The sequence below is a fragment of the Desulfomicrobium salsuginis genome, assembly GCF_054657795.1.
The window spans coordinates 2393005-2433517 of the sequence record NZ_BAAHYA010000002.1; the positions used below are offsets into that span (position 1 = coordinate 2393005).

At 52.5% G+C, this 40513-nt stretch carries 38 protein-coding genes, 1 tRNA gene and 1 pseudogene (1 of these 40 cut by a window edge); 22 read left to right on the forward strand and 18 right to left on the reverse strand.

Annotated elements, in window-relative coordinates; all coding sequences use genetic code 11:
- From glmS to ACYQ3G_RS17985, 5 genes are all read right to left on the reverse strand, one after another.
- A protein-coding gene (glmS, locus tag ACYQ3G_RS17965) for a glutamine--fructose-6-phosphate transaminase (isomerizing) (protein WP_459828249.1) crosses the window boundary here: on the reverse strand, window positions 1-1428 show its 5' portion. 390 nt of this gene lie to the left of the window's left edge; 1428 of the gene's 1818 nt are visible here — the first part of the coding sequence; the start codon lies at window positions 1426-1428; its stop codon lies off the left edge, out of view.
- Between the two features lies 1 nt (window position 1429).
- Window positions 1430-2056: an RdgB/HAM1 family non-canonical purine NTP pyrophosphatase gene (gene rdgB, locus ACYQ3G_RS17970; protein ID WP_459828252.1), complete on the reverse strand. Its 627-nt coding sequence runs from the start codon at window positions 2054-2056 to the stop codon at window positions 1430-1432.
- A 16-nt stretch (window positions 2057-2072) separates the two neighbouring features.
- On the reverse strand, window positions 2073-2912 hold the full coding sequence (locus ACYQ3G_RS17975; protein WP_459828255.1) for a HesA/MoeB/ThiF family protein: 840 nt from the start codon (window positions 2910-2912) through the stop codon (window positions 2073-2075).
- Complete coding sequence (locus ACYQ3G_RS17980) at window positions 2909-3133, reverse strand: MoaD/ThiS family protein (protein WP_028577843.1); 225 nt, start codon at window positions 3131-3133, stop codon at window positions 2909-2911. Before ACYQ3G_RS17980 ends, ACYQ3G_RS17975 begins: the two co-directional genes overlap by 4 nt.
- A gap of 202 nt (window positions 3134-3335) precedes the next feature.
- Complete coding sequence (locus ACYQ3G_RS17985) at window positions 3336-4040, reverse strand: molybdopterin-guanine dinucleotide biosynthesis protein MobB (RefSeq protein WP_459828259.1); 705 nt, start codon at window positions 4038-4040, stop codon at window positions 3336-3338.
- A gap of 144 nt (window positions 4041-4184) precedes the next feature.
- Here ACYQ3G_RS17985 and hisS point away from each other — a divergent pair, with 144 nt between their 5' ends.
- The 6 genes from hisS to ACYQ3G_RS18015 all read left to right on the forward strand — a co-directional run bounded on the left by hisS (window position 4185) and on the right by ACYQ3G_RS18015 (window position 10923).
- The gene (hisS, locus tag ACYQ3G_RS17990) at window positions 4185-5438 is read left to right on the forward strand and encodes a histidine--tRNA ligase (RefSeq protein ID WP_459828262.1); all 1254 of its coding nucleotides are present in this window, start codon (window positions 4185-4187) and stop codon (window positions 5436-5438) included.
- Window positions 5439-5543: 105 nt separating this feature from the next.
- Window positions 5544-7340, forward strand: coding sequence for an aspartate--tRNA ligase (gene aspS, locus ACYQ3G_RS17995; protein WP_459828265.1), 1797 nt, complete (start codon window positions 5544-5546; stop codon window positions 7338-7340).
- A 4-nt stretch (window positions 7341-7344) separates the two neighbouring features.
- A complete protein-coding gene (gene def, locus ACYQ3G_RS18000; RefSeq protein WP_459828268.1) occupies window positions 7345-7860 on the forward strand; it encodes a peptide deformylase in 516 nt (171 codons plus the stop codon).
- Window positions 7830-8837 carry a methionyl-tRNA formyltransferase gene (gene fmt, locus ACYQ3G_RS18005; protein WP_459828271.1) on the forward strand — a complete coding sequence of 336 codons (1008 nt, stop codon included), beginning with the start codon at window positions 7830-7832 and terminating at the stop codon, window positions 8835-8837. Before def ends, fmt begins: the two co-directional genes overlap by 31 nt.
- Window positions 8838-8842: 5 nt before the next feature.
- On the forward strand, window positions 8843-9652 hold the full coding sequence (locus ACYQ3G_RS18010; protein ID WP_028577848.1) for a DUF116 domain-containing protein: 810 nt from the start codon (window positions 8843-8845) through the stop codon (window positions 9650-9652).
- A complete protein-coding gene (locus ACYQ3G_RS18015) occupies window positions 9649-10923 on the forward strand; it encodes a transcription antitermination factor NusB (protein WP_459828275.1) in 1275 nt (424 codons plus the stop codon). Before ACYQ3G_RS18010 ends, ACYQ3G_RS18015 begins: the two co-directional genes overlap by 4 nt.
- Window positions 10924-10930: 7 nt before the next feature.
- On the opposite strand, the gene ACYQ3G_RS18020 is transcribed toward ACYQ3G_RS18015, so the two are convergent.
- The 7 genes from ACYQ3G_RS18020 to ACYQ3G_RS18050 all read right to left on the reverse strand — a co-directional run bounded on the left by ACYQ3G_RS18020 (window position 10931) and on the right by ACYQ3G_RS18050 (window position 18472).
- Window positions 10931-11176, reverse strand: a complete 246-nt coding sequence (locus ACYQ3G_RS18020; protein ID WP_459828277.1) for a hypothetical protein — start codon at window positions 11174-11176, stop codon at window positions 10931-10933.
- Window positions 11177-11375: 199 nt separating this feature from the next.
- Window positions 11376-12284: a dihydroorotate dehydrogenase gene (locus ACYQ3G_RS18025; RefSeq protein WP_459828280.1), complete on the reverse strand. Its 909-nt coding sequence runs from the start codon at window positions 12282-12284 to the stop codon at window positions 11376-11378.
- Between the two features lies 1 nt (window position 12285).
- A complete protein-coding gene (locus ACYQ3G_RS18030; RefSeq protein WP_459828283.1) occupies window positions 12286-13062 on the reverse strand; it encodes an iron-sulfur cluster-binding protein in 777 nt (258 codons plus the stop codon).
- A gap of 22 nt (window positions 13063-13084) precedes the next feature.
- Complete coding sequence (locus tag ACYQ3G_RS18035; protein WP_459828286.1) at window positions 13085-14656, reverse strand: DNA repair protein RecN; 1572 nt, start codon at window positions 14654-14656, stop codon at window positions 13085-13087.
- Window positions 14657-14666: 10 nt separating this feature from the next.
- Window positions 14667-16307, reverse strand: a complete 1641-nt coding sequence (locus tag ACYQ3G_RS18040; protein ID WP_459828289.1) for a glycosyltransferase family protein — start codon at window positions 16305-16307, stop codon at window positions 14667-14669.
- On the reverse strand, window positions 16304-17806 hold the full coding sequence (locus ACYQ3G_RS18045; protein WP_459828292.1) for an ATP-binding cassette domain-containing protein: 1503 nt from the start codon (window positions 17804-17806) through the stop codon (window positions 16304-16306). Before ACYQ3G_RS18045 ends, ACYQ3G_RS18040 begins: the two co-directional genes overlap by 4 nt.
- A gap of 54 nt (window positions 17807-17860) precedes the next feature.
- On the reverse strand, window positions 17861-18472 hold the full coding sequence (locus ACYQ3G_RS18050) for a YceI family protein (protein ID WP_459828295.1): 612 nt from the start codon (window positions 18470-18472) through the stop codon (window positions 17861-17863).
- Window positions 18473-18692: 220 nt separating this feature from the next.
- On the opposite strand from ACYQ3G_RS18050, the gene ACYQ3G_RS18055 reads away from it, so the two are divergent.
- Window positions 18693-18768 (forward strand) — tRNA-Ala (locus ACYQ3G_RS18055).
- A 438-nt stretch (window positions 18769-19206) separates the two neighbouring features.
- Here the strand turns inward: ACYQ3G_RS18055 and ACYQ3G_RS18060 are convergent.
- The 5 genes from ACYQ3G_RS18060 to ACYQ3G_RS18080 form a co-directional block, all read right to left on the reverse strand.
- On the reverse strand, window positions 19207-20439 hold the full coding sequence (locus ACYQ3G_RS18060; RefSeq protein ID WP_459824223.1) for a glycosyltransferase family 4 protein: 1233 nt from the start codon (window positions 20437-20439) through the stop codon (window positions 19207-19209).
- A 302-nt stretch (window positions 20440-20741) separates the two neighbouring features.
- Window positions 20742-22244 carry a lipopolysaccharide biosynthesis protein gene (locus ACYQ3G_RS18065; protein WP_459821169.1) on the reverse strand — a complete coding sequence of 501 codons (1503 nt, stop codon included), beginning with the start codon at window positions 22242-22244 and terminating at the stop codon, window positions 20742-20744.
- Entirely contained in the window at window positions 22241-23200 is a 960-nt protein-coding gene (locus ACYQ3G_RS18070) for a phosphoribosyltransferase family protein (protein WP_459821171.1), read from the reverse strand. The genes ACYQ3G_RS18065 and ACYQ3G_RS18070 overlap by 4 nt, the downstream gene beginning before the upstream one ends.
- On the reverse strand, window positions 23197-23934 hold the full coding sequence (locus ACYQ3G_RS18075) for a class I SAM-dependent methyltransferase (RefSeq protein ID WP_459821173.1): 738 nt from the start codon (window positions 23932-23934) through the stop codon (window positions 23197-23199). The genes ACYQ3G_RS18070 and ACYQ3G_RS18075 overlap by 4 nt, the downstream gene beginning before the upstream one ends.
- 171 nt (window positions 23935-24105) lie before the next feature.
- Complete coding sequence (locus ACYQ3G_RS18080) at window positions 24106-24498, reverse strand: hypothetical protein (RefSeq protein WP_459821175.1); 393 nt, start codon at window positions 24496-24498, stop codon at window positions 24106-24108.
- A gap of 417 nt (window positions 24499-24915) precedes the next feature.
- On the opposite strand from ACYQ3G_RS18080, the gene ACYQ3G_RS18085 reads away from it, so the two are divergent.
- Both ACYQ3G_RS18085 and ACYQ3G_RS18090 read left to right on the forward strand, forming a co-directional pair.
- Entirely contained in the window at window positions 24916-25296 is a 381-nt protein-coding gene (locus ACYQ3G_RS18085; RefSeq protein WP_459821177.1) for a DUF6573 family protein, read from the forward strand.
- Between the two features lies 1 nt (window position 25297).
- Complete coding sequence (locus ACYQ3G_RS18090) at window positions 25298-25525, forward strand: hypothetical protein (RefSeq protein WP_459821179.1); 228 nt, start codon at window positions 25298-25300, stop codon at window positions 25523-25525.
- Here ACYQ3G_RS18090 and ACYQ3G_RS18095 read toward each other — a convergent pair.
- Complete coding sequence (locus tag ACYQ3G_RS18095; protein WP_459821181.1) at window positions 25506-25835, reverse strand: helix-turn-helix domain-containing protein; 330 nt, start codon at window positions 25833-25835, stop codon at window positions 25506-25508. The two genes, ACYQ3G_RS18090 and ACYQ3G_RS18095, sit on opposite strands and share 20 nt — an antisense overlap.
- A 193-nt stretch (window positions 25836-26028) precedes the next feature.
- Here ACYQ3G_RS18095 and ACYQ3G_RS18100 point away from each other — a divergent pair.
- From ACYQ3G_RS18100 to ACYQ3G_RS18160, 13 genes and pseudogenes are all read left to right on the forward strand, one after another.
- Window positions 26029-26451, forward strand: a pseudogene (locus ACYQ3G_RS18100) (flagellin N-terminal helical domain-containing protein); the annotation flags it as partial.
- Window positions 26452-26658: 207 nt separating this feature from the next.
- Window positions 26659-27552 carry a LamG domain-containing protein gene (locus tag ACYQ3G_RS18105; RefSeq protein WP_459824147.1) on the forward strand — a complete coding sequence of 298 codons (894 nt, stop codon included), beginning with the start codon at window positions 26659-26661 and terminating at the stop codon, window positions 27550-27552.
- A gap of 495 nt (window positions 27553-28047) precedes the next feature.
- The gene (locus ACYQ3G_RS18110) at window positions 28048-28227 is read left to right on the forward strand and encodes a hypothetical protein (protein WP_459821183.1); all 180 of its coding nucleotides are present in this window, start codon (window positions 28048-28050) and stop codon (window positions 28225-28227) included.
- A gap of 89 nt (window positions 28228-28316) precedes the next feature.
- Complete coding sequence (locus ACYQ3G_RS18115; RefSeq protein ID WP_459821185.1) at window positions 28317-30236, forward strand: sigma 54-interacting transcriptional regulator; 1920 nt, start codon at window positions 28317-28319, stop codon at window positions 30234-30236.
- Window positions 30237-30359: 123 nt separating this feature from the next.
- Window positions 30360-31493, forward strand: a complete 1134-nt coding sequence (locus ACYQ3G_RS18120) for a hypothetical protein (RefSeq protein ID WP_459821187.1) — start codon at window positions 30360-30362, stop codon at window positions 31491-31493.
- A gap of 47 nt (window positions 31494-31540) precedes the next feature.
- Window positions 31541-32428: a hypothetical protein gene (locus ACYQ3G_RS18125; protein ID WP_459821189.1), complete on the forward strand. Its 888-nt coding sequence runs from the start codon at window positions 31541-31543 to the stop codon at window positions 32426-32428.
- Window positions 32429-32532: 104 nt separating this feature from the next.
- A complete protein-coding gene (locus tag ACYQ3G_RS18130) occupies window positions 32533-34029 on the forward strand; it encodes a hypothetical protein (protein WP_459821191.1) in 1497 nt (498 codons plus the stop codon).
- A 26-nt stretch (window positions 34030-34055) separates the two neighbouring features.
- A complete protein-coding gene (locus ACYQ3G_RS18135) occupies window positions 34056-34301 on the forward strand; it encodes a hypothetical protein (protein ID WP_459821193.1) in 246 nt (81 codons plus the stop codon).
- Between the two features lie 1238 nt (window positions 34302-35539).
- On the forward strand, window positions 35540-35899 hold the full coding sequence (locus ACYQ3G_RS18140; RefSeq protein WP_459821195.1) for a hypothetical protein: 360 nt from the start codon (window positions 35540-35542) through the stop codon (window positions 35897-35899).
- A gap of 275 nt (window positions 35900-36174) precedes the next feature.
- The gene (locus ACYQ3G_RS18145; RefSeq protein WP_459821197.1) at window positions 36175-36732 is read left to right on the forward strand and encodes a tyrosine-type recombinase/integrase; all 558 of its coding nucleotides are present in this window, start codon (window positions 36175-36177) and stop codon (window positions 36730-36732) included.
- Between the two features lie 54 nt (window positions 36733-36786).
- Window positions 36787-37884: a tyrosine-type recombinase/integrase gene (locus ACYQ3G_RS18150; protein WP_459821199.1), complete on the forward strand. Its 1098-nt coding sequence runs from the start codon at window positions 36787-36789 to the stop codon at window positions 37882-37884.
- A gap of 56 nt (window positions 37885-37940) precedes the next feature.
- Window positions 37941-38402 carry a hypothetical protein gene (locus tag ACYQ3G_RS18155; protein ID WP_459821201.1) on the forward strand — a complete coding sequence of 154 codons (462 nt, stop codon included), beginning with the start codon at window positions 37941-37943 and terminating at the stop codon, window positions 38400-38402.
- Window positions 38403-38812: 410 nt separating this feature from the next.
- The gene (locus ACYQ3G_RS18160) at window positions 38813-40465 is read left to right on the forward strand and encodes a diguanylate cyclase (protein ID WP_459821203.1); all 1653 of its coding nucleotides are present in this window, start codon (window positions 38813-38815) and stop codon (window positions 40463-40465) included.
- Window positions 40466-40513 lie beyond the last annotated feature (48 nt).

The window sequence follows — 40513 nt, forward strand, 5'->3', positions numbered from 1 at the left end:
GAAATTCTGGCCGCGGCCGAGGAAGAAGAAACTCTTGGCGTCGGAATATTCCTGGCTCAGGCTCCTGGCCTTTTCGCGGATGGCCGGCAGTTCGGTCCCGAGGCGCTCGGGCAGCTGCGGCAGGTCGGCCAGGCAGCGCTCCAGGACGCCCTCGGGGAGAGAGCCTTTGCGTACGCCCCAGGACAGGGTCATGAGCAGCAGCAGGACCATCTGGCTGCACATGGCCTTGGTCGAGGCCACGCTGATCTCGGGCCCGGCCTGGGTGTAGACGACCTGGTCGGACTCGCGGGCGATGGACGACCCGACCACGTTGCACAGGCCCAGGATCGGCACGCCGACTTCGCGGGCGATGCGGATGGCGGCCAGGGTGTCGGCCGTCTCGCCCGACTGGCTGATGGTCAGGACCAGGTCGCCGGGCAGGAAGACGCTGTCGCGGTAACGGAACTCCGAGGCGATCTCGACCTGCACGGGGATGCGCGCCCAGGATTCGAGGAGGTACTTGGCCCACAGTCCCGCGTGGTACGATGTGCCGCAGGCCACGATGGTCAGGCGACCCGGAACCTCCAGGGCGTCGAGCTCCGGCAGCACCACCCGGCCCTTCTGGATGCGGCCGGCCAGACAGTCGCGGATGACCTTGGGCTGCTCGAAGATCTCCTTGAGCATGAAATGCTTGTAGCCATCCTTCTGGGCGGCCTGAACGTCCCAGGAGATGTGCTTGACCTCCTTGGTCTTGGTCTTGAGCGTCACGGCGTCGAAGACCTGCCACGAACCGGCGTCGATCTCGACCAGTTCGCCGTTGTCCAGGAAGACCACCTCGCGCGTGTAGGGCAGGAAGGCCGGGATGTCCGAGGCCAGGAAATTCTCGCCCGTGCCGATGCCCATCAGGAGCGGGCTGGCCTTGCGGCTGGCCCAGATCTTCCCGGGGTGCTCGCGCGACAGCAGGGCGAAGGCGTAGGCCCCGTCGACCTGCGACAGCGCCCAGGAGATGCCCTGGCGCACGTCGCCGGTCAGCTGCACGCCCTTGGCGATGACGTGGACCAGGACCTCGGTGTCCGTTTCGGAATGAAAGATGTGGCCTTCGGCCACCAGCTCGGCCTTGAGCTCGGCGTAGTTCTCGATGATGCCGTTGTGGACCAGGGCGAAGCGCCTGTCGCCGTCCATGTGCGGATGGGCGTTGCGCTCCACGGGCAGGCCGTGGGTGGCCCAGCGGGTGTGGCCGATGCCGCAGACCGAGGAGGCCGTGTCCAGGCCCGCGATCTTGCAGTCCAGGGCGCCGAGCTTGCCCTCGGCGCGGATGACATGCAGGCCCTGCGGTTCCTCGTAGGCCACGCCGGCCGAGTCGTAGCCGCGGTATTCAAGTCGGCGAAGGCCCTCGACAATGGCCGGGATGGCCGGACGATGTCCCGTGTACCCGATGATTCCGCACATGCTATTTCTCCATCTCGGCTTGCGCCCGTTTCCAGAATTCCGGCCAGGCCACGAGCAGGTCGCGCAGGGCCAGCCCCCGGTGGCTGCGGGCGTTCTTGACCGGCGCGTCCATCTGCGCAGCCGTCAGGCCCAGCTCCTCGTCGAAAAACACGGGATCGTAGCCGAACCCCTTGTCGCCGGCCGGGGCATGGGCCACCCGGCCCTGCCACTCCCCGCGGCCGACCAACTCCAGCCCGCCTGGCGTGAAGGCCAGCATGACGCAGGCGAAGTGACAGCCGCGCCACGGGTCCGGCACGTCCTTCAGGGCCTCCAGCAGCTTGACCACGTTTTTTTCATCCGTGGCGTCCTCGCCGCTGTAGCGCGCCGAATACACGCCGGGAGCCCCGTTCAGGGCGTCCACGGCCAAGCCCGAGTCGTCGGCCACGGCCACCAGGCCCGTGGCCCTGGCTACGGCCACGGCCTTGATGCGGGCGTTGTCCTCGAAGGTCTCGCCCGTCTCGGGGATATCCCCGATGTCCGGAAAATCCTTGAGGCCCAGCACCGTCATGTCCGGCTGCAGTTCCTTCAGCATGGCCGACAGTTCGCGGACCTTGCCCGCGTTGCCCGTGGCCAGAACGATCGTATTCATCGCATTGTCCCGTCGCTTATTCAACATCGTAGATTTCAAAGGAAAAGGAGTTCAGGTCCGCGTGCAGCATGCGCCCGGCCAGGGCCAGTTCGCCGTGCAGCAGATAGCGTGACGTCTCGGCGGCCATGAGCGCCGCCGCCAGCGAAACCGCCGGGGCCAGGCTGCCCAGGGCGTGCTCGGCGTCGGGGGCCGCCGCGTCGCCCCACATGAGCGAGATGCCGCGCTTTTCGGCCGTCTCGCTGCCGACCACCGCGGTCCAGCCGGCCACGGCCCCGGCCACCACCGGAATGCCGCGCTCCAGGGCCGCGTCGTGCAGGGCCATGCGCGGGGCTATGCCGCCCAGAGCGTCCACCACCACGTCCACCCCTTGCAGGGCCTGAGGCAGATTGTCGCGGTCCACAAACATCTCCAACGCCCGCACCTCGACCAGCGGCGCGATGCGCGCGGCCCGCTCGGCGCCCACGCGCGCCTTGTTGCGGCCCAGGTCGTCCACGGACGCGAGAAGCTGGCGGTTGAGGTTCGACTCCTCGAACACGTCGCCGTCGGCCACGTCGATGCGCCCCACGCCGAAGCGCGCCAGAAGTTCGAGCACGTAGCCCCCGAGGCCACCGGCACCCACGAGCAGCACCGAGGACTCCAGAAGCCGCGCCTGACCCTGCGGCTCAACGCCGTGCAGACATTTGAGCAGGGGCACGGGCGCCACCCCGTGCGCCACGCAACGCAGGGCGCCCTCGCGCAGGGGCAGGCCTTCGCGGGCGCACAGAGATTTCAGCTCGGACAAAGTTACCGTGCGGACCTTGCGCTGCCCGTCGTACCCGCAGATCCGCACCAGTTCCCGGGAAAAGGAGGAACTCATCCTCCGCCCACCGCAGGAAAGATGCCCAACTGGTCGCCGTCGGCCAGAACCGCGTCCATTTCCGCATGCTTGCTGTTCACGAACACCAGCTTCACATCGTCCGGGGCAAGCCCGAGAGCCGTCAGCGCGTTCTCCACGGTGCCGCCGGCGGAAAGCGTCAGAACCCCGCCTTCGGGGGTGTGGTCACTCAAGGTTGCGAAACATTTGATGCGTACCTGCATGGTCATCCCTGGTGCCGGCATCGCCCCGGGGCTGCCGACCGTTTTCCGGGTTGCGTTTCCGGAGGGCCGCAAGCTTGACGCGTCCTCCGAAAATATCGGGCCATCTTTGCGGACCGCGGGTTCCGAGTCAATAGGCCAAAACGCGGGAAAGCGCGCCCCGGAAGCCGCGTCAGCGCCCTTTCCCGAACCTGGACGGAAGCGTCTATTCCAGGACGATCTCCACCCTCTGCCCCGGCACGTTGCCCTTGAGTTCCGTCAGGAGCCCGCGAATGGTGTTCGTCACGAGCCGGTCTACGAAGGGGTTCAAAGCCAGGCGCTGCCCCCCCACCCGCACCACGAGTTTGGCGTTCATGGCTTCGCAGGCCCGGGGCTCGGCCGTGCCGGCCACGATCTCCCGGGCCAGTTCATGGCAGGAGTCGCGGCCGCAGGCCCCGCAGTCGAGGCCGGGCAGGGTGAAGGCGCGGCTCTCGGCCAGGGTGGCCAGCTCGGCCACGGACGAAGCCTGCGGCACGCCGGGCAGGGAGCCGGATCCCCAGGTGGCCAGGGCCAGGCCCTGACCCAGGCCGGACTCGTCCTCGGCCGCGCCCAGGGTCACGAACCGGGGCAGCCAGGTCAGGGACTTGCCGCCCTCGACCAGTACGATATCGGATCCCAGCAGCGGAAAGATGTCCTGCAGTTGCCGGGCGGAATTCCAGAGCAGCGTCGTTGTTTTCGGCCCGATGCCCGCCACGCTGACGCATTCCTGCGCGAACCTGGCCGTATCGGTCCCGTCCAGATCCAATCCGTGATGCGTGAACTTCACGGCGGCGACCTTGCGCCCCCGCGCGGTCAACTCCCGGGCGAGTTCGAGGACAAGACTTGTTTTGCCCGTTTTCTTGAACCCCACCACAGATACGGCCTTGAACATCGCTCCTCCGTCTTTGACAATCGATCGTTCATAAACTAACCAGTGCTGTTTCGCAGCGTCGCACCCGCCTTGAACACTGCCGGCCATTTCCGGGAAAGCGGCGCGCTCTTCCATCCCAAATTCGCCAAGGACACATATATTTCTATGTCTAAAATTCAGAAAATTAAAGGCTTTTCTGACCTCTTCAGCCCGGAGAGCGCCGTCCACACGCACATGGAGAACCTGGCCCGCGAGGTTTTCGCCACGTACGGCTGCCAGGAAGTGCGCGTGCCCATCCTGGAGAAGACCGAACTCTTCGCCCGCTCCATCGGCGAGGAAACCGACGTGGTGCAGAAGGAGATGTACACCTTCGCCGACCGCAAGGGCCGGTCCCTGACCATGCGCCCCGAGGCCACGGCCGGGGTGCTGCGCGCCTTCATCGAGTCCGGCATGTACGCGTCCGAAGGGTCGACCAAGCTCTTCGCCTGCGGCCCCATGTTCCGCTACGAGCGCCCCCAGAAGGGCCGGCTGCGCCAGTTCCATCAGCTCGACGTCGAGGTGCTCGGCACCGACGCGCCCCAGGCCGACGCCGAGGTCGTGCTTATGCTCTGGACCTTTCTGACCAAGCTGGGCCTCAAGAACCTGGCCCTGGAGCTCAACTCCCTGGGCTGCCCCGAGTGCCGCCCGGTCTTCCACCAGCGCCTACGCGACTTCCTGGCTGGAGTGGACCAGTCCGCCCTGTGCGAGGACTGCCGCCGCCGCGCCGAGACCAACCCCCTGCGCGTGCTGGACTGCAAGGTCCCGACCTGCAAGGAGCTGGTCGCCGGAGCGCCGAGCATCGCGGACTCCCTGTGCCCGGGCTGCGCCGAGCATTTCGCCCAGGTCCGCGAAATCCTGGACAGCGCGAAGCTCCCCTACCATCTGAACGACCGCCTGGTGCGCGGCCTGGACTATTATCAGCGCACGACCTTCGAGGTCGTCTCCGGCGAGATCGGCTCCCAGAGCGCCGTGGCCGGCGGCGGCCGCTACGACGGCCTCATCAAGCAGCTCGGCGGCCCGGACCTGCCGGGCATCGGCTTCGCCTGCGGCATGGAGCGCCTGGCCCTCTTGTACGGCGAGGCCCAGACCCCGGCCCCGGACTTCTACCTGGCCGTGCTGGATTCCCGCGCCCTGAACACCGCCCTGCTCCTGGCCCAGCGTCTGCGCGAACGGGGCTTCGCCGGCGAGGTGTCCTTCGAGGCCAGAAGCATCAAGGCCCAGATGCGCCAGGCCAACAAGCTCGGCGTCAAGACCTGCCTGATCCTGGGCCAGGACGAGATGGACAAGGGCCAGATCGTGGTCAAGGACATGGCCACGGGCGTACAGAAGACCATCGGACAGGACGACCTGGAGCAGGCCCTGGGCTTCCGCAAGCCTTAGGCCGGCCGCTGAAAACTCGAAATGCGCAGGCCGTTCAAAACGGCGGCCTGCCAGGCCTTTACACCCCGAATTTGCAGCTTATGGTACCCAAGCGAGGAACATATAATGGATGAACGGAACACGGAACGCGGCATGGACAGCCTGAACGGCTGGCGCAGATCCCACAACTGCGCGGCCCTGGGCACGGAAGCTCTTGGCCAGGAAGTCTGCCTCATGGGCTGGGTGCAGTACCGCCGCGACCACGGCGGCCTCATCTTCATCGACCTGCGCGACCGTCACGGTCTGACCCAGGTCGTGTTCTCGCCCGAGGTCGCCCCCGAGGCCCACGAACGGGCCCACGTGCTGCGCACGGAGTTCGTGCTGGCCATCAAGGGCGTGGTCCGCCCCCGGCCGGGCGATATGATCAACCCCAAGTTGGCCACGGGCGCCATCGAGGTCTACGTCACGGAGTTCAAGCTCCTGAACACGGCCAAGACCCCGCCCTTCCCCATCGAGGACCGGGTGGACGTGTCCGAGAACCTGCGCCTCAAGTACCGCTTCCTGGACCTGCGCCGCAAGGCCATGGCCGACAACCTGATTTTGCGGAACCGCGTGTCCCAAAGCGTGCGCCGGTACCTCGATGAACTGGGCTTCCTGGAGATCGAGACGCCCGTGCTGACCAAGTCCACGCCCGAGGGCGCCCGCGACTTCCTGGTCCCCAGCCGCGTCAACCAGGGCCAGTTCTACGCCCTGCCGCAGTCGCCCCAGCTCTTCAAGCAGCTGCTCATGTGCGGCGGCCTGGACCGCTACTACCAGATCGTCAAGTGCTTCCGCGACGAGGACCTGCGCGCCGACCGCCAGCCCGAGTTCACCCAGATCGACATCGAGATGTCGTTTGTCGACGAGGAGCAGGTCATGGAGATGGCCGAGGGCATGATGGCCCGCGTCATGCGCGAGGCCCTGGGCCGCGAGATAGCCCTGCCCCTGCCGCGCATGACCTACGCCCAGGCCATGGCCGAGTACGGCGTGGACAAGCCCGACGTCCGCTTCGACCTCAAGCTTTCCGACGTGACCGACATCGTGCGCGGCTCCGACTTCAAGCTCTTCGCCGCGGCCGCCCTGGTCAAGGCCCTGCCCGTGCCCGGCGGCGCGGAACTGTCGCGCAAGGAAATCGACGACTACACCGAATTCGTCAAAATCTACGGCGCCCAGGGCCTGGCCTGGATCAAGATCAAGGAGGACGGCTGGCAGTCCCCCATCGCCAAGTTCCTGAGCGACGCCGAACGCGCCGGCCTGACCGAGGCCCTAAGCCTCAAGGCCGGCGACATCGTCTTCTTCCAGGCCGGCGCGCCCGAGATGGTCAACAGCGCCCTTGGCAACCTGCGGCTCAAACTCGGCGAACGCTTCGGCCTCATCCCCGAAGGCGAATTCGCGCCCCTGTGGGTCACGGACTTCCCGCTCCTGGAGTGGGACCCCGAGGCCAAGCGCTGGGTGGCCATGCACCACCCCTTCACCGCGCCCAAGGACATGGACGCCCTGGCCTCCGATCCGGCCGCGGCCGTGGCCCGGGCCTACGACCTGGTGCTGAACGGCACCGAAGTCGGCGGCGGCTCCATCCGCATCCACAACCCCGAGACCCAGCAGCAGATGTTCAGCGCCCTGGGGATCGGCGAGGAGGAGGCGCGGGCCAAGTTCGGGTTCCTGCTGGACGCCCTGGTCTTCGGCGCCCCGCCCCACGGAGGCATCGCCTTCGGCCTGGACCGATTGATCATGCTCCTGACCGGAGCCAAGTCCATCCGCGACGTCATCGCCTTCCCCAAGACCCAGAAGGCCACCTGTCTCATGACCGAGGCCCCGTCGGCGGTGGAGAACGTGCAACTGCGCGATTTGGGCCTGCGCCTGCGGGAAAAGCCCAAAGAGTAGACATATGCTGAGAAAAGTACGTACATATCCTGACCCGGTGCTGGCCGCAAAGGCCGCGCCGGTGACGGAGATCACCGACGAAATCCGCACCCTGGCCGCCGACATGATCGAGACCATGTACGCGGACAAGGGCATCGGACTGGCCGCGCCCCAGGTGGGCGAGAGCGTCCGCCTCATCACCGTGGACCTGAGCGGCCCGGACAAGCGGGAGGATCCGCACGTCTTCGTCAACCCGGTCCTCTCGCACCTCGAGGGCGAGGTGGACTCCGAGGAAGGCTGCCTGTCCGTGGTCGGCTACCGCACCACCGTGACCCGCGCCGAACGGCTGCACCTTTCGGCCACGGACCTGGACGGCAACCCCGTGGAGATGGACGCCGACGACCTCATGGCCATCTGCCTGCAGCACGAGGTGGACCACCTGAACGGGATCCTGTTCATCGACAAGATCAGTAAATTGAAGCGCACCCTGTATGAGAGAAAGCTCAAAAAATGGCTGAAAGAGAAGATAGAAAAAGACTGAGAGTCGTCTTCATGGGCACGCCGGACTTCGCGGCGGCGTCCCTGCGGCACCTTCTCGACTGGGGCGGCTGCGACGTCGTCGGCGTGTACTGCCAGCCCGACCGCCCCTGCGGCCGCGGCCAGGTCTGCACGCCCCCGCCCGTCAAGCTCCTGGCCATGGAGCACCACCTGCCCGTGTTCCAGCCCCTGAACTTCAAGAGCCAGGCCGACGTGGACCAGCTGGCGGCCCTGGCCCCGGACCTCCTTCTCGTGGCCGCCTACGGCCTCATCCTGCCCCAGTCGGTGCTCGACATCCCGCGCCTGGGGGCCATCAACGTGCACGCGTCGCTCTTGCCCGAATACCGCGGCGCCGCGCCCATCCACAGGGCCATCGTCGACGGGCGCCACGTCACCGGCATCACCATCATGCAGATGGAGGCCGGCCTGGACACGGGCGACATCCTGCTGCAGCGCAGCCGGGCCATCGGCATCAACGACACGGCCCAGAGCCTGCACGACGAACTGGCCGACATGGGCGGCCGGCTCCTGGTGGAAGCCCTGGAAAAAACCGGCACGGGCCGTCTGGTGCGCATCCCCCAGGACCACGCCAAGGCCACCTACGCGTCCAAGCTCTCCAAGGAGGAAGGGCGCATCGACTGGAATCAGCCTGTCCTGACCGTGCACAACCGCATCCGCGGCCTTTATCCCTGGCCCGGTTCCTGGTTCGACTGGGACGGCATGCCCGGCAAGACCCTGCGCCTGACCGTGCACCCCGGCGTCATCGGCGAGCCTCTGCCCGAGGGCGTCCGGCCCGGCGAAATCCACGGCGTGGCCGGCGACAGCGTGCTCATCGCCTGCGCCGACCGGCTCTACGCGGTGCCGACCATCAAGCCGGCCGGGAGCAAGCCCCTGGGCGGACGCGAATTCTACTGCGGATACCTGAGCCGCTGCTCCGGCGAACACCTGCTCAAACCCGACCTGGCCTGCCCGGGCGACTAGGAGCCATGCCCAAACCCAGGAGCGGAAAACCCCTCAGAAGCCCCCTGGAACAGGAGATCCGCGACTCCTTCCAGACCCGCAAGCGCGTTTTCATCGGGCTCATCACCGGCTCGTCCGTCTTTCTCTGCGTTTTCATCGCCCTGCTGTGGGTCATCCCCTTCGTCGGGCTGACCAGCATCCATCCCCTGGCCCCGTGGATCCTGGGCTTCGTCACCGCGGCCCTCATCCTGGCCATCGGCTGGGCCGCCCTGGCCCTTGTGCTGAACATCCTCCTGGGCCGGCCGGTGCTTTTCGCCAAGCGCCTGCGCGGCGTCACGGTCAAGCTCTTCCTGCCCCTCATGACCCTGCTGGGCCGGCTGGTGGGCATCCCCAAGCAGACGGTCCGGGCCTCGTTCATCAAGGTCAACAACGAGCTGGTCCGGGGCGAAGGCCACCGCTACCCCGCCGACAGGATCCTGCTGCTCATGCCGCACTGCATCCAGAACAGCCGCTGCAAGTACCGGCTGACCTACGACATCGACAACTGCAAACGCTGCGGCGAGTGCGCCCTGGCGGGCCTTTTGGCCCTGCGGGACAAATACGGCGTCAAGCTGGCCGTGGCCACGGGCGGGACCATCGCGCGGCGCATCGTGGTCCAGCACCGCCCCAAGATCATCATCGCCGTGGCCTGCGAGCGCGATCTGGCCAGCGGCATCCAGGACACCCACCCCGTGCCCGTCTACGGCATCCTGAACTCCCGGCCCTTCGGCCCGTGCCTCGACACGGACGTGGCCCTGGAGCAGGTCGAATGGGCCATCAAGGAGTTCTCGGCATGAGCACGCCCCAGGCCCGGCGGCTGGCCATGGACATCCTGCGCCGCACCATGGACCACCACCAGGACCTGCAGGCCGCCGTGGACGACGTGCTGGCCGGCGTCGCGCCGGGGCCGGACAAGGGCCTGGCCACGGAACTGGCCTACGGCTACCTGCGGCTGCGCGGCCGCATCGATTTCATTCTCGCCCAGCTCCTCAAAAACCCGCACCAGACCTCGCCAGTCCTGAAGCGCATCCTCGGCGTGGCCGCCTACGAGCTCCTGTATCTGAGCCGCATCCCCGAATACGCCACCCTGGACTGGGCCGTGAGCCTCGTGCGCGAGCGCCTGGGGGAACCCTTGAGCAAGGTGGCCAACGGCGTGCTGCGCAACTTGGTCCGCCTGGGCCGCGCCGTGCATCTGCCGGACTATTACGAGGGCAAGACGGCCGGCCAGGCCAAATTCCTGTCGGCATGGTGCTCCTGCCCGCTCTGGCTGGCCGAACTCTGGCTCAAGGCCTACGGCAAGGACAAGGCACGGGCGTATCTTGAGGCGTCCCTGCAGGCCCCGCCCCTGGGCGTGCGGATCAACAGACTGCACCCCCAAGGCGAAAGGCTGCGGCAGGACCTCGCGCCCCTGGCCGAGACGCGCACGGATTGGGGCTTCGCCCTGAAGCAGTGGCCGGACTTCCTGGACGAGGCCGTGGCCGCAGGCGCCGCCACCAGGCAGAGCCTGGCCGCCCAAAAGATCATGGACACCCTGGGCGCGGAGCACTGGCCGAGCCCCGTGCTGGACGCCTGCTGCGGACGGGGGGGCAAGACTTTTCTCATGGCGGAACTGGGCAAGACGGTCTGGGCCTCGGACGTCAACGTCTTCCGGCTGCGCCAGCTCAAAGGGGAATCGGCGCGGCTGGGGATGCCCGTGCCGGCGTTCAGGGCTGGAGCGCAGGGTCCGTATCCATTGCGGCAAGGCCCGCGCACCGTGTTTCTCGACGCACCCTGCTCGGGCCTGGGCGTCCTCTCGCGGCGTCCCGACATCAAATGGAAGCGAACCCCGGCGGACTGCGCCGGACTGGCCGTTCTGCAGGACGAGATGCTGCGGGCGGCGGCGGAACTGCTGCCGCCGGGCGGGTGTCTGGCCTACGTGACCTGCACCCTCAATCCCGAGGAGAACGAGGGACGAATCGAAAGGTTTGTCCGCGCCCACCCGGGCCTGCGCCTGCTGCGGCAGGCCCAGAGCGACCCGGCCGAAGGGCTGGAGGAATTCTTCTACGGCGCGGTGCTGAAGAAAGGCTGAATCGCGGCTACGTGTTCTGGACCCGGCGGTGAAACTCCTTGACCAGGATCTTCTCCAGGCATTCGCGGCAGATGTCGGTGTTGTTGCAGTTCTGCAGCTTCATCTCGATGACCGGGTTCATCTTGCCCAACTGCCCGCCGAGCCGCGTCAGATTGGACTGGTCTTCGATGACCAGGGTATAGCGCTCCTCGTAGATCCCGTCCTTGAGACCCATGATCTCCTTCCCGCAGATGTCGCAGAATCTCTTGATCATCCTACCTCCGTGTGCTGCGATGGAAATTCCGAAAGGCATGGATCCCCGCCTTCGCGGGGATGACGCGGACGCTATGCGACTGAACAGCGGTCTTCCATCAGTCGAACTCAGCAACAGCTTGCGTGCGTGCAGGAAGTCATTCCCGCGAAGGCGGGAATCCATGCCTCTCCCTGCCCCCCCCCTATGCCCGCACCTCTGACTAAACCTTGAGCGTCCCGCGGTATTCGTCCCAGGACCCGATCCCCAGGGACTCGGCCAGGGCCGCCACCTCGTCCACCAGGCGGAAGGCGTTGTCCGGGCGCATGAAGTTGTAGGTCCCGACCTGCACGGCGTGGGCGCCGACCAGGATGAACTCCAGCACATCCGCGGCGCTGACGATGCCGCCCATGCCGATGACCGGCACGTTCACGGCCTGCACGACCTGATGCACCATGCGCAGGGCCACGGGCTTGATGGCCGGGCCCGACAAGCCGCCGACCACGTTGGCCAGGCGGCTTTTGCGCGTGCGGATGTCCACGGCCATGCCGGAGAGGGTGTTGATGAGGGACAGCATGTCCGCGCCCGCGTCCACGGCCGCCCGGGCGATGACGCGCACGTCGGTCACGTTGGGGCTCAGTTTCACGATGACGGGCTTGGAGCCCGAGCGTTTCTTGACGGCCGCGACCACTTCGGCCGCCATGTGCGGGTCCTGGCCGAACTGCACCCCGCCCTCGCGCACGTTGGGACAGGAGATGTTGACCTCCAGGGCCGCGATCTTGTCTTCATGCGCAAAGATGGCCGCCAGTTCGCCGAAGTCCTCGGGGGTCTGGGCGTAGAGGTTGGCGATGAGGGTCGCGTCGGCCGGAATGAAAGGCAGCTTCTCGGTCAGGAACTTCTCCACGCCCACGTTCTGCAGGCCGATGGCGTTGAGCATGCCGCAGGGCGTCTCGGCGATGCGCGGCATGGGGTTGCCGGTCCGCGGGGCCAGGGAGATGCCCTTGAGGCACAGCCCCCCGAGTTTCGACAGGTTGCCGAAGCGCATGAACTCAAGGCCGTAACCGAAGGTGCCCGAAGCGGTGATGACGGGATTTGCGAGGGTCAGGGACCCGAGTTTTACGGTCTGATCCATGCTATGCCCCCAACTCGATGTCGCGCACGTCGAAAACCGGTCCGTGCACGCAGCTTTGTACATAGTCTCCCTGAGTCGTCTTGGCCACGCAGCCCAGACACGCCCCCACCCCGCAGGCCATGCGGTTCTCCAGGGACACCTGGCCGTCGGTGCCGTGTTCCAGGCAGTACTTGCGCACAACCTTGAGCATGGGCTCCGGCCCGCAGGCCAGGACCTGGCCCTTGCCGGCCAGCGCCCTGATGCGCTCGGACAGCACGGTCTCGAAGGCCGCGATGTCGGCCGGCGTCTTCTGCTGGATGGCCTCGCTCGGGATGCTCGCGGCGATCTCGTCGTAGGGGTAGTGCTGCAGGTCCAGGCGATGGCCGAAGAGCATGGACAGGTTATCCCTGCGCTCCCGGCGGGCGAGCATGACGAAGGGCGCGATGCCCACGCCCCCGGCCAGGATCAGGTTGGGCCGCGACTCGTCGATGCGGAACCATCTTCCCAGCGGCCCCCAGACCGTGACCTTCTGGCCCGGCGTAAGCTCGGCCAGCCGGCGCGTGCCGCGGCCCACGGTCTGGAACAGGATGCGCAGGCCGTCTTCGGACACGTCGCAGACCGAGAAAGGCCGCGGCCAGATGAGTTCCGCGCCCCACTGCGCAGGCCGGAGCATGACGAACCGGCCCGGCCGGCAGGTCCAGCCCGGCGCGGAGAGGATGAGGTTGACCAGGCTCGGGTCGCTGCCGGGCCGGCAGGAGAGGACCTCCAAATCCCGGCATGGCGTCTGGCTGTCGATCATATGGTGTTCCCGGACATGTGTCCTATGCGTTGTCGGTTTTCGTGGTTTCCCCGGCCATGCGGGCCAGTTCCGTCTGGCGCTCGGCCGGGGTGAGGCTCGTGCAGAGCGTGTAGGTCGCGCCGTCGTGCACTTCCTTGCGGATGGCGAAATGTTCGTCGGCCAGCCGGGCCAGCTGGGGCCAGTGGGTGATGAGGATGACCTGCTGGCGCGTGGCCAGGAGGCGGATGCGCTCGGCGACCTTGATGAGCGTCCGGCCGCCGATACCTGAGTCGACCTCGTCGAAGAGCAGGGCCGGCAAGCCTTCCCGGGAGCGCAGGCTGACCACGGCCAGCAGGAAGCGCGAAAGCTCGCCGCCCGAGGCGATGCGGTCCAGGGGCTGCGCGTCCAGACCGGGGTTGGGCACCCACAGGAAGCGGGGCCGCAACTCGTCGATGCCGGGGTGGACCGTCTGGGCGCGGAACTCCACCAGGACGCGCAGGTGCTCGGAAAAACCCAGGTTCTTCAGCTCGCTTTCGAGATCCCGGGTCAGGTCCACGGCCGCGGCTTCGCGGGCGGCGTTGAGCGCCTCCGTGGCGTCGCGCAGGACCGAGGCGGTCCGGGCCTCTTCCTTGTCCAGGCGCTTCAGTTCGAGCCCGCTCTCGTCCAGAAAGGACAGGTTCTCCTCGATCTCGGCCCCCAGGGCCACGATGGAGTCGAGGGAGCGCTTCAGCTTGCGCTGCAACTGCTGCAGCTCCCACAGGCGCTTCTCGACCTGCTCGGCGTCGTAGTCCTCGCCACGCGACGAACCCGAGGAGCGCAGGTCGCGCAGCATGTCGGCCAGTCCGTCGCGAAAGCGCCCCACTTCCCGGGCGTGTTCGCGCAGCCCCTCGTCGTCCTCCCCGAGGCCGGCCAGGGCCCGCTCCAGGGACGAAAGCATGTCCTGCAGCCCGTTCTCGCCCAGGAGAAGGCCCTGGGCCTCGCCGGCCAGGGTGCGGGTCCGCTCGGCGCGCCGCGCATCCTCGCGGCGCTGCAGCAGCTCTTCCTCTTCGCCGGGCTGCGGGTCCACCTTGCGGATCTCGGCCAGCTGGAATTCCAGAAACTCGCGCCGCTCCATGAGCCCGGCCATGCGCCGCTCCACCTCGGCCCGGCGGGCCAGGACGGCCTGCAGGGCCTCGCGGGCGGCCCGCTGCGCGGCCAGGACCTTCGGGTCGGCCAGGAACGCGTCGAGAACCTCCACATGGTGCTCGGCCGAAAGCAGCCGTTGCTGGCCGTGCTGGCTGGTGTGCATGAGAAGGCGCGGCCGAAGCTCGGCCAGACGCTCCTGGGAGCCCAGGTCGTCGTTGATGAACAGGCGGCTGCGGCCCGTACGGGCCAGTTCGCGGCGCAGAAAGAGCTCATCGCCGTCCAGGCGGAACACGGCCTCCACCAAGGCCTTGTCCCTGCCGGGCCGGACCAGGTCGGCCGAGATGCGTTCGCCGAGGATGAAGTCCAGGGCGCGCAGGATGAAGGACTTGCCCGCGCCGGATTCGCCCGTGAGCACGTTCAGGCCGGGGCAGAACTCAAGTTCCACGTCGTCGATGAGGGCCAGGTTGCGAATGCGCAGTGTCTCGAGCATATCCGCCTTGTCACGAAGGTGGGTTCGTTGCCGAAAAATCGCCCGCCAGCAGGGCGCGGATCCGTCCGGATGCGTCGCGGGCGGCCAGGATGCGCCCGAATCTCTCGCCCTGCCCCTGACGCATGGCCTCGCCGTGCGCCACGAGCATCTCCTCGAGCCCCTGCCTGACGCGAAAGGCACGGCAGTCGGCCAGGCCCAGCTCGAGCCCGAGCCGCCAATCCCGGCGGTCGTGCAGGGAGAGGTGTGAAAGGGCCTTGATGCGCAGCCCGTCCCAGCCGCTTTCGCTGGCCAGAATCCGGGCGATTTCCCCGTACACGTGCAGGTCACCGGGGGCGAACGTGCTGGCCAGAACCAGACATTCCAGGGCCGACTGGGGCAGATGCGCGCCGGGGTCGAACACGAATCCCGGCCGGAAGGACCGCCCGATGCGTTGTAGCTCCCTGGCCCAGGCAAGGCAAATGGAAAGCGGCGTGTGCCCCGGGTCCGGGGCCGCGGGTGCGGCGTGGCGGATGTGACGCAGGAAGAAGAGGCGCGCCAGGACCGGATCGCCGGCCTTGAGCGCCCCCATGCTTCCCGCCAGATTGACTTCCGGGAAGGCCGCGTACTGCCCAGTCTCAGCCACGGGCAGGGCCACGCGCATGAATTCGTCCCGCCCGGCCTCGGCACTCAGCCGCAGCATGGCGGCCAGGACCTCGTCCGTCACGGGCAGCGCCCCCAGCCTCGCCGCCATGACGCCCGCGCCCATCGCCAAGCGCCCGGCCTCCCGGAGCTGGGACACGGTCAGCCACCAGGCCACATCCGCCGACGGCCCGGTCACGGCGCACCGCGCAAGCCCGACGGCCGCGTCCAGCAGCGAGGCGGCCCGGTGCTCGGGGAGGTGCTCATGCTGCACTCGCTCCCAGGCGCGAAGCCCCATGCTCCTGGCCAGCAGGTCATCGCCCTGCAGGCGCCCCGCCCAGTCCGCGAGTTCGGCGCCGTCGCGGTACGCGGCCACTTCCTCGCCGGGTTCGAACAGATCCTCCAGGCCCGGGATGGCCGGGTTGAGGACCGCGCACCCGCATGAGGCCGCCTCGAACAAGCGAAAATTCACTTCGCCGAAAATGGACTCGTTGGGCACCAGGCGGCTCTCGTCGTACATGTCGAGCATGGCAGCAAAGCCCAGATCCTGGCGCACGCGCACCTCGCCCAGCTCCTGCAGCAGCTCCACGAACCACGTACGCACCGGCCGAGCGGCCGTGAGCCGCCCCACGAAGGCCATGCCGGGCCGCCGCCCTTCCCACGGCGCACGCCGACGCCCCTCGCCATGCCAGGGCAGCCAGAGGGCGCTGGTCACGCCGCGCCGCGCAAACCAGGGCAGCCAGTGCTTCTGGGTCGAGCAGAAGAGATCGAAGAGCCGGGCGTAATACTGATGCCAGAAACTGTTCAGATGGGTGTCGATGGACCAGTAGATCTTGGGGCAACCGAGGGAGGGCAGGTCGGCGATGAGGGTGCGAGGGCCGAGGGTTTCTTGCTGAATGAACAGGTCGGGGACGAAATCCCCCAGCAGTGGGGCGATATGGACCACCCCTGCGGGCGGGCGCAGGTCCAGCACCGCATGCCCCAGTTCGGACAGGGCCCGGCTGAGCCCCAGATGGACGCAGGCGATGTTCATGCCCGGCGTTGGTCCTCCCCGCTCTGCCCGAAAAGCGCGGCAAAGGCGTCGGTCCCGCGGAGCTTCGGCCACTCCATGGCCGCGGCGCAACGGCCCTGGTCGAGAACGAGGCCATGAGTCAGGAGGTCGTCCATGAATTCCGGAGAATGGGTGGCAAGAATGAGAGTCCTGCCCCGGGAGGCCCAGTCGGAAAGCAGCTCGACCATGCGGGACTGCCAGGATGCGTCGAGGCCGGAAAAAGGTTCGTCCAGGACCAGCAGTTCCGGCGCGTGGACCACGGCCCTGGCCAGCATGACCTGGCGGGCCTGCCCGAAGGACAGGGACGCCAGAGGACGGTCCAGCCAGTCTTCCATGCCCCAGGCGCCGGCCAGGTCCTCGGCCATGGCGACCTGGGCCGGCCCGAGACCGCGGTGCACGCCCAGGCCGTCGCACAGCCCCGAGAGGAGCACGTCCCGGCAGGTGGCCCCGGGCTCCATGCGTTCGCCCAGCCACGGCGCGAGGATGCCGATGCGGCCGCGGATTTCGGCCATGCGGATGAGGCCGGTCCGGCCGAACCACGAGGCCTCGCCGCCGGGCCAGGAGCGTCGGTAGCCCGTGACGAGCTGCAGCAGCGTGGACTTGCCGCTGCCGTTGCGGCCAAGCACGCCCCAGCACTGGCCCGAACGCACGGTCCAGGTCAGGTTGTCCACGGCCGCGCGGCCGTCCATGACCACGGAACAGGCGCGCAGTTCGACGATGTTCTCCGGCCGCGTCTCGCCGGCCTGTCGCTCGGGCAGGTCCAGGACGCCCGGCCGCACCCGCGAGGGCCTGTCCACCAATCGGCCGTGCTCGATGTAGATCCGCCCGCGCACCGCCTCAGGCACCGGCAGCAGACCGTGCCCGCTGACGAGCAGGCGCGTGCGCCCCGTGTCCGCGATGCGGTTCAGGGCGTCCAGCAGGCGCAGCTGGCCTTGGCGGTCCAGGCCCTGGGTCAGTTCGTCCACGGCCAGGAGCCGCGGTTCGGCGATGAGGGCCCGGGCCAGCAGGGCGCGCTTGGCCTGTCCGGTGGACACGGCCCGCATGGGTCTGTCGAGGACAGGCCCAAGGCCCATCTCGAAGCCCAGGGACCTGGCCTGCGCCTGCTCGGCCTCCGAGGCATCGTGGTAGAGAAAGGGGGTATTGCGCAACCCGGCGCAGACGACTTCCCAGATGGACACGCGCAGGTCGTGGCGCTGGTACCAGTCGGCCATGTCCGGCGTGACCAGGCGCACATGGGGGCGGACGGCGATGGGCGAGTCCGAGTCCTCGCCGAAGAGACGGTAGACGCGTCGGCCGCCGCTGCGCTGCGACGGCCAGAGTTCGCCAGTCAGCAGACGCAGGAGCGTGGTCTTGCCTGCCCCGTTGTCGCCGACCACGGCGAAGTGTTCCCGTCCGGCGACATGCAGGGTCAGTTCGTGCAGGATGCGGGCGGTGCCCAGGTCCACGTCGACCCGGTCGAGATGTATCTCAAGACTGTCCATGCTCCCTCGGAGTGCGGAAAAGGCGGCCGAACGGAATCGTCCGGCTGGACAGTCCTACCGTTGCAGCAACTCCATGTCGATAGTCAGGTCTATGGTCTCGCCCATGACGCCCATCTGCGTCCACTTGGCTTCGCCGACATGGAAGTCCAGCCGGTTGATGGAGAACTGGGCGTGCAACCCAAGCACCTTGGTGTCCGAAAAATTGTCCTTAAACGGGTGTACGGCGACGCCGAGCACCTTCACGGGTACGCGTATTTCCGCCGTCACGTCCTTGATGGTCAGGTCGCCGGTCACGTACAGGACATTCCCCTCGCCCTTGGAGACGCTCTTGGAAGCGAAGATGATGCGCGGCGACTTCTCCACGTCCAGGAAGTCGGGGCCGCGCAGATGCTCGTCGCGGGCCGGGACGCCGGTGTGCACGCTGGCGCTGTCGATCAGGATATAGAACTGGGACTTCTCCGGCGCGGCCGGAGCGTATTCCACCTCGCCCGAAAACCTGGCGAAAACGCCGGGCACAAACCCGACGATATGCCGGATGCGAAAGCCCACGGTCGAATGCTCGCCGTCGATCTCCCACGAATCGGCATCAGGCACCCCGCCCAGGGCCGAACCCGCACCCAAAACGCAGGTCAGGAAAAGAACGCCTATGCTCAGAAATGATCTCATTGTTTCCTCCGCTGTTTTCTCGCTCAGCACCCGATGAACGGGCTGCAAGGGCCGCCCCGCAAGGATTCACGGCCACATGCCCCCCGGCAGGCTTGCCGGGAGGAGCGCGTCAGACAAGCCCCCTTATCAGGGACCCGGCTGTTTCGCCATACTTGCGCGTATGACGATTTTTCCTGTTGACAGCCAAGGTGGTTTATATCAAAAGGCGGCTTCGCGTCGTGGGGCTGTAGCTCAGCTGGGAGAGCGCTTGAATGGCATTCAAGAGGTCGTCAGTTCGATCCTGATCAGCTCCACCACTTATAAACGCTTCAAATGATTCTTGAATGCCGCTAGAAAGCCGTCCGAAAGGGCGGCTTTCTTGTTTACCCCCGCCAAACAAAAAAGTTGGCGCCCCCAGAAGGGGCCAGCCTGAGATCTATTCATTCCCCCTGAAGAAGCAAAAATGAACAGAACCTCTTGAAAATTTTCAAGGGGTTTTTTTTTGCCGCCCTACTTTCTGTTTTGGATCAGAAATTTCAGGAAACTGGATGGGGAGTGATGACCGATTTGACCCAAAGACGCTTGTGATTTGGACGGTGATGGTTCTCTGACGGATAATCAGTGTTTTTGGCCTGAAATTTTCGAAACTCCTGTCTGGATAAGTTGTTAAAAAAAAACGAAAAAGAAGAACAGGCCGCTTTCGCTCAATCGCCATTTATCAACGACCTGATAAGTCATCTGTACGCATAACAGTGCTACAGGGTTAAGATCTCTTCATAAAGTTCAGCGTACTTGCCAGCGACCACCTTATTCTCAAACTCCGTCACAACCTTGCTTCGCGCATTATCACTGAGTTTTTTATAATCAGGCGAATCCAAAACCCATTCAATCCCTTTCGCTAAACTTTTAGGATCAAATGGTGTTGCTTTGTAGCCGTCAAACTTATGAGTCACTATATCTTTCGGCCCAGTGGCATCAAAGCAGACCACTGGAGTGCCGCATGCCATAGACTCAGCCAATGTTTTTCCAAACGCTTCCATCAAACTTGGTGCCACAAATACATCAGCAGATGAGTATATCAACATCAAAGACACATTATCATACATAAAACCGAAGCTAGTATATTCAAAACCCAAACTTTGAACGACAGAGTTATCTACTCTTCCAAAAAAACAGAGGTAATATTGATTTTTATCAAGATACTTAAGCGCCTCAATATATTTACTGAACCCTTTGTAAAACGAATTCAAATCTGTTGCTCCTGCCAAGATCACTTTCTTATCTGTTTTAATCCCTAAGATACTTTTGGCTATTATTTTATCAATTGGATATAAAGCATTCGAGCTCACGTTATTGTGAATAGTTCTGATGTCGTAAGATTTAAAAAGATCACTTGCTTTCGCCTGTTCAGTCAACCAATTACTAATGCCAACTATTTTTATTGACTTAGGCAAGAATTTTTTCTTCCTCCACAGAATAAAGCGCGAAAGGTCTAAGCCTGATTCACTTCTTAGTTGCTTACAGTTCCCACAGCCTATCTTATAGTTTTCACAACCCATTGCGTAGTGACACCCGCCTGTCATCGGCCACATATCTCGCATAGTCCATACCATAGGCTTATTCACTTTTTTCAAATGCTGCATATCTATAAAACCAGCATTAATCCAATGAAGATGCACAATATCCGCCTCTTCATATTCTCTATTTTTGGTAAAATCATATCCAATTATACCACTGCTAAATATAAACTTTTCCCTTTTTGCATAAAAAGCGGCAAGCATGTGGTCAAAATGAGAACGAAAAAAATTAAAAGCTTTATCTTTTTTGCTTTTTGTTACAGAAACAACACCATTATCGCCCAAAGTTGTGCGGCTATTAGTAAGTATTTTTGACTCAATACCGATTTCTCGCAATCCACAATGCAACCAGTATGCACCTCTTGCAGCGCCGCCACTCAACTCTCCAGCAACAATATGCAACACCTTCATAAATTACCCATAATTGCATTCATCGTGTAACTACCTATTAAATATGCCATCGCCATCTACGCTAGAGAATCTTGCACATACTTATGTTGAAACTGTATTTCTATCTTCACAGCACCCTCCGTCGCATGCGTGTACATCTATAATACTCTCAGGAACCTGTTTTTTTTAATCGACTAAACCTTGCCACCTGACTTGAGACTGGTGTAGCTTGCCAAAATTATAACAAAAACTCTTTAATATTCACTTTTTTATATATTCTATGTTGGAAAATTCACTACTTGCCAATTGACGATATAATATTTCTATATCAAGTTTACCAAAATTTTACAAATATATTTATTCACAGATGAAAAAACTTCATTACAATTTTTTTGAAATGTAAAAAAAATTCTAATTACTGTTTTTCGCATAAAAAATAATGATAATATCAAATACGAGACTAGTCCTATAAATATTCCAGCAAAGAGATGCGCTAAATGTAAATCATTTTTCGTCATTATATTTCTTATAAAATAACAAACAAACAATGCTACAAAAATAGACAAAAATGTTGGCTTAAAAATGACAAAGACAAACTCCAAAAACGAACCACATAGCAACTTAAGAACGGTTTTAATAACAGGATAAATCCAAAAAAAACTTGCAATACAATAAGCTGCCGCGACTCCTTCTATGCCCCACGGCAAACCAACAACAAAAGATGCTGTCAGAAACGGCACTCCAATCAACCCGAGATTGCGTAATACGTCTGATCGCCCTATTGAATTCAAAACAGAACCGCTTGTGCTAACCATTGACTGAAAGAATCCAACAGGCGCTAACCAAGCAATTACATCCGCAGCAGGTAACCAGCGATCACCGAGAAAAACACTGACAAGCGGTTCACGTAGTGCCCAAATTAAGGCCATCAGCGGTGCAGTAATGAAGGCTATAGTTTCAAGTGTTTCCATATAATGTTTTTCAATTAATGAGCGACTGTTCTGTTTACGACTATAAGCAGGAAACATGGCGCGATTGATAACAAATGTAATATTCTGCACAGGAAAAAGCAAAATACGGTAGGCAACATTATAAAAACCCAAATCTACCACGCCTAAAAATTTTCCAATCAGCATTGAGTCTGAGTTTCGATGAAAATAGTTCACAAAATTAAACAAGAATATATTACAGCTGAATCCAAATATCTCTTTCAAAGCCATAAATTTAAATTTAAAAACTGGCCGCCAATCTGAGACAATCCACAGAAATATGGTACTTACAGATGCTGTCACGATACTTTGAACTACCAGCGCATATACTCCACCGCCTTGCCATGCTACAACTATTGCAAAAATTAGTCCACATAATCCAGAAGTCAGTTCAATTTTAGCAATATGTTTGAATAGTGAATCACGTTCAAGCAGTGATTGGTGGACCGTGCCAAGTGATGTGATTGTAAAAACAGGTGCTAAAACAAATAAAATATCAATCAAGCGTGGCTCTTTAAAAAAAATTGACACCAACGATGAAACCGCTATCAAAATTACTGTAGTTATAATACCGAGCAGCACGTTGAATAAGAAAACAGCATTTATCAAATCGAAACTTAAATCCTGCTTCTGTATAATGGCTGCTCCGGTACCCATATCTCGCATCAGTCCAGCAAATGCGGTAACAGTTGCCGCCAAGGCCATTAATCCAAAGTCTTCGGTCGGCAAGATCCGCGCCAAGGTGAATATACTCACAAGCTGCATCAACACCTTCCCAACCTGTGAAACCCCAACCCAAGTGACGCCATGCCGAGTCGTTATTTTATCTTCGGTCATAACCGAGACACTCGCTTTGCGATTCTTATGAGTTTATTGCAAACTCTTCTTGCGAATGTATGTACCTTATTCTCGACTAAAGCATAGGAAGCACAAGGGTAATATACTTTTTGTGTGCTAAAGCAAAGAACAGGCTTGCCGGCCATATTAGCAATTTCTACAGCTTGGCTGACTTCACTCTCGATAAAGAGTTCGGTTTCTTTAAGGTTAAGAAAAATCTCGGCTTTAAAAGATGCATGGCAACCCAATCTGCGCCTAGTTTTGGCATCTGGCAAATTTAACATATGTAGCTGCCCATATTCAAAGCCATGCTTTTTAAGCCACTGTTCAGTATCGAGGCGGTATTTCTCCAGCCTACTCGTAACAAGGTGTCCAACACGATAACTAGGAACAACCAATGGAGGAACATTGTGAATAAATTGAATATAGGCCGGTCCGTCGTCGTTCTCAGAATCGGTTGGGTCCAAACAGAGCACGCCGTCAATGTCAAGGCAACACTTTTCCAAAAACTGTCTATGCATCACATTCCACTCAAACAATCTTGGCAATTCCACAACTTCAAAAAAAATATCTGGTTTGTGAGTGGATTGTTTTGTCGAATATACAACGCAATAGGTGAGATCGTGCGGCCTTCCGAGTTCTGCAATCAGAGCCTGAACTCTCTCCAGCGAACCACCGGACCAGATACTATCATCAACAATTAAAACATGTTTGGCATCACTTGGTTTTAAAACTTCGGCGAACAGGCATTCACGGGTACGCCCGAATATTTTTAAAGGGCTATCTGACAGATAGCCTGCAAGATCGGTTAGTTTGAGATTACGAGAAAGCGCAATCATGTTCGCAGCCAGCATCCCGCTTCGAGGCACGCCAACAACCAAATCAATATCACAAGGTAATTTGTACAGGTTTTCGCGTATGGTATGCGATAAATCTGCGACAGACCGATAGTTCACGGCTTATATCCCCTCATGCCAAGATTTATCCAACCGTGATCGTATCCCCGCACCTCAGAACTGTTCAGTTCGTCAATATTAATCAGACCTGAGTCCGTGAGTAATGATCGCAAGTAGCGTGGCGAGAAAACAGCCATGTGCCAATTGGGATCATTTTTTCGACCAGTACCATCCCCATATGAAAATATACGACCATTTGCCCAGACGCATGGATCACGCCCTTCGTTAAACTTAAACCACCCATCGTTATCAATTTCATTTTTAATCCCAAGCTCTGCGTTGACAAATGTTTGCGCAATTAGAAGTCCATTCGGAATCCATATTTCAATAGATCCACCCGACTTTAAGATACGCACCCACTCCTTAATAACAGACGGCAATTGATACCATGGAATATGCTCGAGAACATGGCTAGCATAAATAAGATCGAACGTTCCAGATGCAAATGGCAACTTTTTTGAAGCATCGCCGATATAGTCAACGTCTCTCCCCCAGACAACATTGATTGTCTCAAATCCAGGAATACGCCTTGGCCCCGGACCAATTTCTAATCTTCTTTCATCTTTTCTTTTGTTCTTGAGCAGATTTAATGGTGTGCACACAAAGCGTGCATATGGATACATAGCGAACCACAAAGCACGTAACACATAACTGCAATAATCCTTAATCCTGTTAATAGAACTTGGACTAAATTTATTTTTCAGAAAAATGATAAATTTATTTTTTAAAGACATCTCAAATTTAACCCTTCAAAAAAAAGATGCTCAGTAATTGAGTCTCTAGAAACAGCGCGACAATAACCTTTTCGATAATTCGACGGGATTCCACGAATTCCACCAAGCCCGATTTGTAATCAGCCTACAGCAACAAGGAGCCCAGCACTATTAAAAATTGATTAACTACAACTACTTTTTTGAAAGAATTATCTTTCCATCCTCGAAAGCTACATCAAGTGGACTTTCACGTTTAATTTGATTGTTTGAGTACTTCTCGTTGTACTCGTCAACATAATACTTCTTAATGGTAATCGTTCCCTTGCCACTTAAGCATGGAGGCTCAACTTCTTTTAATGGCGAAGGCGACTTGCCTTCAATGATCTTGTACTCTTTGAGTTCTACTGGTCCGAACGCGTATGCTTCAAGTATGACATTCCTAAAACACTTAAATTCTTTTTTTGCTCTGGAAACATCGATCTCTTTTTTGTCAGACGAATTCTCCTGTGCAAATTTAAGCAATTTTATTCCAATCTCTTCAATTTTCTTTTTTTTGTCTTCTTTTTTTTGAGTGTCCTTAGCCATGTCAAACCTCCATCACTTCATGTTTGAATTTTTAGCTTCAATTACTACGCATTATCAAATATACATATTAACAGATGACATGGCAAGCAGGCTCTTGACCAGATTATCTTCATAATAAAATCATCGATTTGAAGATGATGAAAATTCTGGTTTTAAACTTCAATCATTCATGCCCTAGAACTAGGGTCTGAATACTTCGGCACCATCGTCCAGCCCCCTCCTTGGGACAAAACAGCCCCTTCCTGGGCCGATCCCCCCGTTTCCCATGATTGGGCAGTCCCAGGCTCCAAAATCTCAGGAGACTCGGAATGTACGATTTCCAGGGTCCTGGGATTTTTCCCTTGGACACCGTGACCCTTCCCCATGAGCCAGATTATCTCTCCGAAATCTCACCACTTTTTATCATTGGAGGACAACATGGACGAAGAATGGGTGCTGATCAGCAGCTACAGCAGAAATGAAGCAATTGCAGACGGCGTATTAATAGACATCACCGCCTTTGCTTCCCAAAGGGGCTTCCGCCTTCCTACGGCTGTTACTGCAACACTCCTAGGTAGATACCTTGAACCATCAGAAAAATTAAAAAATATGGGGCAATCCTTCGAGGGTCGTCTTCATGATCTTCTTTGGATGACATATCTTGCTGCTCAAAACAGCAAAGATTCTGACCGAGTATATTTCGAAGTTTTGTTTCTGAATGAATCAGGCGGATATGACAGACCAACAATCATTGCTCATGTTGGCCCAGGAGATGATCGAGAACCAGTAATGACGATTATGCTTCCAGAGGATGATTAAAATGACCAATCAAAATTTTGATAAGCTTTCTTGCTATGATGATTTGGTTGGTTGTCTGCGTTCTTTGGAAGATTTGTTTTTGTTGATGGGTTCTGTTGATGGAAGGGAGGAAAGGCTTGTCTATGCTTGTTCAGAGATAGGCATGGTTTTAACGGCGAGGTTCCGTGAACGGCTAGGGCTGATGGTTAGGTCTACCCCGCCGGAACAGACTACTTCTCCTGAAGAATAATCTGAGCCACGACAAGAATTGCCTGGGCCTGTTCTCTGGTCGCACCTGAAAGCAGGTCCTCCAATTCTTGAACGGCTTTTTCTTTCGTCAGGACAGAACTACCGAAATCAAAGATGCTGGATAGATCTTCATCCAAGGCGGCGGAAAGTTTTTCCACAGTAACCAAGGTCGGATTCCCCTTGCCTCGTTCGATCTCTCCCATATTCTGCAGGGATATCCCGGCAATTTCCGCCAGCTGCTCCTGGGTCAACTCCTTCGCGCGTCTGAGTCCTCGAATTCTTTTCCCAAATAATTCAAGAAGATTGACCATAAGACCATCCTTTTTGGATAGCTTATGCCCAGTAAAAATTTCTTTTAAGCAACCATGGTTTACTTTTTGCTCTAAAATAGCAGCTATAGTGCGTTTTTTGACGCATCCGCTTGGCCACAAAGGTTTCCTGTGAGCCAAAGGAAAAAAACGCATCATAAAAACAGATCAGCATAAAATCAATGGAACTTGCTGTATGTCACTGACAATCAATCATAATTTGATGGCGATCAACACAGCCAGGAATTTATCTACCCACTATGGGAGCCTCGGGGTTTCAACCCGAAGACTATCATCAGGGCTGCGAATCGGCACTGCTGCGGATGATGCCGCCGGATTAGCAGTTCGTGAAATTATGAGGGCAGATATTGCAAGCCTCGGCCAGGGAATTCGAAACGCCAACGACGCTATTTCGATGATCCAGGTGGCGGATGGAGCACTCCAGGTTATCGACGAAAAGCTGATCCGTATGAAGGAACTGGCTACCCAAGCCGCGACAGGAACCTATAACGCCGACCAGCGTGCAATCATCAACGATGAATTTCAGGCAATGAAGGCAGAAATTGAAAGAATTGCAGCGTCGACAGAATTTAATGGAATAAAATTACTTTCAATAAACGATAATACAAACCCACTAGTACAAAATCCGACTCTGGGGAGCTTATTTGTCAACGGTGTTGATCTCAACAGTAATTTACATTTTTGGGGAAAATTCAATGGAAATGCTGACGATTCAGGATCGAACGGCTTTCCAACAAATGTTGTAAACGCGACACTCACAACTGATAGATTTAATAATCCAGATAGCGCATATTTATTCAATGGAATTGACAGTGGAATTGAAGTAAATAACTTTAGCATGGATTATTCCGCAATAACAATTAGTGCATGGGTACAACAATTATCACAGGGGCATAATGATCAAATTGTAAATGGCCCATTCGGATTTCAACTCGAAGTTGGAGATGCTACTGGGCCTGGAGGATACCAGTCAATCATGTTTGATGCTTTTTCAAGTTTCCCACCTGACAGACTAGCTACGTCCAGCGACCTAGTCACATTCAATGAATGGCACCACATTGTTGGCACGAACAACGGAACGACATCAAGAATTTACTACGACGGAAATCTTGTTGCAGAAAGAGATGTATCTGGTACACTTAGCTTTTCATCAAGCAGGATGGATATAGGAACAGGAGGATTCTACGAATCTTTTTGGAATGGAAAAATTGATGACGTCAGAATATACGCAAGAGGGCTTAACGACGAAGAAATAAGAGCTTTATATACTGGAATAGGAGATTCACTATCTGCTAGCACAGAAATAAATATTCATTTTGGAAAATTAAACACAGAAAACGACTCATATCATATAAAAATATATGACGCGTCAACAATAGGAATGCAGATTAATGATGTTGAAATATCGACACAAGAATCAGCACAAAAATCACTGGATAAAATTACAGAAGCAATTATTTATAAGGACAAAATTCGAGCATCCCTTGGCGCTACCCAAAACCGCCTTGAGAACACCATCACCAACCTTGAGATTCAGGCAGAAAACCTTCAGGCCGCTGAATCCCGCATCTCTGACGCCGACATGGCTACGGAAATGACAGAGTTCGTGAAAAGCCAGATCCTGACACAATCGGCAACGGCTATGCTGGCTCAGGCCAACGCCCTGCCAGAAATGGCGCTTCAACTAATCCAGGGATAGACATAGACCGTATTACAAAGACAATCTGGCGAATATTCCAGATCAGACGCCCCATTGGGGGATTTTTTGAACCCTTCTTTAATCTGCACCTTCGAACAATTCTTCATTGTGGTAATTTTCAGTGACATCATAGCTGATTTATCCCCATAAGTGGTAAAACCAAAAGTCAAAACCTACGGTTTTGAGACATCCACACCTAAAAACAGCCCCTTCAATGGAAATAGCAAGACAATACCGTTGCGGTGCTAGCTGCCAGGACCAATCAGAATCCAACAAAGACCAAAAATCTCCCACGACCCCACCGGAATCGTAAAATTAGTCGAAATTTCAGCCAGTTTCACTAAACTGGCCATTTTGGTCTTATTTTTCCCGTCTCAAATTCACAGACACCCGTGAATTCCGGATCACCTTTTCTGAATCCACTCAAATTTCATCGATTTGATGCTTGCCAACTTGGCAAACCCCTATTTTCCTTGCTACTAGCAGGATATGGGCATGAACCAGAAAAATTCACAGACCAAAGAAAAAATTGATGCCGTTGAACGCATCAAACGTATCGTTATTAGGTGCTGGGAATACATGCACCGAAACACCATTTTTTGTTTACCAGTTGCCTGGAACATTAGTCATTTGATTTTACCCACAGGCCCGTTTCTAAACCATGCGTATTGGTAGAGCCAATGGTTGCTGATATTTCATGATCCATTGTATGAATCTAAAAAACCTGATTTTTGAACAAAACAGTACTATTTCAAGAGCATAATATGGTCACTCAAAACAAAGATACAGAATATGGATTGCCCTGGAAACCAAGAAATACATGGCTCATCCCTCCAGGGCTTGAGGAGACAATCAAAAGATTTGAAATTCAATGCATCAACAATATTAACAATGACAGTCGACCATTGCTTATACATGGGCCAACAGGAACAGGAAAAAGCATGTTTGTCGACTACTATGCATTTATATATACAAACATAAAAGGCAAAACTCCTAATATCGCATATATAAATTGTGCAGCATTACCCTCGGCACTAATTGATTCTCTTTTGTTTGGACACACTAAGGGTGCATTTACAGGAGCAGATAAAAATAAAATTGGATATTTTGAATCTGTAAAGGACGGAATAATCGTTTTAGAAGAAATGGGAGAAATGCCAAAACATCTGCAAGCAAAATTGTTGTTGGCAATAGAAAGCAGAATTTTCTCTAAACTAGGCTCAGTCACGCCAATAAAACTCGAGTGCCAAATACTCGCAACAACAAATGTACAAAAAACAAAATTTAGGGATGACTTATGGTACAGGTTTGACAGTGTTTCCATACCAGCAATTCATAAGCGAAGAATTGACATCCTTTACTATATGAAATTCTTTAATGAAAGAATTTTACATATTCTTAGTCCCAAAATGCTATTTAGCCTGTTGGCCTATAATTGGCCAGGTAATGTTCGGGAGATCGAAAAAGTATGTAGCGGACTGATTCAAAACGCATCATATATATTTAATGAAATACATAGTCTTAACACAAATTTTTTAACAGAAAATTTAAAAATCGATTGTTATGATCAACGTGTATTCTTTTCATTACAAAAAAATTTTACAGACTTAAATTTAAACAATATAGAAATATTTAAAGAAAAACTTGCCACTAGTGAAGTCGACATAGAAAATCTTGAAATGTGTTGGCTATCGAGTGGTCTTAGCTTGAATGATGACAAAGAAGGTTTTGGAAAGGATTTTGAATTTGAAGAGTTAATTACGAAATCATCGAAAACGTATGGAGAATATTTTTTAAGCTCAAAGATACTTGAAATTAATACTATCTATTCTGGTTTTTTGATTTTTTGCAAATTGTTCTTTCAAGATGTAGAGTCAAACTACGATATTTTTGACATGAAAGAACATACAAGCAAGGAAATAGAAAAGCGGAGAGGTCAGACTGGCATCCTTGAAATATTAAAAAGAAACGACATTCCTTTTAGCAAAGAAATTTCTAACGATTTAAAAAAGACACTTCTGTACATATATTCTTACAATAATGATTTTTACTTTCATTTTCACATATATGGATTATATTCATTCATATTGCTAACGGACAATGTCGACAAAGATGTCCCCGATAAAATTTTTGACTATGCGCTGAGCAATGGACACCCAAATAAGCATAATTATGACAATGAAACGAAAAAAGAATTGTTAAAAAACAAAAAAATGATTTTAGCACTCTACTCAAAATCATGTTTTGAATTTTATGAATCGGACATAGAACTCAGCTATACATGGACTGAGTGCCTTCGAATAGGTCTTTGCGAATCACTTAAATTTTTAACAAAAATAAAACATATCAATCTTACAGAGCAGTTTCAACTTAAAGACTTGCATGCGTCTAACAAAGACAACATTTTTCTGGATCATTTTTACGGAGTAGAAATCAACCATCTTGAAAGCCAAGAAATTCCTATAGACAAAATTTCCTTGGACGACCTCGAGGAGTTATACTTCGAGACAATCCTTCATCATTTGAGGAACGGAAAAGCAACGCAGGAAAAAGTTGGCAACATAGCTGGTCGAAAAAAAGGGTCAATCTCAAAAAACAAAACGTTTCGAAAAGTAGATGAAAAGTTTCGAAATTCAAACAAAAATCCATCGAAGAGAATGGTTCTCCTCAACCCTCAATCTTAAAAAACCTTTAATATCTGCATATTATAACCGCATCCTTTGTTGGCACGGTGGTTGCCTTTTTAGGGTTTATTAACGGCGCAAACATTTCCATCCCGGAAGACGCGCCACCCTATGGAGGTATTTATGGATTCTGAAATTTCCACCCCTACAGCCCTTCTGAACCCTTTTGCCCCGCCCCTCTCCATGCCTGGGTCTACTGGAGGCCCTGGCAACACTCCGTCATCAGAGTCACACGTTCATCCCGACTCACATCCTTCGTACACTGATCCTTTCAAAGAAGCATTGGAAAAGGAACTGCGCAACAACGACCGTGAAATTATTGAGGTGATGATTGGAGGGTCAGGCGGCATCGGCGGCATTCCTACTAGCGTCGACGAAGCACTGACCAAGGAAGTGACCCCTGTCAAGGCCATGCATCTTCTATATGAGTCTGTTTCCAAGATGAGCATGGATGAAAAGTACAATAAATTTGTCGATGTTCACAACAAGACGCAGTTCAATATCACTAAGGCTCAAAAATTTATCGCCACGGTCGGTTTGCAGCTTGGTATAATTGTAAATTTGATCAAAAAAGATGTGATTATGAACAACCTTAGCAAGAAGGCATGGCTGCAGTATCGTCGTGAAAAATTCGATAAACACATCCATCCAAATACGCTTGCTGTGTATACGAAAGTTGCTCAAATTAATAACGTAGCAGCATATCTTCATCTTGGAATTGACAGACTTGGAAAGCTCGCAGGTGTAATTGAAAAAAGGGGAATGATTCATGACGAAGACCCCATCAAGGATATAATTGACGCTATTGACAATCAAACCATGGCAACGGGAGTGGCTCATGACTTCACTGAAAAATGTGAAGCAGCGATCTTGCACTATAGAGTTAAAAAATCTGGACTTGACGAAATTACAATGAACGACATCTTGTCTGTACTGGCAGATGGCAGGTCAATTGACAAGAAGGATATCGACAAGATGATCGAGATGAAAAATAGCGGCGTAGATTATCGCCAGTATATCGACAAAGATAGTGAATACAACAATCCAATCACTATTGAAGCAAGCAGCGAGAGCAATAAACCAAAGATTCGGGACGTCAATGCAGAAATTACAAAGCTGAGTGAGACCGTATCTAAAGCTTTAACCATCCCCCCTTCCAAGATCAATCTTGACCTTGAAAAGCTTGATGCCCTTATCAATACGCTGGCCGCTTTGCGCCAGAACTTTACAGCATCTAAAGAAACACTGAAGCAGTAACATAGAATAGCCCTCCCGACAAATCGGGAGGGCTTCAGGATACTAAAATGAAAGTATATTTATCTTCGCCTTCAGAGAGGCTTATGCAGGAATTGATGTTAAGATGCGAAGGAATTCGGCTGAATATCCTTGTAAGCATGGCGATCTTGCCAAATAACTATGAAGCGTTTTTGAAGAATTTTGAATCAATCATCAGCACGATTATTCTCGACAATGGAGCGTTTTCAGCCTTGAATTCGAACATCGGAATGACGACAGGTCAACTTTTGCACAAATTCAAGAAGCACTGCGAGAAGCATAAAGATCGTTATCAAATTATCTTCAGCCCAGATTTTGAATTTGGTCCAGATGGATTCGAAAAGAATTACGAACACTTTCTCGATATGGAAGAACTGGGCATTGATGTGGCACCAGTGATTCATAACCTTAACAATGGTGAAATTGAAGCATACCTGTCACATAACCCTGAATACATTGCTATCGGGCAGTGTAAAGGCCGAACGAATCCGAGTAATTTGTTTCCTGCCGTATATTATCTTAACAATTATGGAGCGAAGGTACATCTGTTTGGCATCACGGAATTTGATTTGCTGGCCGGTTGTCCAGCCTTTTCATGCGATTCAAAGTCATGGCTTGATGATGCAACTACAGGGGTTGTGAGGTTTTGGAATCCTGAACGGCAGGGACAGAACAAGACCGACATCATCTACTTCCCGGACTACCTCGATCAAAAACGGAATGGGACGATCTCCCGCTATGACTACAAGTATCTGGATGTTTTTGAATCATTCACAAAGGCACGCCTGGACTTGACCATGGATGATTTCCTCGGACTGAAAGCCGGGCTCTCCCGCGAGCTGGCAAATGCCGTCTATTATAACGATTTGAGTCAGATTATAACCGACATCCACATTTCGGAAGGAATTGTCCTCTAAACATCCAGAGAAATTTCACAGACCTCTGGGAATTTTTTCTCACAAACGAACCGGGGGCCGAACACTGCCCCCCCCATTTATAGGCAGTCAAGCCAAGGATAATCATGGACACAAATAACAATCATATCCCTAATCAAATTATGCCGCCGGCACCCGGAACTTCTACGAAGTTGAACAGCAATGATGTCTGCACGATCATTCAGCAGATGAATTATTGCTATGATCAGAATAAAACTGTGTATTGCGAACTAGAAATTCAAAATAAGAAAAAGTGGAAGCCCATTGAATCATCAGACTTCATCGCGTTTGTACAAACATATTTTAAAACTGCATATTATAAAGTCTTGAAACAAAGTGATATTAAAAATCTTATTCCAATCCTTAATCTCCTCGCGCTAAACAATGGCAAACAGGTAGAGGTTTATAATAGGATTGGTCGACTTGGTGATGATATTTTCATTGAGACACAAAACACCAATGATGACATCATCAAAATTACACCGGAAGAATGGAGTATCACTCAGAATAGCCCTGTAATCTTCAAACGGTTTACCCACCAAACCAGCATCCCAACTCCGGTAACTGGTGGAAGTCTTGATGATCTGTTTTCAATCTTTTCTATAACTAATCCCGATGAGCAAATCCTGATCGGCACCTGGTTGGTATCAAGTCTGTTTACGAACATGCCCCGTCCCCACCTTTGGTTCGTAGGAGAAAAGGGATCGGGAAAAACTACCCTGGCGCTGAGCCTCAAAAAACTGATCGACCCTGTTTCCAGGGGCAACTTCATGTACCGGAATACAAGCGAGATGGCCCAGGTCATTGACCATCACGCCGTTCCTTTTTTTGATAACTTCACCAAGATTAACATCGAAATATCTGACCTGCTTTGTGCTGCATTCACTGGAACAGACTTTACGAAAAGAAAGCAGTACACCAATGACGATGACTTCACCTTTAGTATCAAAAAACCGATCATTCTTGCCTCAATTTCTTTAGGAAATCCGGCTTCAGATCTTCTTGATAGGTGTATTGTCATTGAAAAAAGCAAAAATGATAGAAAAACAATTCCTGAAGAAATGCTCATGAAGGCATTTGAGGAAAAAAAGCCGAGGATCATTGGCGGAATCCTTGATGCTGCCGTTGAAACATTGAGAACATATCGAGATATCGAAGTTTCTGACTACATTAGACTTGCAGACTTCCAGAGAATAGGCATTGCCGCCGCTCAAGCACTCGGATTCACCAGAGAACAATTCGAAACAGCTTTGACCAACAATTTAAGAACCAAGGGTATTTTGAAATTACAGAGTTTCCCTGTTGCTTCTCTTGTGATCAAATTCATGGAAAACAACGAGTTTTGGGAAGGAACTATGATTGATCTTCAAAACGAGCTTATGGATATAGCCGATGATCCTCATTTGGTGAATTCAAACCCTTCAATTTTGTCCAGAAATTTGAAGGATTGCAAAGATATTCTTGAACAAGCAAATCTTCAGGTTATGTCAGGATCGAACGGCAGCAACGGCAGGAAGTACTTCATTCGACGCATTACAACCAATGATTCAACAGACTACATCGACTACATTATTGAAGATTAATCGAAAGTACAAAATAAGGGGTCTTAATGGCCCCTTTTTCGTTGAGCATTTCATTTTTTCCTTCCCTTGGTCATTATTGGCTTCAGCCCCCCCCTCCCTTTTCAATGGTCAACGCAGGTGAAGCAGGCATCGAAGGTGAAAAACAAGCAATTTATTTATTATTTTTGAAAAAAATTAAAAAAATACATGAAAATTTAGCTGCTTTAGCTGCGTCACCTGCGAAGACTGAGAAAAGTTCAAATCAAGTTTTGATAACAATCATACTCTTTTGATTTTGAATAACTTTTGTGCCGTTCAAGTAACCGGAGCTTTTGGCGATAAAGGGGAAGGCGAATCGCGACAATACTGAACAAATCAATGATTGATTCAAAAATATCTATATTATTTTGACATTCATTTCTTGATCAAGAGAAGAGTTTTCATTCGTTTGATACAGATATTTCTTTCATATAATGAGAAGTTTTGGCGTTTTGTTTGATCAAAAGACCAGAAACATTATCTGAAAGACAATTTCAAACATCACAGACAGTATATTTGTCATGGGTGCCTTGCAGTTGATCCAGTCCAAGTGCCGCTGTTGTGCGGACCATTCGTATCTGAACGAATGGAAGTCAAAAAATACCAAGTTCTTTTTTGTGAAGAACAGCCAACCCGTTTTAGGAAACGATAACGGGGGAGGGGCTGAGACTGAGGAATTAGCCTACATCACGGTGGCGCATACATAAGACGAGACTCATGGCAAGTTGAAGTCGTTGAATCTATGATTCAACACAGGAAAAGGTTCAGACCAATCCCTTTTACGGATGTATGCAAGCGATTATATGCTGGATGATTCTGAATGGATTCGACAATGACCAAGGGAAGCCCATTTTTAATGGGTGGCTGAGTACTTGTAAGGAGTACACCGAAATAACAACCCTCGGAAAGATAAATGTAAGAAATTGACGATTAAGATGATGAAGAAGTATTTTCTATCAAATAATAAACACATCAAAATTTTGTAATTATAGATGCCCCTGAATTTGGGCTTAATCAAAATTCGACATATATTCAGTCTTTCTTTCGAACACATTGTTTTTGGGGTTGTTATTTCGGGATAGCCGGATGCGGGAAAACCGCACGTCCGGTTGTGATTCGGGGCTTGGCTGGTGACAGACCATTCTACCGATGGCCCATGGTTTCCAAAGGATCATTCTTGGAAATCATGGGCGGCTGTCATGTTAGAATTGAATAACGGCAGCTCTCTGAGTGATCAGGGAGCTTTTTTTGTGCCCAAAATTTACAGGAGCCTGTGAAAAGCTGGACGTCCATATTTCGATTCTGAGGGCCGCCGAAGTAAAATCTGAGGATTACACCTACCCACCGCCATAACAGCCCGTCTTGGGCCATTTCTGTGCGAATTCTCCCAAAAGCCTTCTTCAAGATTAGTGAAGTGTCTTCAAAGCTGTCACTTTTGAGGTCAAAATACAGATATTTATCCTTACTACACCAACATATAAGGAGAAATATCATGGGCGAATCCAAAGCTGAAGCAACGACCAAGAAAAAGAGGATTGAAAGCAAGTACAACGCAGCAAAGTTACGCGATGCAATTAAAGGCGGAAACAATGCTGTTCAAATCATGAAGATTCTGGACATCAAGCACAAGCAAACTTTGAAGCAGTACGTTTTGAAACTGATTAGTTCTGACAAGCAATTTTACGAAATTCCTGGTCTTTACATGAACAGTTCTTCTAAGGCGAAGGTTACAAAGTATGGAACAATCAAGCTGATTCTTAAGAATTACGATTTGGGTGATTTTGAATTCAAGGAAGACGATGAGTTCTCTGTATACTCTGAAGATAATCGAATCATCCTTGAAAAGCTCTAATGAAGCCTTCTTTAACATGCCATGGTAAAACATGGCATTTTTCTTTTCCTTTATTGAGCAAGTTGAAGTCATGTTATTTTCAACAAAACTATAAAGATATACAATTTTAAATGTAAGATTTTCCATAAAAACTTACATTCGATAAAATACAAGCTCAATCTTCAAGGATATTAAGCGGATAAGAAGTCCCAGGAATATTCTTGGTGATTGAGCTTTGTTTTGAATGTCAGATTTCGTTTGGTTTTCTTTAGAAAACAATAATTGGGAGATTAAACATGAAAGTTGAAGCCATAACAGAACCGAAAGACATAAAGCGTATCAAAAAAATGTTGCAAGACAATTCTCGTGATCGTTTGCTGTTCATTTTAGGCATCAACACCGGCCTACGTGCACAAGACATTCTCGCCTTAAAAATAGGCGACGTGCTTGAGTGCAAGGTTGGATCAAGAATTTCAATCAAGGAGAAAAAGACAGGAAAAGACAATGTCATAATCATCAACTCTGAAATTTTCAGCGCACTTGAGGATTACCTGAATGATATTCCGAAAACACCAGAACATTATTTGTTCAAGAGTCGAAAAGGAAAGAATGCTCCATTAACAACATATGCTGTGATGAACTACATCAAAGATTGGTGCAGAAAACTCAACATTAAAACACATGTTGGGGCGCATACATTAAGAAAGACCTTTTGCTATCAACAAAGGAAAATCCACGGAACAAGCTGGGAGGTGCTCGCAAAGAGACTCAACCATTCTTCTCCATCGATAACTCGACGTTATCTTGGGATAAAAGAAGAAGAAGTCGAAGAAATCCTGATGCATACGATTTGAAACTGGGGCTGAATAAGCCCCATTCTTTTTATAACTCATATTGATGGAGGAACTATGGGAGTTTACCAACGTGATGGTAGATGGCTCGTTTATTGGTTCGAAGAAGGGAGAAGGCGGGATAAATCTTTCGGAAGGGGAGAAGATGCGAAGCTGCAAGCTGAAAAGTTTGATCAAGCTGCACGTCAATGCACCGTTGAGGCGGGAATGGTTCTGGGCAACGCGATTGTTGCTCCAGAAACATCAGAACCGGAGGAGGAGATTGGAAAGACTGGTCCAACAGGAATTACGTTTGGGCGACTTTCCAGGATGCATCTGGATCATCTCCTGGCCTCTGGGAAAACCGAGAAGCACATCAAAAACGTTGCCGTCCTGCTGAAGAATTCATTCTTTGCCCTTCTGGGTAAGGATACACTTGTGAATGATATGACCTACATCGATCACATACTGCCATTCATCAAGCACTTTCAAGCAGATAGTCCCCAGACAGGCAAACCACGGTCAAAAGTAACCGTCAACAGATACTGCGATTACCTTGATGCGATTTTCAACTTCGGCTGCCAGAACGGTTTGATGAATTCTAACCCAATGAAAATGAGGAAAAGAATTCGCGAAAGACCACGGGAAGTTCAACTGACCGTGGATGACATGAAGCGGATCATGGCTTGCGCTGAACCACATGTACGGTGGGCGATGGAAGTCTGCTTTAACTTGGGAACACGACCTGGAACGTCTGAACTCCTGTCGTTGAAGTGGCACCAAGTAGATTTCGAAAGATCCACGGTGAAGATTTATGCTAGCAAAACTAACACCTATCGGATCGTTCCAGTCAAATCAATATTTCTCGAAAAGCTCAAAATGATGAAAGCTCATGCAGCTTCGGAATACATAATTGAATTTCGAGGAAAATCCGTAACAACTATCAGAAAGTCATTCAAGACAGCATGTGATCTTGCTGGAATTGATTACCCAATTCGCATGTACGATCTTCGTCATTTGTTCGCCACAACAATGCTAACAAATAATGCTGATTTAGCAGCAGTTTCAAAACTTATGGGCCATTCAACGGTGAAAATGACCGCTGACACCTATTATCATTACATGGAGGGAGAAAAAGAAAGAGCTATTAACTTGTTACCAGAAATCTCTTTGTGAAATCGTGTCAACAATTAAAAGGAGCTTCTTGATGAAGCTCCTAAGGAGGGATTGCTATGATCCCAAACGTTATTATTAAGTGCTGGATTTGTGGAAAAGAATTTGAAGTTGAAGCCAAACATTCTTGGAAAACTTTTTGTTTTGATTGCACTGTAATGTATTATCTTCCTGTAGCTCATTTGGTGACACCGACTGAGTTAAAAAAAGACTGGGAAAATAAGAAGCATATCTTATTTAATCACCCCAAAACAAAAATGATAACTTGCATTCATTCTGGAGAAGTATTTGAAGCTCCGATTGAGTCTCAGTATTTCATGACTCTTGAAGCAATTAAGAACGAGTTTTATCCTCGCCTGAATAAATATGGAAAAGAAAATTACGGATTAATCAAAGACAACTGGCGCAAAATTATTGAGCTTGAACCTGAAATCGAAGAAATTTTAACAATCAATCCGCATCTTGTGTTCATGATCTGCAAAGGCATCTACGAAGAAATGATTAAAAAAAATAGAAAATAATAAGTTTTAAAAAAGATTATAAAAAATGATCATAGGGGACGGCTATTTGGCCGTTCATCCAATCACATCATGATCTCGTTTGACCAGTTCAAGGCAAGAGAACTCGAAAAACGGTAGAGATCGTACAGAATTGCGACCTGGATTCCCAGGACCCTGTGAATCCGCCTCCCCCTTTTCCTAAAAATTCAGTTCCAGCCAGCCGTGGTTGCTGGTTAGCCTTAACGTATCTTGAAGGACGCTTGAGATACAATCAGGCGTCCATTTCGTACTTGCAAAAGGTGCGAGGTGTGGGCAATGTTCGATACGGAAAGAAATAATTCGGACTGTTAGGTAACAGACTGTTTGGATATTTGGACAAATTGGGATGCCCCGTCACGGACAGTTGAGCCTATGGAAAACAGCAACAAAAAATGAAACTAATAGCTCGCCAAAAAATTCGTTTTTATTACTATCTCAGCGGTATAGTTGCGATAATATTCATTGCAGCGTCAATGAGTGTGCCCTATTTTTTGAATTTGAAAAAAGAGTACCAGTCAAAGATTGAGCAACTTTCTCAAAGCATTATTTCAGAGAAAAAACGTCATTTGTACGATGTGGTAAACAGAACAATTTTAGAAATTGAATTTATAAAGACAGACACTTCTCGAGAATACAACGAGATTTGTGCCGCAGTTTCTAATTTCTTGTCTAGCTCACATGCGTGGAAGGGGCCGATCCTCGATGAGTCTCTGCTGAATGTTCAAAATGAGCGCATTCAGGATTCAACCAGGAAAGATATAAATAATATCATAAGTTTCATAGTTTACGATACGAAAAATTCACAAGTAGTTGGTTCTTCAGAGGATAATGCAGCTGAAATATTTGCAAGAACAGTATCTTCAAATGCAAATAACAGGGAACTTTATCCTGCTGTTGCAACAGTTGTTTCGAATGAAGGCTTTAGTATATATGTCTTTGTCTCTAGGGACACTTTTGAAACAAATGTAAAAAATCGTATCAAAGATCTTATTCGAGCAGTCCGACTTGGAGACGATGGCTATATCTGGATCAATGAAATAATCAATTATGACGGTGGGGACGATTATGCAATTCGTCTTGTCCATCCAAATCTTCCGCATACAGAAGGGCTTAAACTTTCAACGAAAACACAAGATATTAATGGAAATTTTCCATACAAGACTGAACTCGACGGGGTGAAGCTCAACGGTGATTTATATTTTGATTATTACTTTAAAAAAATGAATACAGATCAAATTTCGCACAAATTAACATATGCAAAATTATACAAACCTTATAACTGGGTTATTGCAACCGGCGTCTATCTTGATGATGTAGATAATTTAATAATTAATGAACAACAATCTATGGAAAAGACGCATAAAAATCAAATTCAAATTCTTGGAATTGTTATTTTTTGCATACTTGTAATTTCATTTATTTTTCTTGTTGCATTTGAAAAGCACATTAACGGACTGATCAGTTCGTATGTTGAAACAATAGAAGCTAAAGAAAAGTCTTTACGACTAGAGAAGGACAAGGTCGAGAAAGCTTTTGGAAAACTTAAAGACGTAGCATACCTCGACTACTTGACAGGCTTATGGAACAGAAGGTCAATGTATGAACGACTTACAGAGGAATACTCAAGATGTTCAAGAAATGATTCTAGCTTTGTAATCATACTTGGGGATATTGATCATTTTAAAGTTATTAATGACACTCATGGACACGGGTGCGGCGACATCGTCCTCAAACAACTATCGAAAATAATGTCTAAAAATATTAGAAATGAAGACAGTATTTCTAGATGGGGTGGTGAAGAATTTCTTATCCTAGGCACATCCTGTGATTTAGCAGACGGCGTTTCTCTTGCTGAAAAAGTACGAAATGCAATTGAACACCAAGAAATTTCTTTTGACACCATTACACTGAAAGTAACAATGACTCTTGGGGTCTCCGCGTTTGATCCAAAAAAATCCATAGATGAGATCATAAAGGAGGCAGACGCAATGCTTTATTTCGGAAAAAATAAAGGTCGTAACTGTGTCATCTCGACACTGATATAGATGTTTTGGCGGCTCTTTGGCTGCCTATTGGCAGACCCGCCACTGTTC

What these genes read in the sequence shown, in the direction of transcription:
- rdgB (WP_459828252.1), bottom strand. Translation starts at nt 2,056, where the DNA reads ATGAATACGATCGTTCTGGCCACGGGCAACGCGGGCAAGGTCCGCGAA.
- ACYQ3G_RS17975 (WP_459828255.1), bottom strand. Translation starts at nt 2,912, where the DNA reads ATGAGTTCCTCCTTTTCCCGGGAACTGGTGCGGATCTGCGGGTACGAC.
- ACYQ3G_RS17980 (WP_028577843.1), bottom strand. Translation starts at nt 3,133, where the DNA reads ATGCAGGTACGCATCAAATGTTTCGCAACCTTGAGTGACCACACCCCC.
- ACYQ3G_RS17985 (WP_459828259.1), bottom strand. Translation starts at nt 4,040, where the DNA reads ATGTTCAAGGCCGTATCTGTGGTGGGGTTCAAGAAAACGGGCAAAACA.
- hisS (WP_459828262.1), top strand. Translation starts at nt 4,185, where the DNA reads ATGTCTAAAATTCAGAAAATTAAAGGCTTTTCTGACCTCTTCAGCCCG.
- aspS (WP_459828265.1), top strand. Translation starts at nt 5,544, where the DNA reads ATGGATGAACGGAACACGGAACGCGGCATGGACAGCCTGAACGGCTGG.
- def (WP_459828268.1), top strand. Translation starts at nt 7,345, where the DNA reads ATGCTGAGAAAAGTACGTACATATCCTGACCCGGTGCTGGCCGCAAAG.
- fmt (WP_459828271.1), top strand. Translation starts at nt 7,830, where the DNA reads ATGGCTGAAAGAGAAGATAGAAAAAGACTGAGAGTCGTCTTCATGGGC.
- ACYQ3G_RS18010 (WP_028577848.1), top strand. Translation starts at nt 8,843, where the DNA reads ATGCCCAAACCCAGGAGCGGAAAACCCCTCAGAAGCCCCCTGGAACAG.
- ACYQ3G_RS18015 (WP_459828275.1), top strand. Translation starts at nt 9,649, where the DNA reads ATGAGCACGCCCCAGGCCCGGCGGCTGGCCATGGACATCCTGCGCCGC.
- ACYQ3G_RS18020 (WP_459828277.1), bottom strand. Translation starts at nt 11,176, where the DNA reads ATGATCAAGAGATTCTGCGACATCTGCGGGAAGGAGATCATGGGTCTC.
- ACYQ3G_RS18025 (WP_459828280.1), bottom strand. Translation starts at nt 12,284, where the DNA reads ATGGATCAGACCGTAAAACTCGGGTCCCTGACCCTCGCAAATCCCGTC.
- ACYQ3G_RS18030 (WP_459828283.1), bottom strand. Translation starts at nt 13,062, where the DNA reads ATGATCGACAGCCAGACGCCATGCCGGGATTTGGAGGTCCTCTCCTGC.
- ACYQ3G_RS18035 (WP_459828286.1), bottom strand. Translation starts at nt 14,656, where the DNA reads ATGCTCGAGACACTGCGCATTCGCAACCTGGCCCTCATCGACGACGTG.
- ACYQ3G_RS18040 (WP_459828289.1), bottom strand. Translation starts at nt 16,307, where the DNA reads ATGAACATCGCCTGCGTCCATCTGGGGCTCAGCCGGGCCCTGTCCGAA.
- ACYQ3G_RS18045 (WP_459828292.1), bottom strand. Translation starts at nt 17,806, where the DNA reads ATGGACAGTCTTGAGATACATCTCGACCGGGTCGACGTGGACCTGGGC.
- ACYQ3G_RS18050 (WP_459828295.1), bottom strand. Translation starts at nt 18,472, where the DNA reads ATGAGATCATTTCTGAGCATAGGCGTTCTTTTCCTGACCTGCGTTTTG.
- ACYQ3G_RS18060 (WP_459824223.1), bottom strand. Translation starts at nt 20,439, where the DNA reads ATGAAGGTGTTGCATATTGTTGCTGGAGAGTTGAGTGGCGGCGCTGCA.
- ACYQ3G_RS18065 (WP_459821169.1), bottom strand. Translation starts at nt 22,244, where the DNA reads ATGACCGAAGATAAAATAACGACTCGGCATGGCGTCACTTGGGTTGGG.
- ACYQ3G_RS18075 (WP_459821173.1), bottom strand. Translation starts at nt 23,934, where the DNA reads ATGTCTTTAAAAAATAAATTTATCATTTTTCTGAAAAATAAATTTAGT.
- ACYQ3G_RS18080 (WP_459821175.1), bottom strand. Translation starts at nt 24,498, where the DNA reads ATGGCTAAGGACACTCAAAAAAAAGAAGACAAAAAAAAGAAAATTGAA.
- ACYQ3G_RS18085 (WP_459821177.1), top strand. Translation starts at nt 24,916, where the DNA reads ATGGACGAAGAATGGGTGCTGATCAGCAGCTACAGCAGAAATGAAGCA.
- ACYQ3G_RS18090 (WP_459821179.1), top strand. Translation starts at nt 25,298, where the DNA reads ATGACCAATCAAAATTTTGATAAGCTTTCTTGCTATGATGATTTGGTT.
- ACYQ3G_RS18095 (WP_459821181.1), bottom strand. Translation starts at nt 25,835, where the DNA reads ATGGTCAATCTTCTTGAATTATTTGGGAAAAGAATTCGAGGACTCAGA.
- ACYQ3G_RS18110 (WP_459821183.1), top strand. Translation starts at nt 28,048, where the DNA reads ATGAACCAGAAAAATTCACAGACCAAAGAAAAAATTGATGCCGTTGAA.
- ACYQ3G_RS18115 (WP_459821185.1), top strand. Translation starts at nt 28,317, where the DNA reads ATGGTCACTCAAAACAAAGATACAGAATATGGATTGCCCTGGAAACCA.
- ACYQ3G_RS18120 (WP_459821187.1), top strand. Translation starts at nt 30,360, where the DNA reads ATGGATTCTGAAATTTCCACCCCTACAGCCCTTCTGAACCCTTTTGCC.
- ACYQ3G_RS18125 (WP_459821189.1), top strand. Translation starts at nt 31,541, where the DNA reads ATGAAAGTATATTTATCTTCGCCTTCAGAGAGGCTTATGCAGGAATTG.
- ACYQ3G_RS18130 (WP_459821191.1), top strand. Translation starts at nt 32,533, where the DNA reads ATGGACACAAATAACAATCATATCCCTAATCAAATTATGCCGCCGGCA.
- ACYQ3G_RS18135 (WP_459821193.1), top strand. Translation starts at nt 34,056, where the DNA reads ATGGCCCCTTTTTCGTTGAGCATTTCATTTTTTCCTTCCCTTGGTCAT.
- ACYQ3G_RS18140 (WP_459821195.1), top strand. Translation starts at nt 35,540, where the DNA reads ATGGGCGAATCCAAAGCTGAAGCAACGACCAAGAAAAAGAGGATTGAA.
- ACYQ3G_RS18145 (WP_459821197.1), top strand. Translation starts at nt 36,175, where the DNA reads ATGAAAGTTGAAGCCATAACAGAACCGAAAGACATAAAGCGTATCAAA.
- ACYQ3G_RS18150 (WP_459821199.1), top strand. Translation starts at nt 36,787, where the DNA reads ATGGGAGTTTACCAACGTGATGGTAGATGGCTCGTTTATTGGTTCGAA.
- ACYQ3G_RS18155 (WP_459821201.1), top strand. Translation starts at nt 37,941, where the DNA reads ATGATCCCAAACGTTATTATTAAGTGCTGGATTTGTGGAAAAGAATTT.
- ACYQ3G_RS18160 (WP_459821203.1), top strand. Translation starts at nt 38,813, where the DNA reads ATGAAACTAATAGCTCGCCAAAAAATTCGTTTTTATTACTATCTCAGC.